This is a genomic window from Janibacter limosus NBRC 16128, from assembly GCF_001570985.1.
Taxonomy (GTDB): Bacteria; Actinomycetota; Actinomycetes; order Actinomycetales; family Dermatophilaceae; genus Janibacter; species Janibacter limosus.
Genome location: NZ_BCSS01000005.1, coordinates 1 through 57,671 on the forward strand (window position 1 = coordinate 1; position 57,671 = coordinate 57,671).

52 protein-coding genes and 1 tRNA gene are annotated in these 57,671 nt (G+C 70.5%); 39 read left to right on the plus strand and 14 right to left on the minus strand.

Going from position 1 to position 57,671, the window contains the following annotated elements:
- Positions 1-17: 17 nt before the first annotated feature.
- Complete coding sequence (locus tag JLI01S_RS02665) at positions 18-530, minus strand: hypothetical protein (RefSeq protein WP_068259551.1); 513 nt, start codon at positions 528-530, stop codon at positions 18-20.
- 123 nt (positions 531-653) lie between these two features.
- Here JLI01S_RS02665 and JLI01S_RS02670 point away from each other — a divergent pair, with 123 nt between their 5' ends.
- From JLI01S_RS02670 to JLI01S_RS02695, 6 genes are all read left to right on the plus strand, one after another.
- The gene (locus tag JLI01S_RS02670) at positions 654-1,724 is read left to right on the plus strand and encodes an HpcH/HpaI aldolase/citrate lyase family protein (RefSeq protein ID WP_068259554.1); all 1,071 of its coding nucleotides are present in this window, start codon (positions 654-656) and stop codon (positions 1,722-1,724) included.
- Positions 1,725-1,727: 3 nt separating this feature from the next.
- Positions 1,728-2,597, plus strand: coding sequence for an HpcH/HpaI aldolase/citrate lyase family protein (locus tag JLI01S_RS02675; protein WP_068259561.1), 870 nt, complete (start codon positions 1,728-1,730; stop codon positions 2,595-2,597).
- Between the two features lie 124 nt (positions 2,598-2,721).
- A complete protein-coding gene (locus tag JLI01S_RS02680; protein WP_068259564.1) occupies positions 2,722-3,459 on the plus strand; it encodes a L,D-transpeptidase family protein in 738 nt (245 codons plus the stop codon).
- Positions 3,460-3,640: 181 nt separating this feature from the next.
- Entirely contained in the window at positions 3,641-4,840 is a 1,200-nt protein-coding gene (locus tag JLI01S_RS02685; protein WP_068259567.1) for an acyl-CoA dehydrogenase family protein, read from the plus strand.
- A gap of 82 nt (positions 4,841-4,922) precedes the next feature.
- A complete protein-coding gene (locus tag JLI01S_RS02690) occupies positions 4,923-5,507 on the plus strand; it encodes a YflT domain-containing protein (RefSeq protein ID WP_068259572.1) in 585 nt (194 codons plus the stop codon).
- A 71-nt stretch (positions 5,508-5,578) separates the two neighbouring features.
- Positions 5,579-6,319, plus strand: a complete 741-nt coding sequence (locus JLI01S_RS02695) for a PIG-L deacetylase family protein (protein ID WP_084349136.1) — start codon at positions 5,579-5,581, stop codon at positions 6,317-6,319.
- 19 nt (positions 6,320-6,338) lie between these two features.
- Here JLI01S_RS02695 and JLI01S_RS02700 read toward each other — a convergent pair whose 3' ends face one another.
- A complete protein-coding gene (locus tag JLI01S_RS02700) occupies positions 6,339-7,394 on the minus strand; it encodes a MaoC family dehydratase (protein ID WP_068259575.1) in 1,056 nt (351 codons plus the stop codon).
- Between the two features lie 292 nt (positions 7,395-7,686).
- Positions 7,687-9,189, minus strand: coding sequence for an aminopeptidase P family protein (locus JLI01S_RS02705; RefSeq protein ID WP_068259578.1), 1,503 nt, complete (start codon positions 9,187-9,189; stop codon positions 7,687-7,689).
- 206 nt (positions 9,190-9,395) lie between these two features.
- Here JLI01S_RS02705 and JLI01S_RS02710 point away from each other — a divergent pair, with 206 nt between their 5' ends.
- From JLI01S_RS02710 to JLI01S_RS02730, 5 genes are all read left to right on the plus strand, one after another.
- A complete protein-coding gene (locus JLI01S_RS02710) occupies positions 9,396-10,106 on the plus strand; it encodes an SDR family NAD(P)-dependent oxidoreductase (protein WP_084349137.1) in 711 nt (236 codons plus the stop codon).
- The gene (locus JLI01S_RS02715; RefSeq protein ID WP_068259586.1) at positions 10,103-10,981 is read left to right on the plus strand and encodes a 3-hydroxyacyl-CoA dehydrogenase family protein; all 879 of its coding nucleotides are present in this window, start codon (positions 10,103-10,105) and stop codon (positions 10,979-10,981) included. Before JLI01S_RS02710 ends, JLI01S_RS02715 begins: the two co-directional genes overlap by 4 nt.
- Entirely contained in the window at positions 10,978-12,528 is a 1,551-nt protein-coding gene (gene paaZ / locus JLI01S_RS02720) for a phenylacetic acid degradation bifunctional protein PaaZ (protein ID WP_068259589.1), read from the plus strand. The genes JLI01S_RS02715 and paaZ overlap by 4 nt, the downstream gene beginning before the upstream one ends.
- Before the next feature lie 96 nt (positions 12,529-12,624).
- Entirely contained in the window at positions 12,625-14,118 is a 1,494-nt protein-coding gene (gene boxB, locus JLI01S_RS02725; protein ID WP_068259593.1) for a benzoyl-CoA 2,3-epoxidase subunit BoxB, read from the plus strand.
- Positions 14,115-14,651, plus strand: coding sequence for a GNAT family N-acetyltransferase (locus JLI01S_RS02730; protein WP_068259597.1), 537 nt, complete (start codon positions 14,115-14,117; stop codon positions 14,649-14,651). The genes boxB and JLI01S_RS02730 overlap by 4 nt, the downstream gene beginning before the upstream one ends.
- 273 nt (positions 14,652-14,924) lie before the next feature.
- Here the strand turns inward: JLI01S_RS02730 and JLI01S_RS02735 are convergent, their stop codons facing one another.
- Positions 14,925-15,788 (minus strand): PaaX family transcriptional regulator, encoded by an 864-nt coding sequence (locus tag JLI01S_RS02735; protein ID WP_218005446.1) that lies wholly within the window; start codon positions 15,786-15,788, stop codon positions 14,925-14,927.
- A 225-nt stretch (positions 15,789-16,013) separates the two neighbouring features.
- On the opposite strand from JLI01S_RS02735, the gene JLI01S_RS02740 reads away from it, so the two are divergent.
- From JLI01S_RS02740 to JLI01S_RS02815, 16 genes are all read left to right on the plus strand, one after another.
- Positions 16,014-17,240, plus strand: coding sequence for an ABC transporter substrate-binding protein (locus JLI01S_RS02740; protein ID WP_068259600.1), 1,227 nt, complete (start codon positions 16,014-16,016; stop codon positions 17,238-17,240).
- 30 nt (positions 17,241-17,270) lie between these two features.
- The gene (locus JLI01S_RS02745; protein ID WP_068259607.1) at positions 17,271-18,176 is read left to right on the plus strand and encodes a branched-chain amino acid ABC transporter permease; all 906 of its coding nucleotides are present in this window, start codon (positions 17,271-17,273) and stop codon (positions 18,174-18,176) included.
- Positions 18,173-19,135 (plus strand): branched-chain amino acid ABC transporter permease, encoded by a 963-nt coding sequence (locus JLI01S_RS02750; RefSeq protein WP_068259610.1) that lies wholly within the window; start codon positions 18,173-18,175, stop codon positions 19,133-19,135. Before JLI01S_RS02745 ends, JLI01S_RS02750 begins: the two co-directional genes overlap by 4 nt.
- Entirely contained in the window at positions 19,132-20,070 is a 939-nt protein-coding gene (locus JLI01S_RS02755) for an ABC transporter ATP-binding protein (protein ID WP_218005447.1), read from the plus strand. The genes JLI01S_RS02750 and JLI01S_RS02755 overlap by 4 nt, the downstream gene beginning before the upstream one ends.
- Complete coding sequence (locus JLI01S_RS02760; protein ID WP_068259613.1) at positions 20,067-20,780, plus strand: ABC transporter ATP-binding protein; 714 nt, start codon at positions 20,067-20,069, stop codon at positions 20,778-20,780. Before JLI01S_RS02755 ends, JLI01S_RS02760 begins: the two co-directional genes overlap by 4 nt.
- Before the next feature lie 123 nt (positions 20,781-20,903).
- The gene (boxC, locus tag JLI01S_RS02765; RefSeq protein WP_218005448.1) at positions 20,904-22,598 is read left to right on the plus strand and encodes a 2,3-epoxybenzoyl-CoA dihydrolase; all 1,695 of its coding nucleotides are present in this window, start codon (positions 20,904-20,906) and stop codon (positions 22,596-22,598) included.
- A gap of 5 nt (positions 22,599-22,603) precedes the next feature.
- On the plus strand, positions 22,604-24,187 hold the full coding sequence (locus JLI01S_RS02770; protein WP_068259616.1) for a benzoate-CoA ligase family protein: 1,584 nt from the start codon (positions 22,604-22,606) through the stop codon (positions 24,185-24,187).
- The gene (locus JLI01S_RS02775; RefSeq protein WP_068259618.1) at positions 24,184-25,200 is read left to right on the plus strand and encodes an NAD(P)/FAD-dependent oxidoreductase; all 1,017 of its coding nucleotides are present in this window, start codon (positions 24,184-24,186) and stop codon (positions 25,198-25,200) included. The genes JLI01S_RS02770 and JLI01S_RS02775 overlap by 4 nt, the downstream gene beginning before the upstream one ends.
- 13 nt (positions 25,201-25,213) lie before the next feature.
- Positions 25,214-25,543: a ferredoxin gene (gene fdxA / locus JLI01S_RS02780; protein WP_055996200.1), complete on the plus strand. Its 330-nt coding sequence runs from the start codon at positions 25,214-25,216 to the stop codon at positions 25,541-25,543.
- Between the two features lie 6 nt (positions 25,544-25,549).
- Entirely contained in the window at positions 25,550-26,410 is an 861-nt protein-coding gene (locus JLI01S_RS02785; protein ID WP_068259620.1) for an amidohydrolase family protein, read from the plus strand.
- A 1-nt stretch (position 26,411) separates the two neighbouring features.
- Entirely contained in the window at positions 26,412-26,933 is a 522-nt protein-coding gene (locus tag JLI01S_RS02790) for a gamma carbonic anhydrase family protein (protein ID WP_068259622.1), read from the plus strand.
- A 22-nt stretch (positions 26,934-26,955) separates the two neighbouring features.
- Positions 26,956-27,492, plus strand: coding sequence for a DUF6158 family protein (locus JLI01S_RS02795; protein WP_157074794.1), 537 nt, complete (start codon positions 26,956-26,958; stop codon positions 27,490-27,492).
- Positions 27,489-28,697, plus strand: a complete 1,209-nt coding sequence (gene pcaF / locus JLI01S_RS02800) for a 3-oxoadipyl-CoA thiolase (protein ID WP_281177444.1) — start codon at positions 27,489-27,491, stop codon at positions 28,695-28,697. The genes JLI01S_RS02795 and pcaF overlap by 4 nt, the downstream gene beginning before the upstream one ends.
- A 20-nt stretch (positions 28,698-28,717) precedes the next feature.
- Positions 28,718-29,503 (plus strand): enoyl-CoA hydratase/isomerase family protein, encoded by a 786-nt coding sequence (locus JLI01S_RS02805; protein WP_068259624.1) that lies wholly within the window; start codon positions 28,718-28,720, stop codon positions 29,501-29,503.
- Between the two features lie 29 nt (positions 29,504-29,532).
- The gene (locus JLI01S_RS02810; RefSeq protein ID WP_084349139.1) at positions 29,533-30,381 is read left to right on the plus strand and encodes a PHP domain-containing protein; all 849 of its coding nucleotides are present in this window, start codon (positions 29,533-29,535) and stop codon (positions 30,379-30,381) included.
- Between the two features lie 89 nt (positions 30,382-30,470).
- Entirely contained in the window at positions 30,471-31,244 is a 774-nt protein-coding gene (locus JLI01S_RS02815) for a ParA family protein (protein ID WP_068259631.1), read from the plus strand.
- Between the two features lie 76 nt (positions 31,245-31,320).
- Here the strand turns inward: JLI01S_RS02815 and JLI01S_RS02820 are convergent, their stop codons facing one another.
- Positions 31,321-32,931, minus strand: a complete 1,611-nt coding sequence (locus JLI01S_RS02820; protein ID WP_068259810.1) for a DEAD/DEAH box helicase — start codon at positions 32,929-32,931, stop codon at positions 31,321-31,323.
- 216 nt (positions 32,932-33,147) lie between these two features.
- On the opposite strand from JLI01S_RS02820, the gene JLI01S_RS02825 reads away from it, so the two are divergent.
- Entirely contained in the window at positions 33,148-33,852 is a 705-nt protein-coding gene (locus JLI01S_RS02825) for a ferritin-like fold-containing protein (RefSeq protein WP_068259633.1), read from the plus strand.
- 66 nt (positions 33,853-33,918) lie between these two features.
- On the opposite strand, the gene JLI01S_RS02830 is transcribed toward JLI01S_RS02825, so the two are convergent.
- The 3 genes from JLI01S_RS02830 to JLI01S_RS02840 all read right to left on the minus strand — a co-directional run bounded on the left by JLI01S_RS02830 (position 33,919) and on the right by JLI01S_RS02840 (position 35,282).
- A complete protein-coding gene (locus JLI01S_RS02830) occupies positions 33,919-34,185 on the minus strand; it encodes a GlsB/YeaQ/YmgE family stress response membrane protein (protein ID WP_157074795.1) in 267 nt (88 codons plus the stop codon).
- A gap of 173 nt (positions 34,186-34,358) precedes the next feature.
- The gene (locus tag JLI01S_RS02835; RefSeq protein ID WP_068259636.1) at positions 34,359-34,577 is read right to left on the minus strand and encodes a DUF3107 domain-containing protein; all 219 of its coding nucleotides are present in this window, start codon (positions 34,575-34,577) and stop codon (positions 34,359-34,361) included.
- A 42-nt stretch (positions 34,578-34,619) separates the two neighbouring features.
- Positions 34,620-35,282 (minus strand): TetR/AcrR family transcriptional regulator, encoded by a 663-nt coding sequence (locus JLI01S_RS02840; protein WP_068259640.1) that lies wholly within the window; start codon positions 35,280-35,282, stop codon positions 34,620-34,622.
- A 146-nt stretch (positions 35,283-35,428) separates the two neighbouring features.
- Between JLI01S_RS02840 and JLI01S_RS02845 the strand changes: the two genes are divergently transcribed.
- Together JLI01S_RS02845 and JLI01S_RS02850 are read left to right on the plus strand one after the other, a co-directional pair.
- Complete coding sequence (locus JLI01S_RS02845; protein ID WP_245634504.1) at positions 35,429-38,587, plus strand: ATP-dependent helicase; 3,159 nt, start codon at positions 35,429-35,431, stop codon at positions 38,585-38,587.
- A complete protein-coding gene (locus JLI01S_RS02850) occupies positions 38,584-41,889 on the plus strand; it encodes an ATP-dependent helicase (RefSeq protein WP_068259642.1) in 3,306 nt (1,101 codons plus the stop codon). The genes JLI01S_RS02845 and JLI01S_RS02850 overlap by 4 nt, the downstream gene beginning before the upstream one ends.
- 166 nt (positions 41,890-42,055) lie before the next feature.
- On the opposite strand, the gene JLI01S_RS02855 is transcribed toward JLI01S_RS02850, so the two are convergent.
- On the minus strand, positions 42,056-43,468 hold the full coding sequence (locus JLI01S_RS02855; RefSeq protein WP_169797275.1) for a phosphotransferase: 1,413 nt from the start codon (positions 43,466-43,468) through the stop codon (positions 42,056-42,058).
- 86 nt (positions 43,469-43,554) lie between these two features.
- Between JLI01S_RS02855 and nudC the strand changes: the two genes are divergently transcribed.
- The 6 genes from nudC to JLI01S_RS02875 all read left to right on the plus strand — a co-directional run bounded on the left by nudC (position 43,555) and on the right by JLI01S_RS02875 (position 48,190).
- Positions 43,555-44,478 carry an NAD(+) diphosphatase gene (gene nudC, locus JLI01S_RS02860; RefSeq protein ID WP_068259648.1) on the plus strand — a complete coding sequence of 308 codons (924 nt, stop codon included), beginning with the start codon at positions 43,555-43,557 and terminating at the stop codon, positions 44,476-44,478.
- Positions 44,479-44,522: 44 nt separating this feature from the next.
- Complete coding sequence (locus JLI01S_RS02865; RefSeq protein ID WP_068259651.1) at positions 44,523-46,673, plus strand: ATP-dependent DNA helicase UvrD2; 2,151 nt, start codon at positions 44,523-44,525, stop codon at positions 46,671-46,673.
- Between the two features lie 126 nt (positions 46,674-46,799).
- On the plus strand, positions 46,800-46,970 hold the full coding sequence (locus tag JLI01S_RS16835) for a hypothetical protein (protein WP_157074796.1): 171 nt from the start codon (positions 46,800-46,802) through the stop codon (positions 46,968-46,970).
- A 124-nt stretch (positions 46,971-47,094) separates the two neighbouring features.
- Positions 47,095-47,364 carry a WhiB family transcriptional regulator gene (locus JLI01S_RS02870; RefSeq protein ID WP_068259654.1) on the plus strand — a complete coding sequence of 90 codons (270 nt, stop codon included), beginning with the start codon at positions 47,095-47,097 and terminating at the stop codon, positions 47,362-47,364.
- Positions 47,361-47,519, plus strand: a complete 159-nt coding sequence (locus JLI01S_RS16840; protein ID WP_157074797.1) for a hypothetical protein — start codon at positions 47,361-47,363, stop codon at positions 47,517-47,519. The genes JLI01S_RS02870 and JLI01S_RS16840 overlap by 4 nt, the downstream gene beginning before the upstream one ends.
- A 95-nt stretch (positions 47,520-47,614) precedes the next feature.
- Positions 47,615-48,190, plus strand: a complete 576-nt coding sequence (locus JLI01S_RS02875) for an HhH-GPD-type base excision DNA repair protein (protein ID WP_068259656.1) — start codon at positions 47,615-47,617, stop codon at positions 48,188-48,190.
- 30 nt (positions 48,191-48,220) lie between these two features.
- Here the strand turns inward: JLI01S_RS02875 and JLI01S_RS02880 are convergent, their stop codons facing one another.
- The 4 genes from JLI01S_RS02880 to JLI01S_RS02895 all read right to left on the minus strand — a co-directional run bounded on the left by JLI01S_RS02880 (position 48,221) and on the right by JLI01S_RS02895 (position 52,542).
- Complete coding sequence (locus tag JLI01S_RS02880) at positions 48,221-49,537, minus strand: ABC1 kinase family protein (RefSeq protein WP_068259659.1); 1,317 nt, start codon at positions 49,535-49,537, stop codon at positions 48,221-48,223.
- A complete protein-coding gene (locus tag JLI01S_RS02885) occupies positions 49,534-50,439 on the minus strand; it encodes a TOMM precursor leader peptide-binding protein (protein ID WP_084349142.1) in 906 nt (301 codons plus the stop codon). The genes JLI01S_RS02880 and JLI01S_RS02885 overlap by 4 nt, the downstream gene beginning before the upstream one ends.
- 91 nt (positions 50,440-50,530) lie before the next feature.
- A complete protein-coding gene (locus tag JLI01S_RS02890; RefSeq protein ID WP_068259665.1) occupies positions 50,531-51,079 on the minus strand; it encodes an NUDIX hydrolase in 549 nt (182 codons plus the stop codon).
- Positions 51,076-52,542 carry a zinc-dependent metalloprotease gene (locus JLI01S_RS02895; protein WP_245634505.1) on the minus strand — a complete coding sequence of 489 codons (1,467 nt, stop codon included), beginning with the start codon at positions 52,540-52,542 and terminating at the stop codon, positions 51,076-51,078. Before JLI01S_RS02895 ends, JLI01S_RS02890 begins: the two co-directional genes overlap by 4 nt.
- 91 nt (positions 52,543-52,633) lie before the next feature.
- On the opposite strand from JLI01S_RS02895, the gene JLI01S_RS02900 reads away from it, so the two are divergent.
- Positions 52,634-53,728, plus strand: a complete 1,095-nt coding sequence (locus JLI01S_RS02900) for a YlbL family protein (RefSeq protein WP_068259668.1) — start codon at positions 52,634-52,636, stop codon at positions 53,726-53,728.
- Between the two features lie 130 nt (positions 53,729-53,858).
- Here JLI01S_RS02900 and JLI01S_RS02905 read toward each other — a convergent pair whose 3' ends face one another.
- Positions 53,859-54,446 (minus strand): PPA1309 family protein, encoded by a 588-nt coding sequence (locus JLI01S_RS02905; RefSeq protein WP_068259671.1) that lies wholly within the window; start codon positions 54,444-54,446, stop codon positions 53,859-53,861.
- 45 nt (positions 54,447-54,491) lie between these two features.
- On the opposite strand from JLI01S_RS02905, the gene JLI01S_RS02910 reads away from it, so the two are divergent.
- Positions 54,492-57,461, plus strand: a complete 2,970-nt coding sequence (locus JLI01S_RS02910) for a UPF0182 family membrane protein (protein WP_084349144.1) — start codon at positions 54,492-54,494, stop codon at positions 57,459-57,461.
- Between the two features lie 49 nt (positions 57,462-57,510).
- Positions 57,511-57,587, plus strand: a tRNA-Met gene (locus JLI01S_RS02915).
- Positions 57,588-57,671: the final 84 nt, after the last annotated feature.

Below are 57,671 nucleotides of genomic sequence, written 5' to 3' on the forward strand. Positions count from 1 at the left end.
GGGGAGGGTCCCGCCAGTCAGCCTCGGCGGCCGCGTCCGCCGAGATGCCACGGGCGCCGCACGGGGGTACCGGCCGCCCCGACCGTGACGGGGGCGGCGGCCCGATCGTTGCCCTCGGGGCCGGGATGCCCGGGGGACTGGACCGGTGCGCCGAAGGGGGCGAGGAGCCACATCGTCGACGCGGCCCGCCAGCTGTCCACCAGGCCCGGGGGAGCGTTGAGCCGCTCGCCGAGCAGGGCCGAGGCGGCCGCGTCCCACCACGCGTTGTCCGGGGTGAGCTCCTGGGCGCGAGCACGCAGCGTGAGCAGCCGGCCGCCGTCGCCCTTGCTGCGGAGCACGACCTCGAGCTGCTCGGGCAGGGGACCGAGGTCGGCCTCCTGGCCACCGGAGACGAGCAGGATCTGGCCGTCGAGCTCGTCGGTGCCGATCGCAAACCAGGTGAGCCGCTCACCACCCGCCAGGCGCAGCCACAGCACACCGGACTTGTTCAGGGCCTCCGCCGTGAGGGCGGAGAGGTTGACCTCGCTCATGCCGCCAGCGTAAAGGCGGCCGCGTGTCAGAGGGTGAACTCCGTCATAACCAGTGATGGGGGCCGCTTGCTAGGTTTCGCGGAGATTCCCCCTTCGCTCCCCTTGAGAGGACTCGAGCCACACATGCGCAGTGCCAAGGACTTCTTCACCCCGCTGGCCGTCGGTGCCCCCACGCCCGTCCGTGAGGTGCCCGCCCGCCCCAGCCGGATGATCCACTTCTTCGATCCCAGCAACGAAAAGATGGCGGCCAAGGTCCCGGCCATGGTCGGTGTCTCCGATGTGCTCCTGGGCAACCTCGAGGACGCCGTCGTCGCGGACAAGAAGGAGGCGGCCCGTGCCGGTCTGGTCAAGATCGCCAAGGAGGTCGACTTCGGTGAGCACACGCAGCTGTGGACCCGCGTCAACGCCCTCGACAGCCCGTGGGTCCTCGACGACCTGACCACCCTGGTGACCGAGGTCGGCGACGCGCTCGACGTCATCATGGTCCCCAAGGTCCAGGGCCCCGAGGACATCCACTACATCGACCGTATCCTCGCCCAGCTCGAGGCGAAGGGCGGCGTGCAGCGCCCGATCATGGTGCACGCGATCCTCGAAACCGCGCGCGGTGTCGCCAATGTCGAGGCGATCGCCGGTGCGAGCCCCCGCATGCAGGGCATCTCCCTGGGCCCGGCCGACCTGGCTGCGGACCGCCGGATGAAGACCACCCGCGTCGGTGGCGGCCACCCCGGCTACCTCGTGCGTCAGGACCCGACCAAGGGCGCCGACGGCACCCCGGACTACCAGGGCCAGCGCACCGTCTTCCAGCAGGACCTGTGGCACTACACGATCTCCCGCATGGTCGACGCCTGCGCGATGCACGGGATCTTCCCCTTCTACGGCCCCTTCGGCGACATCAAGGACGTCGTGGCCTGCGAGGACCAGTTCCGCAATGCCTTCCTCCTCGGCTGCGTGGGCGCCTGGAGCCTGCACCCGGTGCAGATCGAGATCGCCAAGCGGGTCTTCAGCCCCTCCGCGGAGGACGTCGCGCACGCCCGCCGCGTCAAGGAGGCCATGCCCGACGGTGCGGGCGCGGTGATGATCGACGGCAAGATGGAGGACGACGCCAGCTGGAAGCAGTGCATGGTCATCCTCGAGCTCGCCGAGCGCCTGTCCGCCAACGACCCGGAGCTGGCCGAGCTCTACGCGAAGGCCTGAGCCATGACCGAGAGCACCTACACCCCGCGCCGCTCGGTCCTCTACATGCCGAGCTCCAACGCTCGAGCGCTGGACAAGGCCAAGACCCTCCCGGTCGACGCCCTGATCCTCGACCTCGAGGACGCAGTCGGTCCCGACGACAAACCCGCTGCACGCGAAGCCGCCTGTGCCGCAGTGCAGTCCGGTGAGTACGGCGACCGCGAGCTGACCATCCGCGTCAACGGCATCGGCACGCAGTGGCACGACGAGGACATCGCGGCCGCGTCGAAGGCCGGGCCGCACGGCATCGTCGTGCCCAAGGTCAACAGCGCTGACGAGGTGCGCCAGCTCGTGGCCGCGATGGAGGCAGCCGGTGCCCCTGAGCACACCAAGCTCTGGGCGATGATCGAGACGCCCTCCGCGATCTTCAACATCCGCGAGATCGCGCAGGCTTCCGACCGCCTCGTCGCCTTCGTCATGGGGACCAACGACCTGGTCAAGGAGCTGCAGGCCGACCACGTCCCGGGTCGCGCCCCCCTTCTCACCGCTCTGTCGTGGTCCCTCCTGGCCGCGCGCGAGGCGGGCATCGCGGTCCTCGACGGCGTGTACAACGCGGTCAAGGACATCGAGGGCTTCACCGCGGAGTGCGAGCAGGGCCGTGACATGGGCTTCGACGGCAAGACGCTGATCCACCCCGGTCAGGTCGAGGTCTGCAACACGACCTTCGCTCCGAGCCCGGATGCCGTGGAGGAGGCGCAGGGCATCCTCCACGCCTGGGAAGAGGGCGCCGGCAAGGGCGTCGTCACCTTCAACGGCAAGATGATCGAGAACCTGCACGTCGACATCGCGCGTCGTGTCCTCGCGACCCACGAGGCCATCACTGCACGATCGTGACCTCAGCGAGATGTGGTTGCCCATAAGATCTTGCTGATCCCGGGCAACCACATCTCGTGCTGGTGCGTCTGAGGGTGAAAGGGGAGCTGAGGGGGCTCTCCTCGGAGGATAAGGAAAACTTCAGATGAGCACCTACGAAGCACGTCACGCCATGCTCGACGTGGAGCCCTCGCCCCACCGTCGACTGCTCATGCGCGGGGGACTCGCCACGGCGGCCGCCACTGCCGTCGGAGGCGTCGGGTTCTTGACCCCGGCCGTCGCCACGTCGACGACCGCCGACCGCGCCACCGCCTACCGGCGCACACTCAAGGTGGGCTCCACCGGCTTGGCGGTCGCAAGTCTCCAGAGGCGGCTGCTCGCCAACGGCTACTGGCACTCCGGGGCGGACGGGGAGTACGGGCAGACCACCCAGCAGGCCGTCATGGCCCTACAAAAGGTCCATGGCCTCACCCGTGACGGCGTCTGCGGTCCGGCGACCTGGACTGCCTTCGAGAACATGTACCGTCCGCGCGGTAGAACCACGAGCGGGACGGTCATGGAGGTGGACCTGACCAAGCAGCTGATCATCTTCGTCGTCGGTGGTCAGACCAAGTGGGTCATGAACACCAGCACCGGCAAGTCCGGATGGCGCACACCTCCCGGACGGTTCCAGATCTTCCGCAGTGTCAACCGCATGGACTACGGCCCGCTGGGCGCGCTGTGGCGGCCGCGGTACTTCAACCGGGGCATCGCGATCCACGGGTCGCCGTCCATCCCCGGGTACCCGGCATCTCACGGCTGCACCCGCGTGAGCAATGCCGCCGTCAATTACGTCTGGAGCGCCGGACTGGCCCCCATCGGTCGCAAGGTGTGGGTGTACTGAGCCCCACGAGGTACTGACGCAGGGGGAGGAGCCGCGGCTCCTCCCCCTTCGTCATGCTCGAGGGTGTGCCGCCGCAACGTCAGGGCGTGGCCGAGGACACCCGCGGACACCGTGGCGGGAGGCGGTGCGCGCTGGGATACTGGCGCAAAAGCCCCACACCCCGAACAACGAAGGTGGACGCATGTCCCGACTGCAGACGACCGACGGACTGACCGAGGAGCAGCAGGATCTGCTCAAGCTGGTCAAGGAGTTCGTCGACGAGCAGATCATCCCGGTCGCGCAGGAGCTCGAGCACGCTGACGAGTACCCGCAAAAGATCGTCGACCAGATGAAGGAGATGGGGATCTTCGGGCTGATGATCCCCGAGGAGTTCGGCGGTCTCGGCGAGTCGCTGCTGACCTACGCGCTGTGCGTCGAGGAGATCGCGCGCGGCTGGATGCCGGTCTCCGGCATCATCAACACCCACTTCATCGTGGCGTACATGATCCTCAAGCACGGGACCGACGAGCAGAAGCAGCACTACCTGCCCAAGATGGCCACCGGTGAGATCCGCGGCGCCTTCTCGATGAGCGAGCCCGCGCTCGGCTCCGACGTCGCCGGCATCAAGACCAAGGCCGTCAAGGGCGAGGGCGACGAGTGGGTCATCAACGGCCAGAAGATGTGGCTGACCAACGGTGGCTCGGCCAACCTCGTGGCCGTGCTGTGCCGCACCGACACCGGCGCTGACGGGCCGCACAAGAACATGTCGACCTTCCTCATCGACAAGACCGAGGGCTTCGGCGAGACCGCCCAGGGCGTCACCGTCCCCGGCAAGATCGAGAAGATGGGCTACAAGGGTGTCGACACCACCGAGCTGATCTTCGACAACCACAAGACGAGCACCGCGCAGCTCCTCGGTGGCGAGCCCGGCAAGGGCTTCTACCAGATGATGGACGGCGTCGAGGTCGGTCGCGTCAACGTCGCCTCGCGTGCGTGCGGCCTGATGATGCGCGCCTTCGAGCTGGGCATCGACTACGCCCAGCAGCGCGAGACCTTCGGCAAGAAGATCATCGAGCACCAGGGCATCCTCTTCCGCATCGCCGACATGGCTGCCAAGGTCGAGGCCGGTCACCAGCTGATGGTCAAGGCCGCTCGCCTGAAGGACAAGGGCGAGCGCAACGACCTCGAGGCCGGCATCGCGAAGTACATGGCGGCCGAGTACTGCGCCGACGTCGTCGAGCAGTCCTTCCGCATCCACGGTGGCTTCGGCTACACCAAGGAGTACGAGATCGAGCGCCTCTACCGTGAGGCCCCCATGCTGCTCATCGGCGAGGGCACTGCCGAGATCCAGAAGATGATCATCGGCAAGAGCATCTTGAAGGACTACCCCGCCAAGCGGTGAGTCCTCTCCGCCCACTGCGGCCGGTCACCCTCGCGGGTGGCCGGCCGCAGTGCGTCGTGGGCGGAGGTGGGACACTGGACCCATGAGCACCCAGCCCCACATGACCGCGCCGATGCAGCAGCACATGCGGCTCGAGTACCCGATGTCGCTGGACACCTTCGACACCTATGCCGAGGCGCAGCGAGCGGTCGACTACCTGGCTGACAAGGAGTTCCCGGTCCAGGACGTCATGATCGTCGGCACCGACCTCAAGCAGATCGAGCGGGTGCGTGGGCGGCTGACGAGCGGCAAGGTCGTGCTCGGGGGGCTCCTGTCGGGCATCTGGATCGGTGTCTTCGTCGGGTTGGTCTTCACGATGTTCGAGGGCGGCGAGGGCCTGGTCACCCGGATGCTCTCCACCGTCGTCATCGGTGCTCTGTTCGGTGCGGTCTGGGCGTGGCTGGGGTACCGGTCCACCGGTGGCCAGCGCGACTTCACCTCGATCAGCCAGGTCGTCGCCTCCCGCTACGAGGTCTTCACCGAGCACAAGCACGTCCACGCCGCGCGCGAGCTGCTCGCCGAGCTGGACCCCATGCGGGCTGCGCAGGAGCAGCTACGTCGTAACCAGGAGCGGGCGCGGGCTGAGCACGAGCGGCGCCAGCCGGGCCAGATCGACCCCGAGGGCTGAGCCTCACCCTCTCGCGACGGTCCTCGGGCACGTCGTGGTCACGACGGGTGGTACGGGCTAGCGTCTGTGGTGTGACCAACGAACCCGTCCTGGCCGCCCTCGATGAGACCTCCTTCGACTCCGTCCTGTGCGTCGTCGCCCACCCCGATGACATCGAGTACGGGATGGCTGCTGCCGTCGCACGATGGACTGCCGCTGGCAAGCGCGTGAGCTACTACCTGCTGACCCGCGGGGAGGCGGGCATCGACACGATGGACCCGGTCGACGCCGCCCCGGCCCGGGCGGACGAGGAGCGCGCGAGTGCCGCGGTCGTCGGTGTCGACACCGTCGAGTTCGGTGACCACAGCGATGGCGTCGTCGAGTACGGCGTCCCGCTGCGACGCGACATCGCCGCGGCCATCCGACGGGCGCGGCCGGACCTCGTCCTCACGCTGACCCACGCCGAGACCTTCGCCGCCGGCAACCTCAACCAAGCCGATCATCGTGCGGTGGGGTTGGCCACGCTGGACGCGACGGCCGACGCCGGCAACCGGTGGATCTTCACCGATCTCGTCGCGGACGGGCTCGAGCCGTGGAAGGTCCGTGCGGTTGCTGTCGTCTCGGGCCCGACGCCCACGCACTACGTCGACGTCACCGGACACCTCCAGGACGCCGTCGAGTCGCTCGAGGAGCACCGCCTCTACAACGACGCGCTGCCCGACGACTTCCCGAAGCCCGCGGAACTGCTCGGCAACATCCTCGGCGGTGGCGCCGAGCAGGTGGGCGAGCAGGGCGTCGAGCACGCGCTGCTCCTGGAGGTCTTCGCGCGGTAGCTGCTGCGACCCCCTTCGCTCAGCGTCGGGGGATGAGCACCGTGTAGTCGAGGTCGAGCACGACCTCGGGCAGGTACTTGCCGTCCTCGCCCTTGTAGGGGAAGTCGGCGCAGGGGGTGTCCGTGGTCGCGACGGTCCGCAGGCGCAGGGCGCCGACATCGGTGCGGTCGGGCAGCTCGATCGTCTCGAGGACCTCGGACCAGGCGTAGACCGTGTCGCCGGCGAAGGTCGGGTTGGCGTGCGCGCCGGCATTGATCGCGGCGATCATCTGTCCGTTGGCCAGGCCGTTGAAGGTCAGTCCGCGCGCGAGGCTGATGATGTGGCCGCCGTAGATGAGCCGGCGGCCGATCTTGCTCTGGGACTGCGCGTGCTGGTTGAAGTGGACCTTTGCGGTGTTCTGGTAGAGCCGCGTGGCGAGCATGTGGTCCGACTCCTCGATGGTCATGCCATCGATGTGGTCGATCCGCTCGCCGACCTCGTAGTCGTCCCAGAGGAAGGGGGAGCCCGCGAGCTCGACGTCATACTCACGACCGGTGAGGTCGAAGGGGACCAGGAGGTCTTCTGCCGCAACGGCGCCCGGCAAGTCGGGGATGACCGTTTCGGGGGCGGGGGAGGCCGGGTCCTTCTTGTGGACCATGACCCAGCGGACGTAGTCGACGACCATCTCGCCGCGCTGGTTGACGCCGACCGAGTTGACGTAGACGACACCGGTCTTGCCGTTGGAGTTCTCCTTGAGCCCGATGACGGTCGAGGAGGTCGTCACGGTGTCGCCGACATGCAGCGGCGCCCCGAAGCGGCCGCCCGCGTAGCCGAGGTTGGCGACGGCATTGAGGCTGATGTCGGGGACGGACTTGCCGAAGACGAGGTGGAAGGCCAGCAGGCTGTCGACCGGCATCCGCGTAAAGCCCATCGACTCGGCGAAGGTCGACGCGCTCGTCGCCGCGAACCGCGGACCGTAGAGGCCGGTGTACAGCGCGATGTCGCCATCGGTCACCGTGCGCGGCGTCGCGTGCCGGATCTGCTGACCGATCGAGAAGTCCTCGAAGTAGTTGCCGGGGACCGTCTTGGTGGACATGCGCGGTGCCTTTCGGTGGGCGAAGGGGGAAACTCCCGCCATCTTCCCCCTTCGCCCGTGGTGTGGTTGGGTCGTCCGGCTGTTGACTCAGCCACACCGAGCGCGTGGACGATGCCCCATGCCCTGAGGAGAGTGCGCAGTAACCGTCTCGAACGGCGTCAGCACGATGGTTGTGTGTTGAAGTGGTAGCCGTGGCGACCGGGGTCCCCATATACGGGTCGCTGGTCGCCTGAACTACCGCTTGAACACACAACCATCGGCGCGAGGAGGTGTGTGCCGCGGCCCGGACGAGTCAGCGTCCCTGGACGTCCTTGATCCACGCCTCGATCTCGTCGGCGGAGTGCGGCCACTCGCCGGAGAGGTTGCGGCAGCCGTCCTGCGTGACGACGACATCGTCCTCGAGGCGCACGCCGATGCCGCGGAAGCGCTCGGGCACCTTGAGGTCATCAGCCTTGAAGTACAGGCCCGGCTCGACGGTGAGCACCATGCCCGGCGCCAGCTCGGCGTCCATGTACTCCTCGCGGGTGGCCAGGGCGCAGTCGTGGACGTCGATGCCGAGGTGGTGGCTCGTGCCGTGCACCATCCAGCGGCGGTGGTACTGGCCGTGCTCGGTGTCGAGGGTGTCCTCGACGGAGATGCCCTCGGGCAGCAGGCCCCACGCGTGCAGGTGCTCGGCGATGACGCGGATGGATGCGGCGTGGACGTCGGAGAACTTCGCGCCCGGCTTCACGGCAGCGATGCCGGCGGCCTGGGCGGCGACGACGGCTTCGTGGATCTCGCGCTGGGTGTCGTCGAAGGTGCCGCTCACCGGCAGGGTGCGGGTGATGTCGGCGGTGAAGAGGGAGTCGAGCTCGACGCCGGCGTCGAGCAGGATGAGGTCGCCGGCCTTGACGTCGCCAGTGTTCTTGATCCAGTGCAGCGTGTTGGCGTGGTCGCCGGAGGCGCAGATCGAGTCGTAGCCGACGCCATTGCCCTCGTGACGGGCGATGAGGCCGAAGGTGCCCTCGACCCAGCGCTCGCCGCGCCCCCGCTCGGGCAGGGACGGCAGCTCGCGGATGACGGCCTCGAAACCGGTGCGCGTGGCGTCGACCGCCTGCTGCATCTGCTCGATCTCCCAGTCGTCCTTGATCATCCGCAGGTGGGACAGGCCGTGGGCGAGCACGTCGTCCGCCTCGGCCAGCGCCTCCTCGCTCGCTCCGCCCTGGACGCGGACGGTGTCCAGACGCGCGGTGAGCGCGGTGTCGGCGTCACGGACCATGCGCACGGTGAGCTGACCGGCGTCCTTGCCGACCGCGTCCTCGAGCTGCTCGACGTGGCGGCCGGTGAGGCCCAGCTCGGACTCGATGTCCTCGATGGACGGGCGCGCGCCGACCCAGAACTCGCCATAGCGCGAGTCGCCGAAGAACTCCTCGGAGTCGCGCGGCGCGAGCGGGCGGAAGTAGAGGGAGGCCTCGTGGCCGGCGTCGTCCTCCGGTGCGCCGAGCGGCTCCATGACGAGCACGGCATCAGGCTCGCGGTCGGCGCCGAGGCCGGTGAGGTGGGCGAAGGCGGAGTGCGGGCGGAAGACGTAGTCGCAGTCATTGCTGCGCACCTTGAGCCCGCCCGCAGGGATGACAAGACGCTCGCCCTGGTGCGCAGCCGAGACGGCCGCCCGCCGCTGCGCCGCACGCTGCGCGGCCTCGGTCAGTGCCGGGAGGTCGGTGGACCGCTCCGCCCAGTCCTGCGCCACGAAGGCCCGGAACTCGTCCGTCGTCGGCCGCTTGCGGTTGTCTGCCTGCTGCTGCTCCTCGCTCATGTGGCCATCGTCTCACCACGCGCCCAGCACCGAAGGCGGGGACCCCGCCGGCGGGGAGCAGGCGGACGGCGGGGGAGCGGGCGGAGGGCCGTCCCGATCGCTCCTCCCGCGTACGCAACCCAGGCACCCCCGCAAAAGTTCTACAACACACCTAGCGCCACGACATCAACGTGTGGCATGTTGGGGTCTGACGAAGGGAGTCAACGATGACTACTGCCCTGGTACTGGGCGGAGCCGGAGGGATCGGCGCGGCAGTGACGCGTCGCCTCGCGGCGGACCATGACGTGACCATCACCCACCACTCTCACCCCGAGCGAGCCGATGCCCTGGTGGCCGAGCTCGGTGACCACGTGCGTGCGGTCGCGGCCGATGCGACCACCGAGGAAGGGGTCATCGCCGCCTTCGACGCGGCGCAGGCGCAGGGTGAGCTGACCGTCGTCGTCGACTGCGTCGGCGGCTGGGACTACCCCCGCATCACGGAGCTGACGAGCGAGCAGATCAACGACTCGCTCTCCCTCAACCTCGTCTCGGCGCTGCTCGTGCTGCGCGAGGCGACCAGCCGCATCGCCGACGGCGGCCGGATCGTCATGGTCTCCAGCGTCGCTGCCCGGGTCGCACCCGCCCGGCAGAGCACCTATGCGGCGGCCAAGGCCGGCCTCGAGGCCGCGAGCCGGGTGGCCGCCAAGGAGGTCGCCAAGCGTGGGGTGACCGTCAATGTCGTGCGCCCGGGCGCGACGGACACCGAGTACCTGCGCTCGATCACGAGCGACAAGGCCATCGAGGCCATGGCCGGGAGCAATGCCATGCGCCGTCTGGGCACACCCGAGGACATCGCTGGCGTCATCGCCCTGCTCGTCAGCGCGGATGCCGCGTGGATCACCGGCGACATCATCGACGCAACCGGAGGCCTCGCATGACCGATGGCGACATCCCAAGCATCACGGGCGTGGTCGGCGGTGGCCAGATGGGCGCCGGCATCGTCCACGGACTGCTGCTCGCCGGCAGCGCGGTCGTCCTGCTCGAGCGCGACGAGTCCGCTGCGAGCGCCGCCCGCGAGCGCGTCCAGCGCTCCTGCGACAAGAGCGTCGAGCGCGGCAAGCTCACCGATGCCACCGAGCCCATGGGGCGACTGACGACGACGACCGACACGGCCGACCTCGCCGACTGCGGCCTCGTCATCGAGGCAGTCCCCGAGGACGAACAGCTCAAGCGCGACACGCTCCAGCGGGTCGAGGCGGTCATCGGTGACGACGCCGCCCTGGCCACCAACACCTCGAGCATCTCCCTCGACGCGCTGGCGACCTCCCTTCGTCGTCCGGAACGCCTCCTCGGGCTGCACTTCTTCAACCCGGTCCCCGCGAGCAAGCTCGTCGAGATCGTCATCGCGACGGCGACCGACGAGGTCTGGCGCGACCGTGCCGTCGAGTGGGTCAGCGAGGGCCTGGGCAAGACGCCGGTGGTCGTCGCGGACTCGCCGGGCTTCGCCAGCAGCCGGCTCGGTGTCGCGATCGGCCTGGAGGCGATCCGCATGCTCGAAGCGGGCGTCGCATCGGCCGAGGACATCGATGCCGCCATGTCGCTCGGCTACGGACACCCGATGGGCCCGCTCAGGCTGACCGATCTCGTCGGTCTCGACGTGCGCCTGGGCATCGCTCGCTACCTCGAGCGCGAGCTCGGCCCCCGATTTGCTCCGCCGCAGCTGCTCATCGACCTCGTCGAGCAGGGCCATCACGGCCGCAAGACCGGACGCGGCTTCTACGACTGGAACGACGCCAAGGAGAAGACAGCATGAGCGAGATCCTGCAGAGCTATGTGGCCGGCAGCTGGGTCATCGGGAGCGGTGAGGGCCGCGAGGTCCGTGACGCCGTGACCGGCGAGAGCGTGACGCGCGTGTCCAGCGAGGGCATCGACCTCGGCGAAGCCGTGACCCACGCCAAGACGAAGGGGGGTCCCTCCCTTCGCGCGATGACCTTCCCTGAGCGGGCTGCCGCCCTCAAGGCAGCCGCGGGTGCCGTGCAGGCGGGCAAGGACCGCCTCTACGAGTTGTCTGCCCAATCTGGTTGCACCGCAAGGGATTCGGCCGTCGACGTCGACGGCGGCATCGGCACCGCGATGGTCTACTCGTCCCTCGGGCGCAAGGGCCTGCCGGACGGCACGGTGATCGTCGAGGACGACTTCATCCAGCTGGGCAAGGAGGGCGTCTTCGGCGGGCGCCACGTGCTCACCAGCCCGCACGGCATCTCGCTGCAGATCAATGCCTTCAACTTCCCCGTCTGGGGCATGCTCGAGAAGCTGGCGCCCGCGCTGCTCGCCGGCGTCCCGACGATCGTCAAGCCCGCGACCCCGACGGCCCACATCGCCGTCGAGGCCGTGCGCATGATGATCGAGTCCGGGGCCCTCCCCGAGGGTGCGCTGCAGATCGTCGCCGGATCCATCCCCGGGCTCCTCGACGAGCTCGGCGGCCAGGACCGCATCGGCTTCACCGGCTCCGCCGACACGGCCGCGATGCTGCGCGCCGACGCCGCGGTGACCCGCCGCTCGGCCCACTTCAACGCCGAGGCGGACAGCCTCAATGCCTCCGTCCTCGGCCCCGACGCGGTGCCGGGCGAGCCGGAGTTCGACCTCTTCGTCAAGGCGCTCGTCACCGAGATGACCGTCAAGGCGGGTCAGAAGTGCACGGCCATCCGCCGCGCGCTCGTGCCGGCCGGGCAGATGGACGCGGTGGCCGAGGCCGTCGCGGCACGCCTGGGCGGCGTCGGCATCGGAGCTCCGGGCGCGGAAGGAGTGCGCATGGGTGCACTCGTCGGGACCGACCAGCGTGACGACGTGCGGGCTGCGGCCAGCCGCATCGCGCAGGCCGGACAGATCGTCTTCGGCGACCTCGACACCGTCGACGTCATCGGCGCCGACGCGGACAAGGGCGCCTTCATGTCGCCGATCCTCGTGCGCGTCGACGATGCCGACCGGGCCGAACCGCACGAGGTCGAGGCCTTCGGCCCCGTCAGCTCGCTCATCGGCTACCTCGACACGGACCACGTCGTGGAGCTGCTGGCCCGGGGCGAAGGGAGCCTCGCCGGCTCCGTCGTGTCCGCGGACGCTGACTTCGTGACCGACGTGATTGCCGGGGCGGCTCCCTTCCACGGCCGGATCCTCGTCCTCGACCGGGACAGCGCCCCGGAGTCCACCGGGCACGGCACCCCGATGCCGCAGCTCGTCCACGGCGGTCCCGGCCGCGCAGGTGGGGGACAGGAGGAAGGCGGTCTGCGCGCCGTCCACGCCCACCTGCAGCGCACCGCCATCCAGGGCAGCCCGGAGGTCCTCGACCGTCTGGGCATGTGACGCTCAGCGAAAACATTCCACAAACTCTTGTCGCCACACGCATAGACGTGTAGAACATAAGTAAGACCTCGCAAGGACGCGAACTTAGGAGAGAGCATGACGACGACCGACGACCGCATCGGGTCCGCCCCGGAGCCGACCGGCCCGACCAGCCCGATCGATTACAGCCAGCGCATCCCCAACAACGTCAACCTCAACGAGAACCGTCGCCTCCAGCGTGCGCTCGAGGGCTGGCAGCCGAAGTTCCTCGACTGGTGGAAGAACCTCGGCCCCGAGCTGCCCACCAAGGACGTCTACCTGCGCACCGCCGTGGCCGTGGGCCGTGACGGCTGGGCGCACTTCGAGCACGTGCCGATGGAGGAGTACCGCTGGGGGATCTTCCTCGCCGAGGGCAACCCCGACCGTGAGGTCAACTTCGGCAAGCACAAGGGCGAGGCAGCGTGGCAGGAGGTCCCGGGTGAGTACCGCGCGGACCTGATGCGCCTGATCGTCATCCAGGGCGACACCGAGCCGGCCTCGGTCGAGCAGCAGCGCATCCTGGCCAACACCGCGCCGTCGATCTACGACATGCGCAACCTCTTCCAGGTCAACGTCGAGGAGGGCCGTCACCTGTGGGCGATGGTCTACCTGCTCCACGCGTACTTCGGTCGCGAGGGTCGCGAGGAGGCCGAGCAGCTGCTCAAGCGCAACTCGGGCGACTACGACAACCCGCGCATCCTCGGTGCCTTCAACGAGGCCACCACCGACTGGCTGCAGTTCTTCATGTTCACCTACTTCACCGATCGGGACGGCAAGTACCAGCTCGGCACCCTCAAGGAGAGCGGCTTCGACCCGCTGGCCCGCACCTGCGAGTTCATGCTCAAGGAGGAGGCCCACCACATGTTCGTCGGGACCACGGGGGTGCAGCGCACCGTGGAGAAGACCGCCGAGGTCATGAAGGCCAACGGCGGCAAGGCCACCTTCGAGGACGGGGTCATCCCGCTCGACATCATCCAGAAGTACCTGAACTTCCAGTACTCGGTCTCGATGGACCTCTTCGGCTCCGAGCAGTCGACCAATGCCGGCAACTACTACAGCTCCGGTCTCAAGGGTCGCTGGCAGGAGACGCGTCGCAAGGACGACCACACCCTGCTCGAGGACGAGCGCGAGATGAACTACGTCGAGGACGGTCAGATCAAGACCAAGACGGTCCCGATGATCTCCGCGCTCAACCTGGACCTGCGTGACGAGTACGTCGCTGACTGCGAGAACGGCGTGCGCCGGTGGAACCAGGCGCTCGAGGACGCTGGTGTCGAGGAGCGCCTCTACATCCCGCACGAGGGCTTCCACCGTCAGGTCGGCGTGTACTCCAGCCACAAGATCAGCCCCGAGGGCGAGGTTCTCGACGACGCGACGTGGGAGGCCCGCGAGGGTGACTGGCTGCCGACCGACGCGGACCGGGCCGAGGTCGCGAAGCTCATGGTCCCCGTGTACGAGCTGGGCGAGTTCGCCAGCTGGATCGCCGAGCCACCGACGGGCATCAACGGCCAGCCGGTCGAGTACGACTACGTCCACCTCGAGGAGGGCGTAGCCGAGGGAGCGTCGGCGTGACCGTCGAGCTGGCCTGGGAGCGCGAGGACAACCCCGTCTGGGACGCGGACAAGGCACGCATCGCCGCCTCCGCCCCGGACGGGGCCCTCGGCCTCGACTTCGCCGACGGGGCCGGCCTGCCCGGCGACTGGTTCGTCGCCAAGGACGCTGGCGCGGTGGTGGGCTTCGGCTTCCTCGACATGACGTGGGGCGGCGATGCCGAGATCACCCTCGTCGTGGACTCCGCCCGACAGGGCGCCGGCGTCGGGACCTTCGTCATGGACCACCTCGAGCAGGAGGCCCGCTCGCGAGGGATCAACTACGTCCACAACAGCGTGCGCGACACCCACCCCCAGCGCGACGACGTGCACGACTGGCTGCTCGTGCGTGGCTACAAGGGCAACGAGAGCGACCCGACGCTGCGCAAGCACGTCGGCGAGGCCGGCTCCGGTCGCCTCCCCGAGCCGAGCACGACAGCGGCACCGTCCGGGTCGCGCTCGCAGGGCGAGGAGGAGAGCGGCGACTACGTCGACGTCGAGGCGCACCGCTTCTGACTCAGCGCCGATCTCTGGCACGTCGCGCTCTGCGCGCCCGGCTGCCGGCCTGGGTCGGGCGGGACCCCGGGGCGCCTCGCTGCGTACGTTGCGTGGGCTACTTGCGGGTACGACGTGCTCCTGCGGTGCAGGCTGAACGAAGAGGCCCGGAATTCCGGGCCTCCCTGGAGTGGACTGACGGGAGGTGCCCGTCGTACCCGCACGTAACTACGAGGGATCGGTCCCCACGCCCGGGGCGCGCTCAAGAGCGGGGCGTGCGAACAGGATGCTGCGTCAGGTGCGCTCGCCCGCCGCCTGCTCCATGCGGTCCCACTCGCGCTGGGCGCGGCGGTGCCAGCGGTCGCGGCGGGTGTGGAAGAGGGTGGCGGCATCTGGCCCGGGCCAGTCCGGGGGGAGCAGCTCGGCGGGTAGGTCGGGGTCGATGAAGGGGAAGGAACGCCAGGCCTGGATGAGCTCGACCTGTGCGGCGAAGGCAGCGGCGTCGTCGTCGACGCTCCGCTCGGCGAAGTCGGCCGCGAACTCCTGGTAGCGGGTGCGGACTTCGGCGAGGTCCCACGCGGCGTCGATGAGGGATGCCGGGTCGGTGCCGGCGGCACGACGACCGACCCAGGCGAAGGCCCGGTCGGCGAGGTCGAGGTCGGTGAGCGTCGCCTGCACCTCGCCCTCCTTGTCGGCGTCGGGGATGATCCACATGCCCGGCGTCGGGCAGCCCAGCCCCAACCAGGTCAGGCGGGTGCGCAGCTTGTGCCGAGTGCTGCGCTGCGACTCCGGGACGGCCGCCGCCACGACCAGCCACTGCCCGTCCCACGTGTGGGGTCGGCGCAGGAAGCTGTAGATGCGATCGGTCCCCTCGGCGAGCAGGAGACTGCCGGTGTCGGTGAGCTGCCAGCGCACGCGGCGGCCGTGGCGCTCGGACGCGATGATCCCCTGGCTGGCCGTCCGGGCGATCGTCTGCCGCGCAGACTTCTCCTCCACGCCCAGGGCGCCCAGCGCGGCAACCAGCGTTCCGGTCCAGGCGGATCCGTCGCGTGAGTGGACGAACTCGCCCAGGATCGTCAGCAGCAGGGAGCGAGCGCTGGCTGCTCGCGAACGGTCCCCGTCGGCGGGGGCGGTCATGTCGTCGACCTTCGTGCTCACGTGTGTCGTCTCCTCGTGCGGTGTGCTGCTCAGGGTGGCACCTCTGCGGCGTCCGGGCCTGCAACTCCCCTCTCGGCACGCGGAGCGGGGAAGCCCCTTCGTCGTCGAACTTAGGTCGACCTGAGTTAAAACTACTACGAAACAGTTTCGATACGACTATTGACTGTAGAACAAATCACGGTCATTCTCGGTGCTACCGACAACGGGGTCGGGAGTCTCTGCCCCGTGGTCGCCCTCAATGACGAGACCGCACCCCTGGAGTATTCGATGCGCGCCACCCGCACCCTTCCCCTGGCCATCACCGTGACCCTCGCCCTCTCTGCCTGTGGCGGATCGGCGCTCTCCGGGGACGGGGGTGGAGAGGGCAGCGACGACGGCAAGGTCAAGATCGCGCTGCTCGTCCCCCAGTCCGGCGTCTACGCGCCCCTCGGCAAGGACATGGAGGCCGGCTTCCGCCTCTACCTCGACGAGAACGACAACAAGCTCGGCGGCAAGGAGGTCGAGCTGACCGTCGTCGACGAGGGCGCGGGTCCTGAGGACGGGGTCCCCGCCGGCACCAAGCTGGCCCAGGACGAGTCCGTCGACGCCGTGGTCGGGATCGTCAACTCCGCCGTGGCGCTGGGCCTGACCGACTCCTTCACCGAGGCGAAGAAGCCGCTCATCATCACCAACGCCGGCGCCGACGACATCACGGGCAAGTCCTCGTCGCCGTACGTGTGGCGCACCAGCTTCGCCAACGGCGAGGTCGGCGAGGCGATCGGTGGACATGTCGCCAAGGAGGTCGGTGACGGCAGGGTCTACCTCGTCGGACCCGACTACGCCGCGGGCGACGAGTTCCTCGCTGGCTTCAAGAAGTCCTTCGAGGCCGCCGGCGGCAAGATCGCCGGGACGCAGATGACCCCCTTCGGCAAGACGACGAACTTCCAGCCGTACCTGCAGAAGGTGCGCAATGCCAAGCCCAAGGCCGTCTTCGCCTTCTACGCCGGCGCCGAGGCGGTCACCTTCGTCAAGCAGTACGACCAGCTCGGCCTGCACGAGGACATCCCCTTCTACGCCACCGGCTTCCTGACCGAGGGTGGGGCGCTCAAGGCCCAGGGCAAGTCGGCAGAGGGCATCTTCACCTCGCTGCACTACTCCTCCGAGCTGGACAACCCGAAGAACAAGACCTTCGTCAAGGCCTATGAGGCGGTCAACGACGGCCCGCCGACCGTCTACTCGATGCAGACCTACGACGCCGGCGCGGTCCTGGACAAGGCGCTCACCAAGGGCACCGGGGGTGACGAGATCGTCGAGGGCCTGAAGAGCGCCGGCGAGGTCGACAGCCCGCGCGGCCCGTGGTCCTTCTCCGACACGCAGGGCCCGGACCAGACGTACTACCTGCGCAAGGTCGAGAAGAAGGGCGGCGCCTGGACCAATGTCATCGAGGGCGAGCTCACCAAGCCCTCTTCCTGACCCGTCCACACCCACTGCTGGGAGATCCTCGTGACCGCACTGACGGCCAACTTCATCACCGACAACGGGGTGACGATGATCGACGGGCTCGCCACCGGCGTGCTGCTCTTCGTCATCGCCCTCGGCCTGTCGCTCGTCTTCGGCGTCATGGACGTCCTGAACCTCGCCCACGGCGCCATCTACCTCCTGGGTGCCTACATCGCCGTGGCCCTGCTGGGCGGGGGGACGAAGATGACCCTGCTCGCCTTCGGGGGAGCGGTCCTGCTCGCCGCGTTCATCGGCGGGGTCAGTGGGTGGGGGTTGTCGGCGATGGTCCGGCCGGTCGCTCACCGCGGTCACCTCGATCAAGCACTGCTGACGCTCGGCATCGCGCTCGTGGTCTCCGACCTCGTCGCGATGAAGTTCGGCAATGACGTGCGCTCCATCCCGGCGCCTGCTGGTCTGGACGGGAGCGCGACGATCTTCGGCCAGTCCTACCCGGTCTACCGACTCATCGTCATCGTCGTCGGCGGGCTGCTCGCCGTCGGTGCGCTCTACGTCATCGAGCGCACCCGGGTCGGCTCGCTCGTGCGCGCCTCGGTCGTCGACCCCCAGATGGTCTCTGCCCTGGGGGTCGACACCAAGCGGTTGGTCACCGGTGTCTTCGCCGCGGGCGCGGCCCTGGCCGCCGCCGGTGGCGTCATCGGCGGCCCGATCCTCTCGGCCTACCCGAGCCTGGACAACCGGGTGCTGCTCCTCGGGCTCGTCGTCGTCGTCATCGGCGGCCTCGGGTCCGTGAGCGGCGCGCTCGTCGGTGCCCTGGTCATCGGACAGATCGAGACGCTCGGCGTCTCGTTGCTGCCCGACCACGCGTCCTTCCTCGTCTTCGGCGCGATGGGACTGGTCCTGCTCCTGCGACCCCAGGGTCTGCTCGGCAAGAAGGAGGCGACGGCATGAGGCCCAAGCTCTCGTCCGCTCTCGCGATCCTCTCGGTGCTCCTGCTGGTGGCCGTCCCGCTGCTCTTCCCCGCGGACATCGCCAACACCCTCAGCCGCGTGCTCGCGCTGGCACTGCTCGCCGTGAGCCTGGACCTGCTCGTCGGGGTCTCGGGGATGCCCTCGCTCGGGCACGCCGCCCCCTTCGGCGTGGGTGCCTATGCCGCAGCGCTCGTCGCCCGTGACACCACCTCCTTCGCCCCTGTACCGCTGCTGGTTGCGGTGGTTGCCGGGGGCCTGTTCGCCTTGCTCACCGGGGTGCTCATGGTCCGCACCAAGGGCACCTACTTCCTCATGCTCACCTTGGCCATCGCCGAGCTGGCCCACGTGCTCGCCCAGCGCTGGGAGGGGCTGACGGGCGGGACCAACGGCCTCTACGGCATCCCGTCCCTGACCCTGTCGCCCGGTGGTGAGCCGGTGACCCTCGCCGGGGTCCGCTACTGGTGGATCCTGCTGATCTTCCTCATCGGCTTCGCCATCGTGTGGTGGACCTCGCGATCGATGCTGGGTCGCTCCCTTCGCGGGCTGCGTGACAACGAGGAGCGGATGGCCTCCATCGGCTACTCCACGTTCGGGCTCAAGCTGGCCGTCTACGGCATCGCGGGTGCGGTGGCGGGTGCGGCCGGGTCCCTGTGGGTGGCGCAAAACCGGTTCGTCTCCCCGGAGGACCTCGCCTTCGAGGTGTCCGCCATGGCCCTGCTGGCCGTCGTGGTCGGTGGTCGCGGACGGCTGTGGGGGGCGGTGCTCGGCGCCGCACTCGTGACAATCGTCCGGGATGACATCGGCGCCTCCCTCGGTGGGCGCGGACCGCTGCTGCTCGGACTGGTCTTCATCGCCGCGGTCTACCTGCTGCCCCACGGCTTCGCCGGGACCAACTGGCGCCAGCTGTTCACCCGACGTCCCCAGGAGGACCAGGCATGAGCGACGAACGGACCGGCGCCACCAGCGAGGGACGAGCGGAGGCCGTCGGGCCGGTCGGGCTGCGGGAATCGAGCATGAGCGCCTCCACCGCCACCGCCGCACCCCCGGCCCTGACCCTGCGCAATGTCACCAAGAAGTACGGCGCACTCGTGGCCGTCGACGATGTCAGCCTCGAGGTGGCGAAGGGGGGTCGTCACGCCCTCATCGGACCCAACGGAGCGGGTAAGTCCACGCTCTTCAACCTGGTGGCTGGTGGCCTGCCGACCACGAGCGGTCAGATCCTCTTCGCCGGGGAGGACGTCACCAAGCGCTCCGCAGCCTGGCGGGCCCGCAGGGGGCTGGGCAAGACCTTCCAGCACAGCTCGCTCTTCATGTCGATGAACCCCTTGGACAATGTCGCGCTCGCGGCGCAACGGGTGGCCGGCAAGGGGATGTCCTGGATGACCTCGTCGGCGAGGCGCAACGCCGAGATCGACGACCTTGCCGAGCAGTGCGTCGCGGACGTCGGCCTGGCCGACCGCTCGCACATCATGACCGGCAACCTCAGCCACGGTGAGCGCCGACAGCTCGAGGTGGCGGTCGCCCTGGCGACCCGACCCGGGCTGCTCCTGCTCGACGAGCCCGCGGCGGGGATGTCCCCGGCGGAGAGCCACCGCTTCATCGAGCTGGTGCGCTCGCTGCCGTCGGACCTGACGGTCGTGATCATCGAGCACGACCTCGAGCTCGTCTTCGAGCTGGCCGACCGCGTGAGTGTCCTCCACCTCGGGGGCCTCATCGCCGACGGACCTGCCGACGAGGTCCGTGAGGACCCTGCCGTCCAGCAGGCCTACCTCGGGGAGGGCTCCCTCGAGGAGCTCTTCCACGAGACCCCCGTCACGCCCGACCTGCCGGTGTCGACGACATCGGCAGTCCCCACCGAGGAGGCCGCCGGATGAGCGTCACCGGAGCAGACCTGAGGATCGCCGACGTCGAGGCCGGGTACGGCGGCAGCACCGTCCTGACCGGGGTCGACCTGCACGTGGGCGCCGGCGAGACCGTGGCCCTGCTCGGCCGCAACGGCGTGGGCAAGACGACGCTGATGTCGACGGTCATGGGCTTCGTCAGCACCCAGCGAGGCAGCATCCACGTCGGGGGCGAGGACATCACCGGCCTGCCGACGCATGCGCGGGCCAGGGCCGGCGTGGCGATCGTCCCCCAGGGGCGGCGGGTCTTCGCGCCGCTCACGGTGCACAACAACCTGCGCATCGCGGAGGGCAAGCACTCGGGGGAGTGGTCCCTCGAGCGCGTCTACGAGCTCATGCCGCGCCTGCGTGAGCGCAGGACCAACCGAGGCGACCAGCTCTCCGGCGGTGAGCAGCAGATGCTGGCCATCGGGCGCGCGCTCCTCCTCGGCCCGCGGGTGCTGCTCCTGGACGAGCCGTCCGACGGGTTGGCCCCGGCGATCGTCCAGCAGGTCATGGGCATCGTCCGGGAGCTGGCGCAGGAGGGCATCACGGTCCTGCTCGTGGAGCAGGACCTGCGCGCGGCCTTCTCGGTGGCCGATCGCGTCGTGGTGATGGAAAAGGGGCGGATCGTCCACGAGAGCACCACCGAGGAGTTCCGCAGCGATGCCCCGAGGGCGCGACGTCTGCTCGGGGTCGGCTAGATGGCGCCGACGAATAAAAATACTACAACCCCTTGACGGATCGCGTAGTGAATGTAGAAGATAGACGGGTACCCCGATGCCGTGGTCCCCGCGGCGTGCGATCCGAACGACGGAAGGTTTGACGTGAGCGAGACCACCATCGAGAAGGCGGCGCCCCCCGTCGTCGAGTTCCGGACCTCCCCTGACTCCTACCGCCACTTCGCCGTCGAGTACGACGGCGACGTCGCCACGGTGAAGCTGGCGGTCGACGAGCAGGGCGGCCTCGTCCCCGGCTACGAGCTGAAGATGAACAGCTACGACCTGGGTGTCGACATCGAGCTCTACGACGTCGTGCAGCGGATGCGCTTCGAGCACCCCGAGGTCAAGGCGGTCGTCATGACCTCCGGCATCGAGCGGATGTTCTGCGCCGGCGCCAACATCAGGATGCTCGCGGCCTCGCCGCACAGCTGGAAGGTGAACTTCTGCAAGTTCACCAACGAGACGCGCAACGGCATCGAGGACGCGACCGCCAACTCCGGCCAGAAGTGGATCGCTGCCCTCAACGGCACCGCGGCCGGTGGCGGCTACGAGCTCGCCCTCGCCTGCGACGACATCGTCCTCGTCGACGACAACAGCTCGACCGTCTCCCTTCCCGAGGTCCCGCTGCTCGGCGTCCTCCCCGGGACCGGCGGCCTGACGCGCGTCGTCGACAAGCGCCACGTCCGCAAGGACCGGGCCGACCTCTTCGCGACCAAGTCCGAGGGCTACCGCGGCGACACCGCCGTCGACTGGGGCTTCATCGACGCCACCTTCCCCCGCGGCTCCTGGGACGAGGAGATCAGCAAGCGCGCCAAGGCCGCGGCTGCCGAGTCCACCCGCAGCGGTCAGGCCGGCGAGGGCGTCCAGCTCACCGAGCTGCAGCGCACGATCGACGGCGACTCGATCTCCTACGGCCACGTCTCCGCGCAGATCGACCGCGCTCGCCGCACGGTCGACATCACCGTCTCCGCTCCCACCGAGCAGCCCCCGGCCGATGCCGAGGCAGCCCGGGCCGAGGGCGTCGACTACTACCCGCTGGCCCTCGCCCGCGAGCTCGACGACCTGATCCTGCACCTGCGGGCCAACGAGCTGGAGATCGGCACCTGGGTGCTGCGCGCCACGGGCGACCAGGACCTGGTGCTCGCCCACGACGCCAAGCTCACCGAGTGGGCCGACCACTGGTTCATCAACGAGGTCAACCACTACCTCAAGCGCACGCTCAAGCGCGTCGATGTCACCTCGCGCAGCCTGCTGGCCATCATCGAGCCCGGCTCGGCCTTCGTCGGCACCCTCCTCGAGCTGGCCCTGGCCGCCGACCGTCAGTACATGCTGGAGGGCGTCTACGAGGACGTCGACGCCGACGCGGCGCCGGCCACGATCCGGCTCACCGAGGTCAACGACGGCAGGTACCCGATGGGCAACGGTCTGACCCGTCTGCAGTCGCGCTTCTTCGGTCGCGACGAGGACCTCGAGGCCGCCCGCGCGGTCACGGGTCAGGACCTCGACGCCGCCGCCGCCGACAAGGCCGGCCTCGTCACCCTCGCCCTGGACGACATCGACTTCGAGGACGAGCTGCGCATCGTCATCGAGGAGCGCGCAGCGCTCAGCCCGGATGCCCTCACCGGCATGGAGGCCAACCACCGGTTCGTCGGTCCCGAGACGATGGAGACCAAGATCTTCGGCCGGCTCACCGCGTGGCAGAACTGGATCTTCATCCGCCCCAATGCTTCCGGTCCCGACGGTGCGCTGCGCCGCTACGGCTCCGGACAAAAGGGCGAGTACAACCTGGAGAGGGTCTGAGTCGCATGACAGAAGCCGGCTTCAACGCTGCAGCCTGGCTCGTCGACCGAGTCGCCGCCGAGCGCGGTGACCACCCGGCCGTCGAGACGCCGTCCCGGACGGTGACCTATGACGAGCTGGTCGAGCTGACCGGACGCGCCGCAGCGGGCTTCCGCTCGCTCGGCATGCGCCGTGACGACCGTGTCGTGTTCGTCGCCAACGACGACATCGCGCTCTTCGCCGGTGTCCTCGGTGCGATGCGTGGCGGTTTCGTCGCGGTGCCCATCTCGACCATGTACGGGCCGCAGGAGCTCGCCGAGATCATCAACGACTGCGGTGCGGTCGCCCTCGTCGCGAGCTCGACCTTCGCGGACGCCGCTGCGAGTGCGGCGGCACTGTGCCCGGACCTGCGCCAGGTCATCTGGGACGGCGATCCGGGCGAGGGCGCCGCGGTCGTCACCGGGCCGGAGCAGCTCTCATGGGAGGACCTCGTCGCCCGCGGAGCCCAGGTCGACGCGGCCGAGCACGAGCCCGTTCCCGCTGGTTCCGACGCATGGGCCCTGTGGCTCTACACGTCGGGCACCACCGGCAAGCCCAAGGGGGCGATGCACCGGCACGAGAACATCCGTCTCGTCTGCGACACCTACGGCGCCCAGGTCCTCGGCATCACTGCGCAGGATCGCTGCCTGTCCGTGGCGAAGCTCTTCTTCGCCTACGGGATCGGCAACTCGATGTTCTTCCCCCTCTCCGTGGGTGCCACGGCCGTGCTCAACCCGGAGCGGCCGACCCCCACGGGCATGGCCGAGCGGATCGCCACGGGCCGGCCCACCCTCTTCTTCGGGGTGCCGACCTTCTACGCGGGGTTGCTGTCCAGCGACATCCCGGACGACACCTTCGCCGGTGTGCGTCTGGGGGCGTCGGCCGGCGAACCCCTGCCCCGAGGGGTGCAGGAGCGGATGAAGAACCGCTTCGGTCTGGAGATCCTCGACGGGATCGGCTCGACCGAGTGCCTGCACATCTTCTTGTCCAACCGTCCCGGTGAGATCAAGATGGGCACGACCGGCAAGGCCGTCCCCGGCTACGACCTCGAGATCCGTGATCTCGACGGCACGCTCGTCGCCGACGGTGATCCGGGCACCCTCTTCGTCCGTGGCGCGTCCTCGGCGCTGGGGTACTGGCGCCGAGCCGAGGCGACGCGCACCGTCTTCCAGGGCGAGTGGCTCAACACCGGTGACACCTATGTGCGCGACACCGAGGGCTTCTACACCTGCATGGGTCGGGCGACCGACCTGCTCAAGGCCGGTGGCATCTGGGTCAGCCCGACCGAGGTCGAGGACCGCCTCCTCGCACACGACGCGATCACCGAGTGCGCCGTCGTCGGTCAGGAGGACGCCGACGGGCTGGTCAAGCCGGTCGCCGTCGTCGTCACCCGGTCCGCGGTGACCCCGCAGGAGCTCGACGCGTGGTGCCGCGAAGGGCTGGCCCCCTTCAAGCGTCCGCGTCACGTGTACTTCGTCGACGAGCTGCCCAAGACAGCCACGGGCAAGATGCAGCGCTTCAAGGTGCGCGCGCTCGTCAAGGAACTCGAGGCCAAGGAGGCCGTCTCATGAGCACCACCACGAAGGTCGACCTGCTCATCGTCGGCGCCGGACCGGTGGGCATCTTCGGTGCCTACTACGCCGGGGTCCGCGGTCTGAGCACCGCCGTCGTCGACAGCCTCAGCCAGGTCGGTGGCCAGGTCACCGCGATGTACCCGGAGAAGCAGATCTTCGACATCGCCGGCTTCCCAGCCGTCTCCGGACGCCAGCTCATCGCGAACCTCGTCGAGCAGGCCGCCCCGTACAACCCGCAGTACCTGCTCGGTCAGGAGGCCCAGGACCTGGAGCACGTGCCCGATGGTGAGGGACGTGAGCGCCTCGTCGTGACGACGAGCACGGGCGACAAGATCGACGCCGGTGCGGTCATCGTCACGGGCGGCATCGGCACCTTCACCCCGCGCACCCTGCCGGCTGGTGAGGACTTCCTCGGTCGGGGACTGGAGTACTTCGTGCCCAGCTCGGCGGAGTACGCCGGGCAGGACGTCGTCATCGTCGGAGGCGGCGACTCGGCGGTGGACTGGGCCAACATGCTCCACCCGATCGCCAAGAGCGTCACCCTCGTGCACCGGCGCGACAAATTCCGCGCCCACCACGGGTCGGTCGAGCAGATGGAGGCGGCGCCGGTCGAGGTCGTCCTCAACGCCCAGGTCACCGAGACCGTCGGCAGTGACCTCCTGGAGACGGTGACGATCACGCCGAAGGGGGAGGACCCCCGGTCCCTGCCCTGCACCAAGCTCGTGGCCGCGCTCGGCTTCACCGCCAACCTCGGCCCCCTTCGCGAGTGGGGTGTCGAGCTGCACGACAACCGGCACCTCGTCGTCGACCCGGCCATGCGCACCAATGTCCCGGGGGTCTTCTCCGCCGGCGACATCACCGAGTACGACGGCAAGGTCCGCCTCATCGCGGTCGGGTTCGGCGAGGTGGCCACGGCGGTCAACAACGCGGCCGTCCACATCGACCCCGATGCGCAACTGTTTCCGGGACACTCGACTGACCAGCAGCCTGCCGTCCCGCAGCCCGCCTGAGAGAGGATTCGACATGCCGTACGTCATTGCCGGCCACTGCCTGGACGTCATGGACACGTCCTGCACCGAGGAGTGCCCCGTCGACTGCATCTACGAGGGTGACCGCAAGCTCTACATCAACCCCAAGGAATGCATCGACTGCGGCGCCTGCGAGCCCGTGTGCCCCGTCGAGGCGATCAGCCAGGATCGTCGCGTCGCGGACGACATGACGGAGCACATCGAGGACAACCGACGCTTCTTCACCGAGACCCTCGAGGGGCGCGACGAGCCGCTCGGTGCCCCGGGTGGGTCGCACAAGACCGGTCCCATCGGGGTCGACACCCCCATGGTCAAGGACCTCTGAGGCGCCGTGCTCGACGGACACCAGCTCATCGACGCGCACGTCCACGTGCCCGTCCTCTCGACGCTCGCCCCCTCGTGGATCGACTGGGCGCGCCAGTTCGGCCCGGAGGGGTTGCTCGAGCGTGCCTGGGACGGCGAAGGGAGTCCCCGTCCCGATGTCATCGACGAGCTCTTCGCCGACCAGGGCGTGGACGTTGCCGTGATCTTCTGCGAGTACAGCCCCAAGGCGACCGGCATGCAGCTCTTCGAGGACCTGCTGCCGATCGTCGAGCACAACCCGCAGCGCTTCCGGCCGATGGGCAATGTCAACCCGCACCTGCACCACCCGATCGGCGACGAGGTGCGCCGACAGCTCGGGCTGGGGGCGGCGGGGCTGAAGCTGCATCCCGTCCACGGCGGCTTCCGCTGCGATGACCCGATGCTCTACCCGGCCTACCAGGTGCTGGTGGAGGAGGGCGCCCCGCTCGTCGTGCACTGCGGGACGTCGACCTTCGCCGGGTCGTCCAACCAGTACGCCGACCCGACCTACCTGCTCCCGGTCGCCCGGGACTTCCCCGAGCTCGACATCGTCCTCGCCCACGGTGGGCGCGGCTGGTGGTACGAGCAGGCGGCCTTCATGGCGATGAGCAACCCGCACGTGTGGATCGAGCTGTCCGGGCTGCCGCCCAAGCGACTGCCCGAGTACTACGCTGCCGCCGGCCTGCGGCGCCTGGCCAAGAAGATGATCTTCGCGACCGACTGGCCCGGGGTGCCCGGCGCCGACCTCAACGCTCGCGCCGTCGCCGACCTGGTGCCTGCCGGGGACGTCCCGGCGGTCCTGGGCGGCAACGCCCTCCGTGTCTATCGCGACCTGCCGTCGGTGGCCTGACATGGCGATCTACGCACTCGGCGACATCGTCCCGGTCATCCCTGCCTCCGCCTATGTCCACCCGGACGCGGTCGTCATCGGTGGAGTGACGCTGGGGGAGCAGTCATCGGTGTGGCCGACGGCGGTGCTGCGCGCCGACTTCGGCAGGATCCTCGTCGGGGACCGCAGCTCGGTCCAGGACGGCACCATCGTCCACTGCATCGAGGAGCAGCCCACCGCCATCGGCGCCGACTGCGTCGTGGGGCACAACGTCCACCTCGAGGGCTGCACGATCGGGGACGGCTGCCTCATCGGCTCCGGGTCGGTCGTCCTCAACTTCGCCACCATCGGCGCCGGGTCGGTGGTCGGCGCCGGAGCCGTCGTCACCGAGCACGCCACGGTCCCGCCGTCCTCGATGGCTGTCGGCGTGCCCGCCAAGGTGCGCCCCGCTCCCGCCGAGGCCGCGGAGTGGATCCGCTTCGGCGTCGGCGAGTACCTCCACAACTCCACCCGCTATCGCGACCAGCTGCGCCGGCTCGACTGACGCACCGATGAAGGGAAAGATCATGAATGACGCCACCCAGGGTGTCCCCGCATCCGAGCTGAGCGACGAGGAGCTCGAGTCGCAGGGAACGCGTGCCCACGAGACCCGCAACTGGGTCTTCCTGCACGGCAGCGCCGAGCAGTTCGCCCACCACACCGCCCGCATGCTCGAGCTCGAGCGCGAGTACGTGCGCCGCTACCCCAAGCGCACCTGGCAGGGCAGCGGTGGCGCTGCCACTGACATCGCCCAGACCGCTGCCTCGTGGCGCGAGACCGTCCGGGCGGTCATCGCCCAGCTTGAGGTGCTCGTCGACCTGCCCGACCCCCAGACCCACGACGAGATGGCCGCCGGCGACCCGGCCCGCGCCTTCCTGCAGCGGCTGGCGGACAACGGTGGCCGGCTCAACAAGCTCGAGGCCCACCAGGCCGCGCGTGAGGTCGGGCTCGAGCCGGCCCTGCGCGCCGACCTTTACAAGTCGGACCCGCAGCTCGTCGCCACCGAAGGCACCGACCGCGTCCTCACCGACGCCGGCCGCGCCCGGCTCGCGGGCAACCAGTGATCGGGAGCCGTCGGGCCTACATCGTCGACGGGGTCCGCACCCCCATCGGTCGCTACGGCGGCGGGCTCTCGAGCGTGCGTCCCGACGATCTGGCCGCGCACGTCATCCGGGAGCTGCTGGCCCGTCACGAGGGCCTCGACCCGTCACTCGTCGACGACGTCGTGCTGGGCAATGCCAACCAGGCCGGTGAGGACAACCGCAACATCGCGCGGATGGCGGCGCTGCTCGCCGGGATGCCGGTCACGGTCTCCGGCACGACGATCAACCGGCTGTGCGGCTCGGGCCTCGACGCCGTGGGCTACGCAGCCCGCGCAATCGTCGCCGGCGACGCCGACCTCGTGGTCGCCGGGGGAGCGGAGAGCATGAGTCGGGCCCCCTTCGTCATGCCCAAGGCGGACAAGGCCTATTCCCGCTCGATGCAGCTCGAGGACACGACCATGGGCTGGCGCTTCGTCAACCCCGAGATGCAGCGGATGTACGGCACCGACCCGATGCCTCGCACCGCCGAAAACGTGGCGGTCGACCACGGGATCTCTCGTGAGGACCAGGACGCCTTCGCGCTGCGCTCGCAGGACAAGGCTGCCGCGGCCATCGCCTCTGGCCGGCTCGCCCGCGAGATCGTCCCCGTCAGCGTCCTGCGCCGCAAGGCCGAGCCGGTGGTCGTCGACACCGATGAGCACCCTCGCTCGACGTCGATGGAGGCGCTCGCGGGTCTCAAGCCGCTCTTCGAAGGTGGCTCGGTGACCGCCGGCAGCTCCTCGGGCATCAACGACGGTGCCGCCGCGCTGCTCGTCGCCTCGGAGGAGGCCGTCGAGCGCCACGGACTGACGCCGATCGCCCGGGTCGATGCCGTGACGACCATCGGCGTCGAGCCGCGGGTGATGGGCATGGGCCCGGCGCCCGCGGTGCAGCGCCTCGTGCAGCGCACCGGGGTCGACCTTTCCGATGTCGGGGTCATCGAGCTCAACGAGGCCTTCGCCTCCCAGGGGCTGGCCGTCCTGCGCGAGCTCGGCATCGCGGACGACGACCCGCGCGTCAACCCGCACGGTGGCGCGATCGCCCTGGGCCACCCGCTCGGCATGAGCGGTGCCCGCATCGCCCTCTCCGCAGCCATCTCGATGGCCGACGACGACCTGGACCACGCGATCGCCACCATGTGCATCGGCGTGGGCCAGGGCATCGCCGCACTGCTCTCACGACCCTGACCTGCACAGATCGGAGCTCCATGACTGACTCCCCCTTCGTCCGCATCGACCGTCACGACGATGGCGTCGCCGAGGTGGTCCTCGACCGCCCCGAGGCGATGAATGCCGTCTCCACGGCGATGGGGCAGGCCCTCGCCGCAGCAGGGGAGCAGCTGCGCGCCGACACCTCGGTGCGCGCGGTGATCGTGACCTCCAGCCACGCCAAGGCCTTTTGCGTCGGGGCGGACCTCAAGGAGCGCAACGGGTTCAGCGATGACGAGCTGCGGGCGCAGCGACCGGGCAACCGGTTGGCCTACCGGGCGTTGTACGACCTGCCGGTGCCGACCATCGCGGCGGTCGACGGTCATGCCCTCGGCGGCGGGTGCGAGATCGCCCTCGCGTGCGACCTGATCGTCGCCGGTCCCCGGGCCAGCTTCGCACTGCCCGAGGTCTCCGTGGGGGTCATCCCCGGGGGCGGGGGCACCCAGCTGCTCACCCGTCGCATCGGCTGGTCCCGGGCCGCCGACCTGATCTTCACCGCGCGACGGATCACCGGCGAGGAGGGTGCTCGCCTGGGTCTCGTCGACCGCTTCGTCGACGACGCGCGGGGGGAGGCCCTGTCCATGGCCGCGACGATCGCCCAGCACTCACCGATCGGCGTCCGCAATGCCAAGGCAGCAATGCGTGCCGGGCTGGACGTCACGGTCGACGAGGGCCTGGACATCGAGGACGCGCGGTGGCACGACACGGCCTTCAGCGCGGACCGTGCCGAGGGCGTGCGGGCTTTCGCCGAGAAGCGCGCGCCGCGCTGGCCGGGTCTGCGCTGAGCCCTCCGCGCCGGGCTAGTGTGGTTGAGGTGATCGACCTGCACACCCACAGCTCCCGCAGCGACGGCACCGATGCGCCCGCCGCTCTGCTCGTCCAGGCGGCCGAGGCGGGCCTGACGACCCTCGCGATCACCGACCACGACACGACCGCGGGGTGGGACGAGGCCGCTGCGGCCGCGCAGCGCCACGGCGTGGCGCTCGTGCGCGGGGCCGAGCTGTCGACCCGTCACCGCGGACGGACGGTGCACCTGCTGGCCTATCTCTTCAACCCGACGGACGAGGCGTTGACGGGGGAGATGCGCCGGATGCGCGAGGACCGCGTACCCCGGCTGCAGCGGATCGTCGCGCACATGGCCGATGACGGGGTCGCGGTCACGTGGGAGGACGTCCTGGCACAGGTGGCCGACGACGAGACCTCCTTGGGTCGCCCGCACCTCGCGGACGCGCTCGTGGCCAACGGGATCGCCACCGACCGCAACGAGGTCTTCGCGCGCTGGTTGCACAACGGTTCGTCCTACTACGAGCCGCACTACGCCGTCGACACGGCCGAGGCGGTCCGGCTCGTCCGTGCCGCTGGTGGGGTCCCCGTCGTCGCCCACCCCTTCGCGGTCAAGCGTCAGCGCTCCCTCGGGGCCGACGACGTGGCGTTGCTCGCCGAGGCCGGGCTCGTGGGCATCGAGGCCGACCATCGCGACCATGACGAGGACGGCCGGGCCTTCGCCCGGCGACTGGCCGTCGAGCACGACCTCGTCGTCACGGGCAGCAGCGACTTCCACGGTGACGGCAAGGACAACCGCCTCGGCGAGTACACGACGACCCCCGAGGCCCTGGAGCGCATCGTGGCGGCGGCCTCAGGGATCACGCCTGTTGTGTACTGACCAGTAGGCAAACGGCCGGTCGCCCCCCTTCGCTCTGGGGGAGGGTGAGAGGATGAGCCCGCATCGGCTCCGATCGAAAGGCGTCACACGTGGCACGGGCGAAGAAGGCAGCCATCATCGCTGTCGCCAACCAAAAGGGCGGCGTCGCCAAGACGACGTCGGTCGCATCCATCGGTGCCGCGATGGCCGAGCTCGGACGTCGCATCCTGCTCGTCGACCTCGACCCGCAGGCGAGCCTGACCTTCAGCCTCGGGGTCGACCCCGACGCCGTCGAGCTGTCCGTCAACGAGGTCGTCCTGGGTCAGGCCGAGGTCGCCGACGCGATCCTGCAGATCAGCGACGGCGTCGACCTGCTCCCCGCGACGATCGAGCTCGCCGGCTCGGAGGCGCAGCTGCTGACCCGGCCGGGACGCGAGTTCGTCCTGCAGTCGGTCCTGGAGGACGTGCGCACGGACTACGACGTCATCCTCCTGGACTGCAGCCCGAGCCTCGGGGTCCTCACGCTGTCGGCGCTCACCGCCGCGACGGGGCTGATCATCCCGATGCAGGCCGAGATGCTCAGCCACCGCGGTGTCGGTCAGCTGCTCGACACCGTCAAGGACGTCAAGAAGCTGCTCAACAAGAAGCTGAAGACGATCGGCATCCTGCCGACGATGTACGACGGGCGCTCCAACCACGCCCGCGAGGTCCTCGACGACCTGGGCACCCGCTACAAGCTGCCCGTCCTCTCGCCGCCGATCCCACGGACCGTCCGCTTCGCCGAGGCGCCGGCCGCTGGTCGCTCGATCCTCGACACCGCTGGCAGCAGCAAGGGTGCCGCTGCCTACCGCGAGGTCACCGAGGCCATCCTCGCGGTGATCTGACCGGCACAGCCCGCCACACGACGAAGCGCCCCACCGCATGATGGGGCGCTTCGTCGTGGAGGAGGGAGGTCGAGCCTCAGCCGGCGTCCTGCGCCTGACCGGCCTGCCCGCCGTGGGTGCGGCGACGGTTGCGGCGACGACGCGGACGGCCCTCGCCGTCGCCCTGCGCCTGGCTGGGCTGGTCGCTGCTGCGCTGGGTGTCCCGGTTGCCACCGCGGCCACCATCGCGGTTGCCGCCATCACGGCCGCCACGGTCACCGTCACGTCCACCGCGGCCACCGTCGCGTCCGCCACCGGAGCCGCCGCGGCCGCTCGGACGACGACCACTGGACTTGCCGGTTTCACCGACGTCCTCGAGCTGCTCGGCATCCAGGCCCTCACGGGTGCGCTGGGTACGGGGGAGGCGGCCCTTGGTGCCCTCGGGGATGTCGAGGTCGGAGAAGAGGTGCGGGCTGCTGGAGTAGGTCTCCGTGGCGGTGGGGATCCCGAGGTCGAGCTGACGGTTGATGACCGCCCACTTGGTCTCGTCGTCCCAGTCGACGAAGGTCACGGCGATACCCGTGTTGCCCGCGCGGCCGGTGCGACCGATGCGGTGGACATAGGTCTTTTCGTCATCGGGGCACTGGTAGTTGATGACGTGGGTGACATTGGTGACGTCGATCCCGCGGGCGGCGACGTCGGTCGCGACGAGGACGTCGACCTTGCCATTGCGGAAGGCACGCAGTGCCTGCTCGCGAGCACCCTGACCGAGGTCGCCGTGGAGCGACGCGGCAGCGAAGCCGCGGTCGACGAGCTCGTCCGCGACCTTGGCCGCGGTGCGCTTGGTGCGGGAGAAGACGATCGTCAGGCCGCGGTCCTTGGCCTGCAGGATGCGGGCGACCATCTCGACCTTGTCCATCGCGTGGGCGCGGTAGACGAACTGCTCGGTCGCCTTGACGGTGTGGCTGTCGGCCTCGCCGTCCTCGCTCATCGCGCGGATGTGGGTCGGCTGCGTCATGTAGCGGCGGGCCAGGGCGACGATCGCGCCGGGCATCGTCGCGGAGAAGAGCATGGTGTGGCGGGCCGGGGAGGTCATCGCCATGATCTTCTCGACATCGGGCAGGAAGCCCAGGTCGAGCATCTCGTCGGCCTCGTCGAGGACGACGGTCTTGGTCGCCGAGAGGTCGAGGTGCTTCTGCTGGGCCAGGTCGATCAGGCGGCCCGGGGTGCCGACGACGACGTGGACGCCCTTCTTCAGCGCCTCGATCTGCGGCTCGTAGGCGCGGCCGCCGTAGACGGTCAGGACCTTGATGCCCAGACGCTTGCCGGCACGCTCGAGGTCGGCGGCCACCTGGCCGGCGAGCTCACGCGTCGGGGCGACCGCGAGGGCCTGCGGGCGCGGGTCATCGGACTCGAGGTCGATGTGCTCGAGGATCGGGATGCCGAAGCCGAGCGTCTTGCCGGTACCGGTCTTGGCCTGGCCGATGATGTCGTGGCGGCCCAGGGCGACCGGCAGGGTCATGGCCTGGATGGGGAAGGGGTTGACGATCCCCGCGTCGGCCAGCGCGGCGACGATCTCGGGGTTGACGTTGAAGTCGGCGAAGGTCTGCTGGGCCGCCTCGGGGGCGGTGCCCTCGACATCGGGCGTGGCCTGGACGGCTTCGCGGTCGACGTCGGGCAGTGATTCGGGCGTGGTGGGGTCGGACATGCGTCTCACGATCAGCGTGGACGGCGCGAAGCGCGCGCCGTGGATGGCACGGGCCGATCGGAGGTCAGTCATGCGGTCTGCCGAGAGAGGGGCGACCGCGCCGGACGTCTCGTCCGGGCGTAAAGGATGCCGACCGGGCACCGCTGGTCTCCTCCATGCTACCCGCCGCCCCCGGTCTGGGCCGAAACGACGGCTGTGCGCACTAGGCTGCGTGGCATGACTGAGCAGGCACCCCCTTCGTCCTCCGACGGTCTCGGCGCGCGTGAGAGGGAGGGGACGATCGAGCTGCTCGGCGCGGTCGCGTACGGCACGATCTCGGGGTTCACCCGGATGGCCACCGACTCCGAGATGGCCCGCGACCTGCGACTGAAGCGCGCGCTGGCCGGTATGGCGGTCAAGGAGTTCCACAACCACGAGATCCTGAGTGACCGCATCACCCAGCTCGGTGGGGACCCGGTGACGGCGATGGCGCCCTTCGAAGACGCTTTTGAGGCCTACCACGCGCGCACGCGGCCGCGGGATCTGCTCGAGGGCATGGTCAAGGCGTACATCGGCGACGGCATCGCCAACGACTTCTTCGTCGAGATCGCCAAGTACATCGACCCGCAGTCACGGGAGGTCATCGAGCGGGCCAAGGAGAGCGACCACCGTGATGTCGACACGATCGTCTCGGCCGTGCGTGAGGGCATCCGTGAGGACTCGCGACGTGGCGGTCCGCTCGCGCTGTGGGGGCGCCGTCTGATGGGCGAGGCCCTGACGCAGGGACAGGTGGTGGCCGCGCAGCGCGAGGCCCTCAGCGACCTGGTGCTCGGGCTGAGCCACGACCGCCCCGGCGCGACCCTCGAGGAGGTCGGCCATCTCATGCAGCGTTTGACCGACCGGCACCAGCTGCGGATGGGCCGGCTCGGCCTCTCCGCCTGACCTGCCCGGACATGACGAAGGGGGCCCGCCGAGTCGGCGGGCCCCCAACGTGTCGTACGTGGTGCGTCAGACCTGCTTGCGGCCGACGATCATGCCGTAGATGACGATCAGGACCGCAGCGGCGATGACGCCGAGGACGAGAGCGATCCAGTCGATGCCGCTGGTGCTCTCGTTACCGGACAGGGCCGTGTACGCCCAGGAGCCGATGAGGGCACCGAGGATGCCGAGGATCACGGTGACGAGCGTCGAGATGCTCTGCTTGCCCGGCAGCACCAGGCGAGCGAGTGCACCGATGATGGCGCCCATGATGACGGTGACGATGATGGTCCACACAGTTGATCACTCCTTCTTGCGCCCGACAGGGGTGAGCGGGCGCTCTCAGTAGCCCGTGCGGGCTTCGTGACCAACATAGACTCCTGAGGCGCATGAGGCGACATTCAGCAAGCGTGTCTTTGCACGCGTACCCACCTCGTGACCTTGCTCAGGGGGGACGAAAAGGAGGGGCCTCAGGCCCCGAAACCCACGCGACTGGGCGACGGCTCGCCGACCTCGACATAACCGAGGGCCCCGGCGGGAACCATGACGCGGCGTCCCTTGTCATCGGTCAGGGACAGGGACGCGCCGTCGAGAGCAGCCTGCACGGCTGCGTCGATCTCGGCTGCGGATCCGGTGGCCTCGATGACGACCTCGCGGGCGACGTTCTGGATGCCGATCTTGATCTCCACGGTCACTCCTTGATGGTGGTGGGTGAACTCGTGCTCATCGTGTCACTCGCCGGCGACAGCGTCCGTGTCGGGGTCGCCCGCGGTGCCCATCCGGTTGACGGGGAAGGAGCCGATGCCCCGCCACGCGAGGTGGCCGGCCGCCTGTGCGGCGACCTCCTTGGGGAAGTGGGCGCCGTGCGCGAGCCACGTGCGGGCCATGACCTGGGCGGCGCCGGACATGGCCAGGCCGAGCATCTCGGCCAGCTCCTTGGGCAGCGGGGTGTCCTGGATGATGCGCAGGGCGATGGCCTCGCCGAGCTGGGCCTCGAGCGCGTCGATGCGGTGACGCACCTGCGGGTCGTTGGTCAGGTCGGACTCGTAGATCAGGCGGAAGGCGCCCCCCTCGTCAGCGACGAAGTTGAAGAAGGCGCCGACGGTGGCGTAGACCCGCTCCTCGTGGTCCTCGCTGGAGCCGAGCGCCTCGAGGACGAGGGTCTCCAGGTGGTCGCACTGGCCGTCGAGCAGCGCGAGGTAGAGCTCGAGCTTGCCGGGGAAGTGCTGGTAGAGCACCGGCTTGGAGACTCCGGCCTCGTCGGCGATGTCCTCCATGGCCGCCGCGTGGTAGCCCTTGGAGACGAAGACGCTGAGGGCCGCCTCCAGCAGCTGGGCGCGCCGCTGGGCGCGCGGCATCCGCTGCACTCGGGTGCCGGGCGTGTGGGAGCTCATGGGTCCTCCGGGGATCGGTGCGCCGTGTGGCGGATCACACGGATCCTACCTGTGGGTAGTGATGGCCGACGCCACCGGGTGATCGTCGGGGGGCCATGGGGCGCGGCACGGGGAGGGCTGTCGGTCGTGGGTGGTGGGATGGGTCCGTGACCGAGCATCTCCCCACCGTGCACCTCCGGGCCCCGCAGTTCAGCGGGCCCGGCCTCGTGGTGTCCCTCGACGCGGACCAGGCCCAGGCGGTGGCCGCCCGCGGTGACCTCGTGCGGATCTTGGGCGGACCCGGCACGGGCAAGACGACCGTCGCGGTCGCAGCGGTCCTGGACCGGGTCTCGCGCGGCGAGTGCTCAGCGGGGGAGGTCCTGCTGGTCGCGGCGACCCGGCTGTCGGCGGCCACGGCCCGTGACGCGGTGACGGCGGGGCTGACGGGAGCGACGACCGAGCCGATGGCGCGCACCATGCCCTCGCTCGGCTTCGCGGTCCTGCGACAGCATGCGGTGCTGCGCGGTGACCCGGCACCTCGACTGCTGTCTGGGGCCGAGCAGGACCTGGTCCTGGGTGAGCTCCTCCAGGGGCACCGGGAGGACGGCACCGGTCCCCGCTGGCCCGATGACCTCCTTGAGGCGATCACCACCCGCGGCTTCCGCGAGGAGCTGCGTGACCTGCTCATGCGCGCCATCGAGCACGGCGTCAGCCCGAGCGACCTCGACGCGCTGGGCCGTGAGCACGGTCGCCCGGAGTGGGTGGCGGCCGCGGAGGTGGCTCGCGAGTACGACGAGGTCACTGCGATGTCCCGCCCGGGCGCCTATGACCCCGCCTGGGTGCTGACTGCTGCGGCCGAGCTCCTCGAGCACGACCCCGAGGCCCGCGAGCGGGTCCGCTCCGGATTGCGGCTGGTCGTCGTCGATGACGCCCAGGAGCTCACCGCTCCTGCGGCGCGACTGCTGCGCGCTCTGACGGGCGAGGGCGTCGGTCTCGTCCTCGTCGGTGATCCCGACGTCGCGGTCCAGGGGTTCCGCGGGGCCGACCCGCACCACCTCGTCGCCGACTGGTCCGGCCGGGAGGACGTCACGGTCGTCCTCGGCCGTGGGCACCGGCTCCCCGAGCAGGTGCACGCGGCGGCAGCCCGGATCGTCCCCAAGATCGCTGCCCTCGGTGGCGGCGCCCAGCGCGCGGCGACCCCGGCCGGGCCCGGTGGCGTCCTCGAGTCGCACGTCCTGCACTCGAGCGCCCAGGAGGCAGCCTTCATCGCCCATGAGCTGCGTGCCGCCCACCTGCTGCACGGCATCCCGTGGCAGCGGATGGCCGTCGTCGTCCGCGGTGCGGCACGGCAGGCGACGCTGCGCCGCGTGCTCGCCGCACGCGGGGTGCCCGTGCTCGGCGACGCCCACCGCGTGCCGGTGCGCGACGAGCCCGCGGCCCGCCCCTTGCTCGATGTGCTCTCGCTCGTCGTCGACCTCGCTCGTGGCCGACTCGACGCGGTGCCCGCGACCGATGTCATCGACCTGCTGACCAGCCCTCTCGTTGCCGCCGACACCGTCGCGGTGCGTCGACTGCGGCGGGCCCTGCGCCGCGACGAGCTGGCCAGCGAGGGTGAGCGCACGAGCGATGAGCTGCTCGGTGCCCTCGTGCTCGACCCGGACCACCTCGTCCACCTCGGTGACGACGCCCTGCCACTGCACCGGCTCGCCGTCATCGTCGCGGCCGGACGAGCGGCTGCGCGCACCGCAGAGGACGGCCCCGGGTGGGCCCCGGGTGTCTCCGCCGAGTCCGTCCTGTGGCAGATGTGGGAGGCCGCGGACGTCGCCGCCACGTGGCGGGCCGCAGCACTCGCCGGAGGGCGGCCCGGGGCGCGCGCCGACCGTGCCCTCGACGCGGTCGTGGCGCTCTTCGACGCTGCGGCAGCCCATCAGGACGCGCTGCCGGCCTCCGGTCCCGATGCCTTCCTCGATGCGGTGGCCGGCCAGGCCGTCGCAGCGGACTCGCTCGCCGCGCGCAGTCCCGATGCCGACGCGGTCTCCCTCGTCACCCCGCAGACGGCCGCGGGCAACGAGTGGCACACCGTCGTCGTCGCGGGTGTGCAGGAGGGTGTCTGGCCCGACCTGCGTCTGCGCGGCTCCCTCCTGGGCTCCGAGCGGCTCGTCGACGTCGTCACCGGGCGGGACCGCACGGGTGCCGGGGCGGCCGCAGCGGTCCGTCACGACGAGACCCGCCTCTTCCACGTGGCCCTGACCAGGGCCACCCACCGCGTCCTCGTCACGGCGGTGGCCGCCGAGGACGAGCAGCCGTCCGTCTACCTCGACCTCGTCGACCCCCTCCCTGATGACGTGATGCGGCGAGAGCCCAGCAATGTCCCGGCTCCGCTCGACCTCACCGGGCTGGTCGCGCAGCTGCGTCAGCAGCTCGCCTCGAGCGACCCGGCAGCGGCTGCACGAGCCGTCGCACGCTTGGCTCTGCTCTCCGCTGCGGGAGTGGCGGGGGCCTCCCCTTCGTCATGGTGGGCCTTGCGTGACCTCAGCAGCACCCGGCCGGTCCGGCCGGAGGACGCGTCCGTCGCTGTCAGTCCGTCCAAGGTGCAGATGTTCACCGACTGCGGCCTGCGGTGGCTCCTGCAGTCCTCCGGTGGCGACGGGCCCAGCAGCACGTCGATGGAGGTCGGGACGCTCGTGCACGAGATCGCCCACGACCTCGGCGACGCGGGGGAGGACGCCTTCCGCTCGGAGCTGGAGCGCCGCTGGTCGGAGCTCGGCATGGCTCCGGGCTGGGTGACCGACCAGAAGCGCGAGCGGGCCCTGACGATGGTGCACTGGCTGGCGGAGTATCACCAGCGCGCGGCGTCCGAGGGGTGGCGGCCGGTGGCCATGGAGCAGACCTTCCGCGTCGAGATCGGGCGAGCCGTGCTGCGAGGTGATGTCGACCGGCTCGAGGCCGACGGCGACGGGCGGCTGCGCGTCATCGACTACAAGACCGGGTCGAGCGCCCCCACCGGCAAGGAGCTGCTCGAGCACCCTCAGCTCGGCGCCTACCAGGTGGCGATCGCCGAGGGCGGCTTCGACGAGCACGGACGCGAGGTCGCGGGGGCGGCGCTCGTCCAGCTGGGCAAGGTGCGCACCTCCGGCAATGCCGTGCAGAGCCAGCCCTCGATCTCTGACGACGACGAGCCGCGTCGCTTCCACGACCTGATCACCGACACGGCGGAGGGGATGGCCGCGGCCACCTTTGCCGCCCAGCCCGAGGAGGGACGGTGCCGGATCTGCCCGGTCCGCTCCTCCTGCCCCGCCCACGACGAAGGGGGACGCCTGAGATGACCTGGCCGCCCATCATCGGTGCCGTCGACCTCGCCCGGGCGCTGGGTCAGGAGCACCCGCCCACCGACGAGCAGCGCGAGATCATCGAGGCCCCGCTCGAGCCGCTCCTGGTGGTCGCGGGTGCGGGCTCGGGCAAGACCGAGACGATGACCGCCCGCGTCGTGTGGCTCGTCGCCAACGGCCTGGTCACGCCCGAGCAGGTCCTCGGGCTGACCTTCACCCGCAAGGCTGCGGGCGAGCTCGCCGAGCGGGTGGCCCGACGGCTCGCGACGCTCGAGCAGGCCGGCATCTGGACCCCGCCCCAAGAGGTCGACGCCGACGGGCTCGGGGGGACCCCGACGATCTCCACCTATCACTCCTACGCCGGTCGACTGGTGCGCGAGGGCGCCCTGCGGCTCGGGTACGAAAAGGACTCGCGCCTGCTCTCCGAGGCCGCGACCTGGCAGCTCGCCCACGAGGTCGTGCTCGCCTGGGACGGGCCGATGGAGGACATCGACAAGGTCGAGTCCACCGTGACCAATGCGATCGTCTCGCTCGCCGGCGAGCTCGCCGAGCACCTGTGCACGCCGCAGGACATCGAGGACTTCGCCCGGGGGGTGCTGGCTCACCTCGAGGGGGTCGCGGCCTCGGACAAGGCCTTCACCAAGGACTTCCGGGGCAAGGTCATCACGCCGATGACCGAGCAGCGACTGATCCTGCCGATCGTCGAGCGCTACCGACAGGTCAAGCGCGAGCGCTCGGTGATGGACTTCGCCGACCAGATGGCCCTCGCCGCGGCCCTCGCGACGCGATTCCCCGACCTGGGGCAGGCCGAGCGGGACCGGTTCCGCGTCGTCATGCTCGACGAGTTCCAGGACACGTCGGAGGCCCAGCTGGTGCTCATGCGTGAGCTCTTCGCTCCCGACGGGAGCACACCCGCCGCCGTGACCGCGGTGGGCGACCCGCACCAGTCGATCTACGCCTGGCGAGGAGCGAGCGCGACGACCCTCGCGACCTTCCCCCGGTCCTTCGCGACGCAGGGGCAGCCAGCGCCGGTCAAGCACCTGTCGACCAGCTGGCGCAATGACGAGACCATCCTCGAGGTGGCCAATGCCGTGGCGGGGCCGCTCGGGGCGGTGAGCGGGGTGCCGGTGACCCCCCTTCGTCCTCGGCCCGGTGCCCAGCGGGGTCAGGTGCAGGCACTGCGTGCCGAGACTGCCCAGGACGAGGCGGCCAGGGTCGCGGAGTGGATCGAGACGCGCCGGGGGGCGGGCGCTGGTGGCACGGCCCGCCGGAGCGCTGCGGTGCTGTGCCGCAAGCGCAGCCAGTTCACCCTCATCGCCGAGGCGCTCGCGGCCCGCAACATCCCGCACGAGGTCGTCGGCCTCGGCGGGCTGCTGCTCACCCCCGAGGTCGCTGACGTCATCTCGCTGCTGACGATCGTGCAGGACCCCATGCGCGGCGACCGGCTCATGCGGCTGCTCACCGGCGCGCCCGGGCTCCTCGGCCCTGCCGATCTCGACGGGCTCGGAGCCTGGGCGCGGCACCTCGGTCGCCAGGTGCGGGAGGAGGTCGCCGACGGCGGCCCACCGCCCGGACCCGATGACGCCGTGACGATCGTCGATGCCCTCGACCAGCTGCCCGAACCCGGATGGCAGGGGAGCGCCGGCCAGGCGATCTCGGACGCGGCCCTCGATCGTCTGCACCACATCGGGGGCATGGTCGCTCGGCTGCGTCGTGGCGCGGGCATGCCACTGCCGGACCTCGTCGGCGAGGCGGAGCGGGAGCTCGGGGTCGACATCGAGGTCCTCTCGCGACCGGGCTGGTCGCCGGGTGCAGCGCGCGCCCACCTCGACGCCTTCGCCGATGTGGCGGCGCAGTTCGCCTCGAGCGCCGATCGGCCGACGCTCGGTGGGTTCATCGACTGGATAGAGGCGGCCGTCGAGCAGGAGCGGGGTCTGGAGGCCCCTGTCGTCGAGCCGACCAAGGACGCCGTCCAGATCCTCACCTGCCACGCGGCCAAGGGGCTGGAGTGGGATGTCGTCGCCGTGCCCGGCCTGTCCGAAGGCGTCTTCCCCGCACACGCCTCGCGCTCCTCCTTCAAGGACACGGGGGAGTGGACGCTCGGCCAGGTCAACGAGTCGGGCTGGATCTCGGGGCTTGACGGAGTGCCCTTCCCGCTGCGCGGTGACCGCGAGGGGCTGCCGCACCTCGACCTCTCCCTCGGTGGGACCAAGGCACTGCAGGACGAGCTCAAGCGCTATCGCGCGGCCAACGGTGAGCACGGTCTCCTCGAGGAGCGCCGCCTGGCCTATGTGGCCAGCACCCGGGCCCGCAGCCAGTTGCTGCTCGGCTCGTGGGTGTGGGGCGCGACGGGGCAACAGCCCCGGCTGCCGTCGCGCTTCCTCGACGAGGCGTGCGCGACCGGGGTCGTCGAGCGCCTCGAGTGGGCGCCGATGCCGGAGTCGAAGGAGGTGCGCAACCCTGCGCTCGAGGTCTCCCGCCAGGTGATCTGGCCGGCTGGTGAGCCCGCGCCGGAGCGGGCCGGCCTCGAGTCCGCGGCCGCAGCGATGGCTGGCACGGACGCCGACGCAGGAGTCGACGACCTCGGCGCCGATCCGCTCGATGACCAGCTGCGCATCCTGCTCGAGGAGCGCGAGCGCCGTCGTCGTGCCCGTGGTCAGGCCGTCTCGGTCGAGCTGCCCTCGCACCTGTCGACCTCCCAGCTGGTCTCGCTCGCGCGCGACGCGGATGCCTTTGCGCTCGATCTGCGCCGACCCATGCCGCAGCCGCCTCAGGTTGCCGGGAGGCGCGGTACTGCCTTCCACTCCTGGGTGGAGGAGCACTACGCCCGGGCGGGCCTCGTCGACGTCTTCGACCTGCCGGGCAGCGCCGACGAGGCGCTCGGCGACGAGGACCTCTCGGCAATGCAGGAGCACTTCCTTGCCAGTGAGTGGGCCGACCGCGTGCCGCTCGAGGTGGAGCTGTCGCTCGAGATCGTCCTGGGTGGGCATGCCATCCGCGGCCGGGTCGACGCGGTCTTCGCCGATGACGACGGGGGAGTCAGCGTCGTGGACTGGAAGACGGGCCGACCGCCTCGTGGCTCGGAGGCGCAGGTGCGCGCGGTCCAGCTCTCTGCCTACCGGATCGCCTACGCCCGCTGGCGTGGGATCGACCCCGACCGGGTGCGCGGAGCCTTCTTCCACGCAGCGACCGGCGAGACGATCCGGCCCGAGCTGCTCAGCGAGGACGAGGTCGTCGCGCTCCTCGGGGACGTGGTGCAGGGGGACGTGGTTCAGGGCGACGTCAGCTCACCCGACTGAGGGCATCCTGGATGGAGGTATACCCGCGGACGATTCCTCGGCGCGTTGGAGTCCACCCGGTTGCCCCCTTCGCGGGTGGAGGTGGACTCGCGGGTGTTGCGTCGGCGGGTATACCTCCACCCGCGCGAGTGAAAGGGAAGGGGAAGGGGAAGGGGGTGCCTCCGCGTCAGCGGCGAGGCGCCGGCGGCAGGACGTCGTCGCCCTCGTCGCCGGTGAGCGGCACGATCTCGGCGGTCCGGTGGTCGCCGACCAGGCGCGGTCCGGGCTTGGTGTCGGTGGTGTCCGCCTCGGGCGCATCGGCCGAGGTGTCCACCTCGTCAGCATCAGCGTCAGCAGCGGGCGCGTCAGCAGACGGCTCATCCGTCGTGTCCTGGGCAGCGGGCTCGACCGGCGTCGGGGCCCCCGTGTCCTCGACCTCGACGGCGGACTCCTCGTCGCTCGTTTCGTCGTTGCTCGCATCGTCGTTGCGTGCCGTTGCGTCGCTCGCCTCGTCGTCGCTCGTCACCGCGTTGGGTGCCGTTGCGTCGCTCGCCACCTCGACCGCGGCGTCGTCGGAGGACATGTCCTCGGTCGCCACGGGTTGGGTGTCGGTGGCCGTATCGCCGGCGGTGGGCGTGCGGACGAAGGGCTTCGCGGCTGTCGCGCGCTCCTCGTCCTCCCGGGCGAGCTGGTCATCGAGTCGGCGCAGTGAGCGCGCGTGCTCCTCGGCGCCGTCGTCGTCGCCGGCTGCGACCGCGGACATCATCGTGCGGACCATCTGCATCTGGTGGACGAGCCGCGCCCGCTGCTGCAGGTGGCGGTCCGGACGATCGGACCGAGCGTGGGCGTACGCCTCCATGACCGTGTCGATGCTGTCGGGGTGCAGCTCGGCGACGAGCGCGGCGAGGTCATCGGCAGGGTCAGCGACCTGGGCCGACTCCCACCCGAGCAGGGCCTTGACGTCCGGCTCCTCGCCGTCGTCGGGGGTGACCAGGATCGTCGAGGACCCGATGTCGCCGTGTGTGGGCGTGGTGGTGAACCGCCACAGCGAGACGTCCTCGAGCTCGTGCTCCCAGCGGGTGAGCAGGCCTGTAGGGACCCGTCCCGTGGCTGCCGCGCGATCCAGCTCGGCCAGACGGCGGGTGCGATAAGCCTCCGCCTCGTAGACGGGGACCCCCGCCTCCTCGTAGACGCGACGGTCCAGGTTGTGCAGGTGGGCCAGGGCGCGGCCGATCCCGACCGCGACCTTGGAACCCGGGGCGACCGACGCGAGGTCGAGCATCCGACCGGTGAGGTAGGTGTGGACGGCGGCACGGCCCCCTTCGGGCAGTGGGGTCCAGCCCTTGACCGCCGGGACGGGCATCGTCAGGCGACGGGCGAGCAGCGCCAGGAGGGCGGCGGACTGCTCGAGCCGGGCCGAGGCGGCGGGCGTGCGCGGGCAGCGGATCACCCAGCGACGGTGCTCGTGGTCCTGGACGAAGGCGACGTCGAAGGATCGGGCCGGTCCGCTCGCGACGACCCCCTCGACGGAGCTGGGGTCGAGGCCGGGCACGGCGGCGCTGGCCAGGGCAGCAAGAGCAAGCGGTCCACGAGAGGTCACCCGCCCACCGTACGAGGAGAGCGGCGCTTTGGTCGGGAGCAACGCCCTCTCGTCGGTGTTCCGCCACATGTCCCTAGGCTGGTGACGTGGACCACGACCCGATGCACGACCTGCCCATGACGGCGTCCGTCGTCGACCGCGACGGCCCCTCCCGCGCCGAACCCGTCCGGATCGAGACGCTCCTCGCGGACCCGGCGACCCGAGTCATCGAGCTGCAGGGCGACCGCAGCCCCCTGCGTCCCGACCGGACCCTCGCGCTGCGATCGCCCGAGCCCGAGGACACCGAGACCCTCCTGCTCTATCTGGGTCGCCTCGACGGGATCGCCCACGTCGCCGCCTGCCGTCCTGCCCCGCCGAAGGGGGACGCGACCCGTGAGGAGCGTCTGGACGCCGCCCCCTTCGCCAGCCTGCGTGAGGTCGCCGGGGAGCTGCCGCAGGCGCAGGCCACGCTCTTCGCCACCGCGCTGGGCCTGGCCAACTGGCACGTGCGCCACCCCCGCTGCCCGCGCTGCGGCGAGCGGACCGAGGTCGTCTCGTCCGGGTGGGTGCGTCGCTGCCCGCAGGACGGGTCCGAGCACTACCCGCGCACCGACCCGGCCGTGATCATGGCCGTCATCGATGACGCGGACCGGCTGCTGCTGGCCCGCAACATCGGCTGGCCCGAAGGGAGGTTCTCCGTCCTCGCGGGGTTCCTCGAGCCGGGCGAGACGATCGCCGGAGCGGTCATCCGCGAGGTCGGCGAGGAGGTCGGCGTGAGCGTGCGCGATGTGCGCTTCGTGGCCGACCAGCCGTGGCCCTTCCCCGCGTCGCTCATGCTCGGCTGCACGGCCCGTGCCACGACGACCGACCTCGTCTGCCAGCCGGACGAGATCGCCGAGGCGCGGTGGTTCACGCGTGAGGAGTTCCGCCACGAGCTGGCTGAGGGGTACCTGCGGGCGGCCGGGCGGCTGTCGATCTCGTCGCGCCTCATCGAAGGGTGGCTCGGGCAGCGGCTCGACGAGCTGGGCTGACCGCTGCCTTGGGGTGTGTCGGTGCCGGGTGAGAGAGTGCCGGGGTGACGATCTCGGCCGGCCCGCAGTCCGCGGACGACATCCTCGACGCGCTCGACCCCGAGCAGCGTGAGGTCGCCGCCAACCCCAGTGGTCCCATGGTCGTGCTGGCCGGTGCCGGCACGGGCAAGACCCGCGCGATCACCCACCGCATCGCCTACGGCGTGCAGTCCGGGGCCTATCAGCCGCAGCGGGTGCTCGCGGTGACCTTCACGGCTCGTGCCGCGGGGGAGATGCGCACCCGTCTGCGCGACCTGGGCGTCGCGGGCGTGCAGACGCGCACCTTCCACGCCGCTGCCCTGCGACAGCTGCACTACTTCTGGCCGGCGGCGATCGGTGGCGCCGCGCCGGAGGTCATGCCGTACAAGGTGCCGGCGGTCGCCGAGGCCGCTTCCCGCGTGGGCATGCGGCTGGACCGCTCCGAGCTGCGGGATGTCTCGGCCGAGATCGAGTGGTCCAAGGTCTCCCTGCTCACGCCCGAGACCTACCCCGCGGCCGCGCGGCGGGCCCGCCGCGAGCCGCCCGGCATGGACCACACCGCCATGGCCCGGCTCATCTCGAGCTACGAGGACGTCAAGGGGGAGCGCGGCGTCATCGACTTCGAGGACGTCCTGCTGCTCACGGTCGGCATCCTCGAGGAGCGCGAGGACATCGCGCGCACGGTCCGGGACCAGTACCGGCACTTCGTCGTCGACGAGTACCAGGACGTCAACGCGCTGCAGCAGCGCCTGCTCGACCTGTGGCTCGGTGGTCGTGGCGACATCTGCGTCGTCGGGGACCCGGCCCAGACGATCTACTCCTTCACCGGCGCGACCCCCGAGCACCTGCTGCGCTTCACGCAGCACCACCCCGGAGCGCAGCAGGTGCGCCTCGTGCGCAACTACCGCTCGACGCCATCCGTCCTCGCCCTGGCCAACCGGATGCTCACGGACACCAACGGCCAGCGTCGTGGGGGCGCCGTGGAGCTCGTGCCGCAGCGCGACGGGGGCAACCCCCCTTCGCTCACCGCGCTCGACGACGACCCGGCGGAGGCGTCGTGGGTGGCCGCCAAGATCAAGGAGCTCGCGACGCAGGGCCGGCCGCTCAGCGAGATCGCCGTGCTCTTCCGCACCAACGGCCAGTCCGAGGCACTGGAGTCGGCCCTCGCCGACGCGGACGTGCCCTACCTGGTCAAGGGTGGGGAGCGCTTCTTCTCCCGCAAGGAGGTCCGCGAGGCGGTCCTGCTGCTGCGCGGGGCCGCGCGTCAGGACGACGGCAGCAAGCCGCTGCCGGCCCTCGTCGGCGACGTGCTCGGTGGGCTGGGCTGGCACGAGGACCCGCCCGCCAGCACCGGTGCGGTGCGTTCGCGCTGGGAGTCGCTCAAGGCGCTGGTCGACCTGTCCGCGCGGCTGATCGCGGCCAGCCCCGAGGCGAGGCTGCCCGATCTCGTGCGTGACCTCGACGAGCGCATCGCCTCGCAGCACGCGCCCGATGTCGAGGGCGTGACCCTGGCCTCGCTCCACGCGGCCAAGGGCCTGGAGTGGGATGTCGTCTTCCTCGCCGGCTGCTCCGACGGGCTGCTGCCGATCAGGATGGCCGAGGGCGTCGAGGAGATCGAGGAGGAGCGGCGCCTGATGTACGTCGGCGTCACCCGTGCGCGCGAGGTGCTGCACCTGTCGTGGGCCCGGGCCCGCAACCCCGGAGGCCGCCCGAGCCGTCGGGTCAGCCGATTCCTCGACCAGGCCTCCGGCATCCTCGGCGAGGGCGCGCGCTCGACCCCCAAGAAGTCCTCGGGGTCCAAGAGCGGGGGCCGGCTCAAGCCCTCCCGCCCCACGGTGTGCAAGGTGTGCGGCACCGACCTGAGCACCGCCACCGAGCGGGCCTCGGGTCGCTGCCCGGAGTGTCCGCCGACCTACGACGAGGCAACCTTCGAGCGACTGCGCGCCTGGCGCCTGGCGGTGTCCCGCGCGGCGTCCGTGCCGGCCTTCGTCGTCTTCACCGATGCCACGCTCGAAGCCATCGCCGAGGCCGAGCCGGCGCACCAGCGCGACCTCTCCGCGATCAGCGGGGTGGGCCCGCGCAAGCTCTCGCTGTACGCCGACCAGGTGCTCGCGGTCGTCGGCGGGGCGGACCCCGAGGAGGTCGCTGACGCGGCCGCTGGGGAGCCCGAGGACTGATCCGGAAGATCTCCGGAATTAATTCGGTGGCGCGCACCGGATGGGTGCTCTAGGTTTGATCCCAGTCAGTCGGACATGCCGAGCGTGTGATCCGAAGAGCGCAACGACGAGAGGAGGGCAGCACCCATGGACACCATCACCACGATGACGATCGACCCGTCCCAGGCTGCCCTCGCGCACTCCGCCGGTTTCATCGGCGGCGTCGCCGGCATCTTCACCGACCGTGGCCGAGCTCTGGCCATCGATCCGAAGACCCCCTTCGTCGTGGACCCGCGCCCTGCGAGACCTCCCGTCTAGACAGACGGACTCAGGTCCTCCTCCAGGCCGCGGCATCCCACACACCGGGAACCGCGGCCTTTGTCGTGTCCCCACACCACCGCTCATCAGCACCGCACCACACGTTCACACAGGAGACCCCGACTTGACTGCCTTGACCACCCACCCACCGATACAGCGCCTCACGCCCTGCCAGGCGGAGGAGCCCGAGATCTGGTTCGCCGAGACGCCCGCCGGCGTCGAGTACGCCAAGGACCTCTGCGGCAACTGTCCCTTCCAGCAGATGTGTCTCGAGGGCGCCCTCGAGCGCCGCGAGCCGTGGGGCGTCTGGGGCGGCGAGCTCTTCGACGCCGGACGCGTCATCCCCCGCAAGCGGCCGCGAGGCCGCCCTCGCAAGCACCCGATCCCCGCATGAGCGACACCCGTGAGGAGGTGACCGCAATGAAGTTCCTGAAGCTGCCCCGTCTGCGTCCCGCGGACCGGCCCCTGGCCTACGTGCCCGATGTCGACCGTCGTCTGGAGCAGGCACGACGTGCCGACCCCCGACCCGCTCACCTGAGCTTTCGATGAGCACCCTGATCGGTCTCGACCAGAGGCCCCACCCGATGCCCCGGGTGGGGCCTTTTGGCGTTCTGGCCGAAGGGAGACGTGGCAGGCTTGCGGGCATGGCCACCTCCCTTCGCATCGCCCAGGACGAGACCGCCGACGAGCTGCTCTCGTCCGACCCCTTCGCGCTGCTGCTCGGCATGCTCCTCGACCAGCAGTTCCCCATGGAGCGTGCCTTCGCCGGGCCGGCGAAGGTCAAGGAGCGTTTCGGCAACCTCGACCCGGCGCAGCTCGCCGACGCCGAGCCCGAGGCCTTTGCCGACCTGTGCTCCACGCCGCCGGCCGTGCACCGGTACGGACGCTCGATGGCCGGACGCATCCAGGCCGTGGCCGCCGTGGTGCGCGACGAGTACGACGGTGACGTGACACGGATCTGGACCGGTGTCGAGACTGCCGAGGTCGTCAAGCGACTCAAGGCGCTGCCCGGCTTCGGCGACCAGAAGGCACGCATCTTCGCCGCACTCCTCGGCAAGCAGCTCGACGTGCGGCCCGACGGCTGGCGTGAGGCGATCGGCCCCTATGCCGAGGACGGCTCGCGCCGCTCGGTCGCCGATGTCACCGATGAGACCTCGCTGCAGGAGGTCCGGGACTTCAAGAAGGCGGCGAAGGCACAGGCCAAGGCAGCCAAGGGCTGACGCAGATCGCCCGCACGACCGTGAGGGAGCTCAGTCCTGGGCGGGGGCGAAGCCGGGCAGCAGGCGCTCCATCGACCCACGGGCCGGGACGGTCGCGCCGAGCTGGCTGAGCACGCCGGTGGCGCCGACGAAGACACGGTGGATCATGGCGTACTCGCGGGGCATGTTCATCCGCAGACCGGTGGCGAACTCCGGTGCGCGCAGGTCCGTGACCCCCTGGGCCGCGCCGCGCAGCCACTCACGGGTGAAGGCGTGCTCCGGCTCGCGCAGCGGCTCGATGAAGGGGAGGACGTAGGCCAGCACCTGGTCGGCGTCGACCTCGATGCCCGGCAGGACGAAGCCCTCGCTCCGCAGTCCGTCGAGGACTCCCTGCGCGTCACCGGCGAGGGCGTGCCGCACGAGCTCGCCGATGATCGGGGGGATCCCCCCGGGCAGCCGGGCGACGGCACCGAAGTCGAGGACCCCCAGGCGACCATCGGGCGTGAGGCGGAAGTTGCCCGGGTGCGGATCGGCGTGGAGCAACCCGGCCCGTCCCGGCCCGTCGAGGAGGAACTCGAGATAGAGCTGGCCGACGCGATCTCGCACGTCCTGCTCACCCTGGCGGATGACCTGGCTGAGCGAGGCGCCCTCGAGCCACTCACCGACGAGCACGTGCCTGGTCTGGAGGACGACATCGGGCACGGCGACGTCGGGGTCATCGCGGAAGGCCTCGGCGAAGGCTCGCTGGTTGGCGGCCTCGAGGCCGTAGTCGAGCTCCTCGTCGGCAGCCGCGAGAAGCTCGTCGGTGACCGGCTTGATGTCGACGGCCGGCATCCACGTCGTCGCGACGCGGGCGAGTCGGGCGATCTGCTGCAGGTCCGAGCGCAGCGCCTTGTCGGCGCCGGGGTACTGCACCTTGACCGCGACGATCCGTCCGTCCGCGGCGACACCTCGGTGGACCTGGCCGATGGAGGCCGCCGCGACGGGGGTGTCCTCGATGTCGACCTCGTCGCGCCACCGGGCGCCGAGATCGCGAGCGAGGATCTCGTGGACCTCGGGCGTCGACATCGGTGGCGCGGCGTCCTGCAGCCGCACGAGCATCTCCCGGTAGGGCTCGACGAAGTCCTCCGGCATTGCTGCCTCGAGCACCGAGAGGGCTTGGCCGACCTTCATCGCGCCGCCCTTGAGGGAGCCCAGGACGGTGAAGAGCTGCTCCGCGGTGCGCCGCTGGATCTCCTCGTTGACGACCTCCGCAGGGGTGCCGGTCAGGCGCCGGCCCATGCCACGTGCGCTGCGCCCGGCATGGCCGAGCGGCAGGGAAGCGAGCCGCGCGGCACGGCCGGCGGCTCCTCGTGGGATCTGGCTCACCCCGCCATTGTGTCTCCCCACCCTGAGTGGTGTCTGGACCCCCTCCGGGGCGTGGGTGTCGCACCGGCTCCTGCGGCATCGGCGGGGCTGCCGCACTCGGGGCAGCCGGGGTGCGCCGGCCACCGGTGTCGCTCGAGGGTCGGGCCGGGGGTCGCGACCTCGAAGGACCACTCGGGCATCGTCAGCCGTCCCGCGACGTGGTCGAGGACGAGCGCGGTGGTCAGGCCGGCGGCGACCAGCCGGAGCGCGGGTAGCCCGTCGGCGGGCTCCGGGCCGGTGACCCGGGGACGGATGAGCTGGGCACGCAGGTGCGGCCAGTCGGGGTCGACGCTCATGCGAGTGAGGTCGAGGCAGTAGAGGCAGGGCCGTCCACCCGGGGTGATGATCGGACCGATGCTGGCGTGGTCCGGCTGGCACCACAGCGGCAGGACCGGAGTGCCGGCGGCGAGCCACGGCTGCGCTGCGGCTGGGTCCGCAGGCGCGGGAGAGACGATGACGGCCAGGTCGGGGCAGCCGCCCTCGCCACCGGCACGCACCCGGGTGACACCCACCTGCTCACCCTGTCGGAGGACATCGGTGAGCAGCGCGGGGAGTGCCCCGGACCCGACGACCGCGACCGACGGCAGATGATCGGTCACGACGGGGGAGAGCAGGCCGCGGGCGATGAGCCGGTCGAGCACGTCCGTGGCACGGCCCGGCTCGATCCCCTCCAGCGACGCCGTGGTGAGCGCCTCCGTCAACGCGCGCTCGGGATCCAGCGCGGCCAGCCAGCGGACCTCGGCGTCGGTGAGCCCGATGAGGCGCACCGAGCGCGGCCCGACACCGAGCTGCACGCTCCCGTCCGGCCGACGAAGGGGGCGCAGCCGCGCCCCGCGTGGGGGAAGGGGTGGTGAGTGCATCATCGCTCGCTCGGTCAGCAGGGGTCGGTGACCTCCACTGTGGCGGAGTCCGCGCCCACGCGCCGACGGTCATCCACAGGTCTGCGGGGCGGGGTCAGCGCCCCAGGGCGATGAGCTCGCGGATCGAGTCCTCGGTGTCGGGTGGCAGGGCGTCGATCGGCCACCACGCGACGTCCAGCGACTCCTCGGAGACGACCGGGTCGCTCCCGGCGGCCGCGACCGCGACCCACCGCAGGTCGAGGTGCTCGGTGCAGCGGGAGAAGCCCGACCCGAGGGCGTGCCGGTCCAGCTGTGCCAGCTCCGGCCGCAGGGTCAACGCCCCCTCCGGCAGCCCCGACTCCTCGACCGCCTCGCGCAGCGCGGCCGCGGCGCCGGACGGGTCGCTCGCCTCGATGTGCCCGCCGAACTGCAACCACCGACCGACCTTGCGGTGCAGGGTCAGCAGCACCCGCTCGCCCGCCTCGTCGATGACGAGGCAGGAGGCGGTGAAGTGCGCCGGCGGGCCCGCCTTGGCGCTCGCGTCCTCGTGGGCGTCGAGATGGGCCAGGTAGTCCTGCCTCAGTTGCTCCTGCGCCGCCGAGGGCGCGCTCCACCCGGTGAGGAGCGAGCGCAGGTCAGCGTCGAGGCGGGCGTGGGTGCTCACGATGCGCGTGGTGAGTCAGGGCCGGAGCCGCTGGAACCCTGTCCGCTGTCCCCGCCCGAGCCCCCTTCGTCCGCCTCGCGCAGGATCGACTCGAGGGCCGCGTCGAGCTCGGCGCTCTCCGAGGACCCGCCCGCAGCGGTGCGCTCGACGAAACCCAGCACGTCGTCGAGATCGGTGCCCGTGGGCGCGACATCGGGGTGGGCCCACACGGCATCGCGACCGGTAGCACCGACGCGCTCCTCGAGGGCGGCGAAGAGGTTGGCCGCATCGCGCAGTCGTCGCGGCCGCAGCTCGAGGCCGACGAGCCCGGCAAAGGTCTTCTCCGCCGGACCACCCGTCGCCCGACGCCGCCGGATGGTCTCGGTCATGCCCGCGGTGTGCGGCAGGTGGTCGCGGGTCGCGGAGGCGGCGACGTGGTCGACCCAGCCCTCGACGAGAGCCAGCCAGGTCTCGAGCTGGACGAGTGCATGCCGTTGTGGCGCAGTGGGGCTCGGGTTGAGGAAGCCGCCGGTGAGCGCGTCCTGCAGCGCCGCCGGGTCGGACGGGTCGACCTCGCGCACGGCGGCATCGATGGCGTCGGTGTCGATGGCGATGCCCCGGGCGTAGGACTGCACGGCCGCGAGGATCTGCGGACCGATCCACGGCACGGCGGTGAAGAGACGCATGCGGGCTGCCTCGCGGGCGGCCAGGTGCAGCCACACCTCGTCGAGCGTGACGTCCAGCCCCTCGGCGAAGCCCGCGACATTGCCCGGCAGCAGCGCCACCTGCGTCGTGAGCAGCGGGACGCCGACCTCGGTCGCGGTGAGCGTGTCGGAGGAGAGCGTGCCCACGGCCTCGGCGGTCTGCCCCGTGATGAGGGTGGAGGCCATCGTGTCGACGAAGGGAGCCAGCTGCTGCTTGAGCATCGACAGGTCCATCCCGGCGGGCAGGCCCATCGCCTGCAGGTCGGGGGCGTCGGCATCGCCGAGGCGCGCGGTCATCGAGTCGCGGATCGCGGCGGACAGCCCGTCGGCGACCGGGTCGACGAGCGAGGCCCACACGGGCATCGTCGCCTCGACCCACTGCGCGCGCGACAGGGCGGCACCGGTGAGCGCGGGGGCCTCGAAGTCGGTCACCTGGTCCAGCCACATCGAGGCGACGCGCACGGCCTGCTCGGCGAGGTCGCGCTCGCGAGCGCCCATCTCGTGGTCCTCGGACTCGGCCTGCTCCTGCGCGGCGGCGGTCGCGGCGGCGACGTCCACGCCCTTGCGCTGGGCGCCGGGGGTGAACATCGTCTTGATCTGGGAGGTCATGGCGGCCACCTGGGCGGGGTCGGCATCGGCGATGCCCATGGCCTTCAGCTGCTCGACGAGCTGGGGCGGCAGGTCACGCCCACCGTTGAGGTCCCGGAAGATCTTCATGATCTCCGGGGGGAGCCCGTCGTCCCCGGGGGAACCGGCTGGGGTGCTGGGGTCGTTGCTCACGTCGGCGTCTCGTCTCTTCCTGAGAGGATGTCCTGTCCTTCAACCCAACCACGACTGGCCCCGGATGGTTCCCTCCGGGGCAGGAGGTCCCGTGACCGACCCGGTCCACACCGTCCCGCGCAGCGAGCGCATTGCCCGATGGATCCTCGCCGTGGCCTTCGTCATCCTCGTCGTCGTCATCGCGGGCATGCTCATCAAGGTGCCCTATGCCGTGGAGCGCCCCGGCCCGGCCACGGACACCCTGGGCACGCTCGACGACGGAACCCAGCTCGTGCAGGTGTCGGGGGCCAAGAGCTACCCGACGGAGGGTGCCTTGTACTTCACGACGGTGCGCGTGCTGGGTGGCCCGGAGCGGCACATCACCGGCTGGGAGTGGGTCATGGGCCACCTCGACAGCAACTCCAGGGTCCTGCCGGAGGAGCAGGTCTTCCCGCAGGACACCTCCGAGGCGGAGATCGAGGAGATGAATGCCGCCCAGATGCAGGGCTCGCAGAAGACCTCGATCGCCGTCGGCATGCGCAGCACCGGGGCCAAGGTCCCGCAGACCAACCTCGTCGGCTCGATCGCCAAGGGGTTCCCGGCCTCCGGCAAGCTGGAGCTCGAGGACGAGATCATCTCCGTCGACGGCAAGAAGACCACGACGGTCGAGGACGTCGTCGACGGCATCTCCGACCGCAAGGCCGGGGACAAGGTCATCGTCGCGGTGCGCCGGGACGGCACGCAGCGTGAGGTCACGGTGACGACGGCCGACCTCGGCGGTGGCCGCGCGGGTGTCGGCATCGGCGTCGAGGCGAAGTACGACTACCCCTTCGAGGTGCGCATCGACGCCGGCAATGTCGGCGGGCCCAGCGCCGGGATGATGTTTGCGCTCGCGGTCCGCGATCGGCTCACCCCGGGTGCGATGACCGGCGGCGAGCAGATCGCCGGCACCGGCACGATCGACGACTCCGGCACCGTCGGCCCGATCGGCGGCATCGCGCAGAAGATGGTCGGCGCTCAGCAGAGCGGAGCCACGTGGTTCCTGGCCCCGGAGAGCAACTGCGGCGATGTCGTCGGGCACGTGCCGGAGGGGCTGGGTGTGGTGCCGGTCGGCGACTTCACCGACGCCAGCGACACGGTCGAGTCCATCGCGAAGGGGGACACCGCGGACTTCCCGACGTGCGAGGACGTCGTCAAGGCCAGCTAGGTCCTGCGCGGCGGCGCACTCGTACTGCAGTTCGTCACGTGACGCGCTGCCTGCCCCCGGAAAGTCGGGCTTTCGCCCCCTTCGTCATGGGAACTGCAGTCCGACAACGCGGGGGGACTCGGGGCGCGGGTCAGTCCTTGAGCGTCTCGCGCAGCGCGTGGACGAGGCCGGGGGCGATGTCCTCGCCGGTGGCGACGCGGTCGTCGCGGTCGTTGGCTCGCTGGCGCAGCAGGCAGACGGCGCGCCCGTCGCGGTGGACGGCGACGAGCAGACGGACGTCTTCGCGCTGGGGGTGCTCTGCGAGTGCGTCGACGGCTGCGGTCGGGTCCTGCGGCAGGTCGCGCTCGGCGCCCGGCGGGATGACGATGCGCTCGACGGCCAGGGCGACGCCGTCGACGGAGTCGGGCCAGGCCATCCTGCCGAGCAGTGACTCGAGGTTGGCGGTGCGCGGCAGGTCCTCCTGCTCGATGGCGCTCAGCGCCCCGGGGGCCTGGTCGGCGGCGCTGTCGAGCGACGCGGCCAGCTGCGGCTCGGCGGCGATGAGCGCGGCGGTGTCGACGAGGGCGAAGACGCGCGGATTCTGGTCCCACCCGGCCGAGGCGACGTGGCGTTCGGTCTCGAGGGCAGCGACGGCCAGCGGCTCGGCCGTGGGGGTGCTGTCGCTGGGAGAGCTGTCGTGGGGGGCGCTGGCGGATGACGAGTCGGGCACGAGGACCATGCTGCCCTACGCCGCCACAGGTGCGATGGGTACGGTGTCCCCACCATGAGCAGCGCGAGTTGGCCGGATGACGAAGGGGGCGCTCCGCCGCCCCGGGACGAGGGTCCGCCCTCCCGACGTGTGCCCACGAGCAGGTTGGCCAAGACGGCGGCGATCATCGCCGTCGTGCTGCTGCTGATCAGCCTCGCGGCGAGCCTGTGGACCGAGTCGCTGTGGTTCAGCGCCCTCGGCTACTCCGACATGTGGTGGTCGCGCCTGCGCACCCAGGTCATGCTCTTCATCGTCGGTGTGCTCCTCACCGCCCTCCCGATCGGCCTGAGTCTGTGGCTGGCCCACCGGACCCGGCCGATGAGCGTGCCGATGACGCCGGGGGAGCAGGCCCTGGCCCAGTACCGCAGCGCCATCGAGCCCTTCCGCAAGGCGACGGCGATCGCCCTTCCGTCCGTGCTCGGCATCCTCGGCGGGCTGGCCGCTGCCGGTCAGTGGCAGACCTGGCTGCTGTGGCGCAACGGCACCTCGACCGGCGCCGCCGACGCGGAGTTCGGCCGCGACATCGGCTACTACCTCTTCTCGCTCCCGTGGTGGAACTTCGTCGTCGGCTTCCTCACCGTCGCCGCCCTGGCGTCGCTGCTCGCGGCGCTCTTCGCCCACTACGTCTACGGCGGCGTCGTCCCGCCCGGTCGCGGCCGCTCGACGCGGGCAGCCTTCCTCCACCTGGCGATCATCGGTGCCGTGCTGGCCATGCTGCGGGCCTGGAGCTATGTGCTGAGCGCGCACGCGCTGACCACGCAGGAAAACGAGGTCCTCACGGGCGTCGGCTACACCGGCGCCCACGCGATCGTGCCGACGAAGTACATCCTCGCGGTGGCCGCGGCCATGTGCGCTGGCCTCTTCCTGGCATCCGTGCGCAGCCGCTCCTGGCGGCTGCCGACGATCGCGGTCGGCACCCTCGTCGTGCTCTCCGTCGTGGTCGGCTCGATCTACCCGGCGCTCGTGGAGACCTACAAGGTCTCGCCCTCGCGCAACTCGCTCGAGGAGCCGTACCTGCAGCGCAACATCGACGCCACGCGCGCCGCCCACGGCGTGACCGGGGTCGACACCTCGAGCTATGACGCGGTCTCCGATGTCTCGTCGGGGCAGCTGCGCGAGGACGCCGCGTCCATCCCCGGCATCCGCCTGCTCGACCCCTCGGTCGTCAGCCCGACCTATCAGGAGCTGCAGGCCCAGCAGCCGTACTACACCTTCCAGGACGACCTCGATGTCGACCGTTACGACATCGACGGCGACATGACCGATGTCGTCGGTGCGCGCGAGCTCGATCTGGACAAGGTGCCGAGCGACCGACGCGACTGGGTCAACGACCACACGGTGTACACCCACGGCTACGGCCTGGTCATGGCGCGTGGGACGCAGGCGCGCGCCGGCAACCCGCAGTGGCTCTCGCCGGAGAAGGAGATCGGCGAGTACGAGCCGCGGATCTACTTCGGCGAGGAGATGCGGCACTTCTCGATCGTCGGCCAGGGCGACACCGACACCCCGCGCGAGGTCGACCAGCCCGCCGGCGGCGAGGAATCGCGCTACACCTACGAGGGTGACGGCGGCGTCGCCATCGGGTCCAAGCTGCGCCAGACGGCGTACGCGCTGACGCACCGCGACATGAAGTTCCTGCTGTCCGACGCCGTCGGGTCCGACTCACGGCTGCTCGAGCACCGCACACCCAAGGAGAGGGTCAAGCGGGTCGCCCCGTGGCTCACCCTCGACGACGACGTCTACCCGACGATCGTCGACGGCCGGGTGCAGTGGGTCGTCGACGGCTACACGACCTCGCAGAACTACCCCTACAGCACCGCCTTCTCCATGTCGGGCGTGCAGTCGGGGCAGGTCTCCTCGGTGCAGACGCAGCAGGCCAGCGCGCTCGTCGGCGACCGGATCAACTACATGCGCAACTCGGTCAAGGCGACCGTCGACGCCTATGACGGCACGGTCAACCTCTACCGGTGGGACGAGAGCGACCCGATCGTCGCGTCCTGGGACAAGGCCTTCCCCGACCTGATGAAGTCGAAGGCGGAGATCAGCGGCGACCTCATGTCCCACCTGCGCTACCCCGAGGACCTCTTCCGGATGCAGCGCGCCGTCCTCGCGGACTACCACGTGACCTCGGCGAGCGACTTCCGCGCCGGCCAGGACCGCTGGCGGGTCCCGGACGACCCGTCGCGCGGGGACTCCGGTGTGGCGCAGCCGCCGTACTTCCTCTCGCTCGCGATGCCCGACCAGAAGGCACCCTCGTGGTCGCTGACGTCGACGTACATCCCGCGCGGCAGCCGCAATGTCATGGCCGGGTACCTCGCGGTCGACGCGGACGCGGGGGCGGTCAAGGGCAAACCCGCATCCGACTACGGGCAGCTGCGCCTGCTGTCGGTGCCACGCAACACGACGGTCCCCGGCGTCGGGCAGGTGCAGAACGACATCGTCTCCTCCAACGCGACCTCGGGTGACGGCACTCAGACCCTCACCGACTACCTCAACAACGCCAACCGCGGTGGCTCGAAGGTCTCCTACGGCAACCAGATGGCGCTGCCCGTCGGGGAGGGCTTCCTCCACGTCGAGCCGATCTACCTCTCCTCGGCGTCCGGCACGAGCTATCCGCAGCTGCGGATCGTCATCGTCTCCTTCGGCGGCAAGATCGCCTGGGCACAGGACCTCGAGACGGCACTGGACGAGCTCTTCGGCGGTGACGCCGGTGTCGATGCCGAGGGCCAGCCCAAGGACGACTCGAAGGACGAGTCGAAGACGAAGCCCAAGGAGCCCAAGCAGCCGACCAACCTGACGGCCGACGAAAAGAAGGTCCGCTCGGCCATCGCCGGCATGCAGAAGGCGTACAAGGAGGGCCAGGACGCGCTGAAGAAGGGCGACTTCGCGGCCTATGACACGGCGCAGAAGGAGCTGAAGAAGCAGCTCGAGGAGGCCGTCAAGGCCCAGCCCGGTGGGGGCTCGGCGGACCTCGAGGGCAACTGATTTGGTCTGCTCCGTCCATTCACGTAGAGTTTGTCTTGCAAGGCAACGACGCGGGGTGGAGCAGTTCGGTAGCTCGCCGGGCTCATAACCCGGAGGTCGCAGGTTCAAATCCTGCCCCCGCTACCACAGTCAAGAGGCCCGGACCATTGGTCCGGGCCTCTTGTCGTGCTCTGGGCGGCGAAGGGAGTCACGGCGATAGCGTGGGCTCAT

Coding starts and splice junctions, on each gene's coding strand:
- JLI01S_RS02710 (WP_084349137.1), top strand. CDS start 9,396: ATGACTACTGCCCTGGTACTGGGCGGAGCCGGAGGGATCGGCGCGGCA.
- JLI01S_RS02850 (WP_068259642.1), top strand. CDS start 38,584: ATGACCTGGCCGCCCATCATCGGTGCCGTCGACCTCGCCCGGGCGCTG.
- JLI01S_RS02795 (WP_157074794.1), top strand. CDS start 26,956: ATGAATGACGCCACCCAGGGTGTCCCCGCATCCGAGCTGAGCGACGAG.
- JLI01S_RS16835 (WP_157074796.1), top strand. CDS start 46,800: ATGGACACCATCACCACGATGACGATCGACCCGTCCCAGGCTGCCCTC.
- JLI01S_RS02840 (WP_068259640.1), bottom strand. CDS start 35,282: ATGAGCTCCCACACGCCCGGCACCCGAGTGCAGCGGATGCCGCGCGCC.
- fdxA (WP_055996200.1), top strand. CDS start 25,214: ATGCCGTACGTCATTGCCGGCCACTGCCTGGACGTCATGGACACGTCC.
- JLI01S_RS02690 (WP_068259572.1), top strand. CDS start 4,923: ATGAGCACCCAGCCCCACATGACCGCGCCGATGCAGCAGCACATGCGG.
- JLI01S_RS02675 (WP_068259561.1), top strand. CDS start 1,728: ATGACCGAGAGCACCTACACCCCGCGCCGCTCGGTCCTCTACATGCCG.
- JLI01S_RS02825 (WP_068259633.1), top strand. CDS start 33,148: ATGACTGAGCAGGCACCCCCTTCGTCCTCCGACGGTCTCGGCGCGCGT.
- JLI01S_RS02705 (WP_068259578.1), bottom strand. CDS start 9,189: ATGAGCGAGGAGCAGCAGCAGGCAGACAACCGCAAGCGGCCGACGACG.
- JLI01S_RS02905 (WP_068259671.1), bottom strand. CDS start 54,446: ATGGTCCTCGTGCCCGACTCGTCATCCGCCAGCGCCCCCCACGACAGC.
- JLI01S_RS02670 (WP_068259554.1), top strand. CDS start 654: ATGCGCAGTGCCAAGGACTTCTTCACCCCGCTGGCCGTCGGTGCCCCC.
- JLI01S_RS02775 (WP_068259618.1), top strand. CDS start 24,184: ATGAGCACCACCACGAAGGTCGACCTGCTCATCGTCGGCGCCGGACCG.
- JLI01S_RS02820 (WP_068259810.1), bottom strand. CDS start 32,931: ATGTCCGACCCCACCACGCCCGAATCACTGCCCGACGTCGACCGCGAA.
- JLI01S_RS02700 (WP_068259575.1), bottom strand. CDS start 7,394: ATGTCCACCAAGACGGTCCCCGGCAACTACTTCGAGGACTTCTCGATC.
- JLI01S_RS02715 (WP_068259586.1), top strand. CDS start 10,103: ATGACCGATGGCGACATCCCAAGCATCACGGGCGTGGTCGGCGGTGGC.
- JLI01S_RS02805 (WP_068259624.1), top strand. CDS start 28,718: ATGACTGACTCCCCCTTCGTCCGCATCGACCGTCACGACGATGGCGTC.
- JLI01S_RS02760 (WP_068259613.1), top strand. CDS start 20,067: ATGAGCGTCACCGGAGCAGACCTGAGGATCGCCGACGTCGAGGCCGGG.
- JLI01S_RS02770 (WP_068259616.1), top strand. CDS start 22,604: ATGACAGAAGCCGGCTTCAACGCTGCAGCCTGGCTCGTCGACCGAGTC.
- JLI01S_RS02750 (WP_068259610.1), top strand. CDS start 18,173: ATGAGGCCCAAGCTCTCGTCCGCTCTCGCGATCCTCTCGGTGCTCCTG.
- JLI01S_RS02680 (WP_068259564.1), top strand. CDS start 2,722: ATGAGCACCTACGAAGCACGTCACGCCATGCTCGACGTGGAGCCCTCG.
- JLI01S_RS02665 (WP_068259551.1), bottom strand. CDS start 530: ATGAGCGAGGTCAACCTCTCCGCCCTCACGGCGGAGGCCCTGAACAAG.
- paaZ (WP_068259589.1), top strand. CDS start 10,978: ATGAGCGAGATCCTGCAGAGCTATGTGGCCGGCAGCTGGGTCATCGGG.
- JLI01S_RS02885 (WP_084349142.1), bottom strand. CDS start 50,439: ATGATGCACTCACCACCCCTTCCCCCACGCGGGGCGCGGCTGCGCCCC.
- JLI01S_RS02790 (WP_068259622.1), top strand. CDS start 26,412: ATGGCGATCTACGCACTCGGCGACATCGTCCCGGTCATCCCTGCCTCC.
- JLI01S_RS02685 (WP_068259567.1), top strand. CDS start 3,641: ATGTCCCGACTGCAGACGACCGACGGACTGACCGAGGAGCAGCAGGAT.
- JLI01S_RS02755 (WP_218005447.1), top strand. CDS start 19,132: ATGAGCGACGAACGGACCGGCGCCACCAGCGAGGGACGAGCGGAGGCC.
- JLI01S_RS16840 (WP_157074797.1), top strand. CDS start 47,361: ATGAGCGACACCCGTGAGGAGGTGACCGCAATGAAGTTCCTGAAGCTG.
- JLI01S_RS02875 (WP_068259656.1), top strand. CDS start 47,615: ATGGCCACCTCCCTTCGCATCGCCCAGGACGAGACCGCCGACGAGCTG.
- JLI01S_RS02910 (WP_084349144.1), top strand. CDS start 54,492: ATGAGCAGCGCGAGTTGGCCGGATGACGAAGGGGGCGCTCCGCCGCCC.
- boxB (WP_068259593.1), top strand. CDS start 12,625: ATGACGACGACCGACGACCGCATCGGGTCCGCCCCGGAGCCGACCGGC.